61 protein-coding genes (2 of these 61 cut by a window edge) are annotated in these 57,671 nt (G+C 30.4%); 46 read left to right on the top strand and 15 right to left on the bottom strand.

All coding sequences use genetic code 11. The annotated features are described in order from the left end of the window. From JBL43_RS16605 to JBL43_RS16590, 4 genes are all read left to right on the top strand, one after another. Positions 1-36, top strand: the 3' end of a protein-coding gene (locus JBL43_RS16605) for a lipocalin family protein (RefSeq protein ID WP_198842526.1). The gene continues 336 nt to the left of window position 1, outside the view; the window shows 36 of its 372 coding nt (coding positions 337-372); its start codon lies off the left edge, out of view; the stop codon is at positions 34-36. A gap of 133 nt (positions 37-169) precedes the next feature. After that, positions 170-367: a hypothetical protein gene (locus JBL43_RS16600; protein WP_198842525.1), complete on the top strand. Its 198-nt coding sequence runs from the start codon at positions 170-172 to the stop codon at positions 365-367. Positions 368-516: 149 nt separating this feature from the next. Beyond that, the gene (locus tag JBL43_RS16595; protein ID WP_198842524.1) at positions 517-1,320 is read left to right on the top strand and encodes a hypothetical protein; all 804 of its coding nucleotides are present in this window, start codon (positions 517-519) and stop codon (positions 1,318-1,320) included. A 17-nt stretch (positions 1,321-1,337) separates the two neighbouring features. Beyond that, a complete protein-coding gene (locus tag JBL43_RS16590; RefSeq protein ID WP_198842523.1) occupies positions 1,338-1,991 on the top strand; it encodes a zinc ribbon domain-containing protein in 654 nt (217 codons plus the stop codon). Positions 1,992-2,028: 37 nt separating this feature from the next. Here the strand turns inward: JBL43_RS16590 and JBL43_RS16585 are convergent, their stop codons facing one another. Continuing rightward, the gene (locus JBL43_RS16585; protein ID WP_198842522.1) at positions 2,029-3,150 is read right to left on the bottom strand and encodes an alginate lyase family protein; all 1,122 of its coding nucleotides are present in this window, start codon (positions 3,148-3,150) and stop codon (positions 2,029-2,031) included. Positions 3,151-3,582: 432 nt separating this feature from the next. Between JBL43_RS16585 and JBL43_RS16580 the strand changes: the two genes are divergently transcribed. From JBL43_RS16580 to JBL43_RS16545, 8 genes are all read left to right on the top strand, one after another. Further along, positions 3,583-4,125, top strand: a complete 543-nt coding sequence (locus JBL43_RS16580; protein WP_198842521.1) for a hypothetical protein — start codon at positions 3,583-3,585, stop codon at positions 4,123-4,125. A 96-nt stretch (positions 4,126-4,221) separates the two neighbouring features. After that, a complete protein-coding gene (locus JBL43_RS16575) occupies positions 4,222-4,653 on the top strand; it encodes a VOC family protein (RefSeq protein ID WP_198842520.1) in 432 nt (143 codons plus the stop codon). 40 nt (positions 4,654-4,693) lie between these two features. After that, complete coding sequence (locus tag JBL43_RS16570; protein WP_198842519.1) at positions 4,694-5,374, top strand: haloacid dehalogenase type II; 681 nt, start codon at positions 4,694-4,696, stop codon at positions 5,372-5,374. Positions 5,375-5,377: 3 nt separating this feature from the next. Beyond that, positions 5,378-5,719 carry a hypothetical protein gene (locus JBL43_RS16565; RefSeq protein ID WP_198842518.1) on the top strand — a complete coding sequence of 114 codons (342 nt, stop codon included), beginning with the start codon at positions 5,378-5,380 and terminating at the stop codon, positions 5,717-5,719. Between the two features lie 36 nt (positions 5,720-5,755). Further along, positions 5,756-6,109, top strand: a complete 354-nt coding sequence (locus JBL43_RS16560) for a hypothetical protein (protein ID WP_198842517.1) — start codon at positions 5,756-5,758, stop codon at positions 6,107-6,109. 126 nt (positions 6,110-6,235) lie between these two features. Then, the gene (locus tag JBL43_RS16555) at positions 6,236-7,198 is read left to right on the top strand and encodes a polysaccharide deacetylase family protein (protein WP_198842516.1); all 963 of its coding nucleotides are present in this window, start codon (positions 6,236-6,238) and stop codon (positions 7,196-7,198) included. A 38-nt stretch (positions 7,199-7,236) separates the two neighbouring features. Continuing rightward, complete coding sequence (locus JBL43_RS16550) at positions 7,237-7,881, top strand: alpha/beta hydrolase (protein ID WP_198842515.1); 645 nt, start codon at positions 7,237-7,239, stop codon at positions 7,879-7,881. Positions 7,882-8,032: 151 nt separating this feature from the next. Beyond that, a complete protein-coding gene (locus JBL43_RS16545) occupies positions 8,033-8,218 on the top strand; it encodes a hypothetical protein (RefSeq protein ID WP_198842514.1) in 186 nt (61 codons plus the stop codon). A 43-nt stretch (positions 8,219-8,261) separates the two neighbouring features. Here the strand turns inward: JBL43_RS16545 and JBL43_RS16540 are convergent, their stop codons facing one another. After that, positions 8,262-9,182 (bottom strand): AraC family transcriptional regulator, encoded by a 921-nt coding sequence (locus JBL43_RS16540; protein WP_198842513.1) that lies wholly within the window; start codon positions 9,180-9,182, stop codon positions 8,262-8,264. A gap of 162 nt (positions 9,183-9,344) precedes the next feature. Here JBL43_RS16540 and JBL43_RS16535 point away from each other — a divergent pair, with 162 nt between their 5' ends. The 29 genes from JBL43_RS16535 to JBL43_RS16395 all read left to right on the top strand — a co-directional run bounded on the left by JBL43_RS16535 (position 9,345) and on the right by JBL43_RS16395 (position 41,621). Beyond that, positions 9,345-10,844, top strand: a complete 1,500-nt coding sequence (locus tag JBL43_RS16535; RefSeq protein ID WP_198842512.1) for an aldehyde dehydrogenase family protein — start codon at positions 9,345-9,347, stop codon at positions 10,842-10,844. Between the two features lie 62 nt (positions 10,845-10,906). Then, positions 10,907-11,260 carry a DUF779 domain-containing protein gene (locus tag JBL43_RS16530; protein ID WP_198842511.1) on the top strand — a complete coding sequence of 118 codons (354 nt, stop codon included), beginning with the start codon at positions 10,907-10,909 and terminating at the stop codon, positions 11,258-11,260. Positions 11,261-11,508: 248 nt separating this feature from the next. Next, positions 11,509-14,148: a T9SS type A sorting domain-containing protein gene (locus JBL43_RS16525; protein ID WP_198842510.1), complete on the top strand. Its 2,640-nt coding sequence runs from the start codon at positions 11,509-11,511 to the stop codon at positions 14,146-14,148. 303 nt (positions 14,149-14,451) lie between these two features. After that, positions 14,452-15,180, top strand: a complete 729-nt coding sequence (locus JBL43_RS16520) for a hypothetical protein (protein ID WP_198842509.1) — start codon at positions 14,452-14,454, stop codon at positions 15,178-15,180. Positions 15,181-15,227: 47 nt separating this feature from the next. Then, positions 15,228-15,956, top strand: a complete 729-nt coding sequence (locus JBL43_RS16515; RefSeq protein ID WP_198842508.1) for a lysozyme inhibitor LprI family protein — start codon at positions 15,228-15,230, stop codon at positions 15,954-15,956. A 213-nt stretch (positions 15,957-16,169) separates the two neighbouring features. Beyond that, positions 16,170-16,901: a hypothetical protein gene (locus JBL43_RS16510; protein WP_198842507.1), complete on the top strand. Its 732-nt coding sequence runs from the start codon at positions 16,170-16,172 to the stop codon at positions 16,899-16,901. A gap of 117 nt (positions 16,902-17,018) precedes the next feature. Beyond that, positions 17,019-17,651 carry a hypothetical protein gene (locus JBL43_RS16505; RefSeq protein WP_198842506.1) on the top strand — a complete coding sequence of 211 codons (633 nt, stop codon included), beginning with the start codon at positions 17,019-17,021 and terminating at the stop codon, positions 17,649-17,651. A 3-nt stretch (positions 17,652-17,654) separates the two neighbouring features. Continuing rightward, positions 17,655-18,191: a hypothetical protein gene (locus tag JBL43_RS16500; protein WP_198842505.1), complete on the top strand. Its 537-nt coding sequence runs from the start codon at positions 17,655-17,657 to the stop codon at positions 18,189-18,191. A 9-nt stretch (positions 18,192-18,200) separates the two neighbouring features. Next, a complete protein-coding gene (locus JBL43_RS16495) occupies positions 18,201-19,430 on the top strand; it encodes a hypothetical protein (protein WP_198842504.1) in 1,230 nt (409 codons plus the stop codon). A 19-nt stretch (positions 19,431-19,449) separates the two neighbouring features. Beyond that, positions 19,450-20,412 (top strand): SH3 domain-containing protein, encoded by a 963-nt coding sequence (locus tag JBL43_RS16490; protein ID WP_198842503.1) that lies wholly within the window; start codon positions 19,450-19,452, stop codon positions 20,410-20,412. Between the two features lies 1 nt (position 20,413). After that, entirely contained in the window at positions 20,414-21,547 is a 1,134-nt protein-coding gene (locus tag JBL43_RS16485; protein WP_198842502.1) for a hypothetical protein, read from the top strand. Positions 21,548-21,824: 277 nt separating this feature from the next. After that, positions 21,825-22,316 carry a hypothetical protein gene (locus tag JBL43_RS16480; RefSeq protein ID WP_198842501.1) on the top strand — a complete coding sequence of 164 codons (492 nt, stop codon included), beginning with the start codon at positions 21,825-21,827 and terminating at the stop codon, positions 22,314-22,316. Between the two features lie 11 nt (positions 22,317-22,327). After that, entirely contained in the window at positions 22,328-24,664 is a 2,337-nt protein-coding gene (locus JBL43_RS16475; protein WP_198842500.1) for a YARHG domain-containing protein, read from the top strand. Positions 24,665-24,799: 135 nt separating this feature from the next. After that, positions 24,800-25,387, top strand: coding sequence for a hypothetical protein (locus tag JBL43_RS16470; RefSeq protein ID WP_198842499.1), 588 nt, complete (start codon positions 24,800-24,802; stop codon positions 25,385-25,387). 49 nt (positions 25,388-25,436) lie between these two features. Continuing rightward, positions 25,437-27,482 carry a DKNYY domain-containing protein gene (locus tag JBL43_RS16465; RefSeq protein WP_198842498.1) on the top strand — a complete coding sequence of 682 codons (2,046 nt, stop codon included), beginning with the start codon at positions 25,437-25,439 and terminating at the stop codon, positions 27,480-27,482. 3 nt (positions 27,483-27,485) lie between these two features. Beyond that, entirely contained in the window at positions 27,486-28,733 is a 1,248-nt protein-coding gene (locus JBL43_RS16460; protein ID WP_198842497.1) for a DKNYY domain-containing protein, read from the top strand. Positions 28,734-28,883: 150 nt separating this feature from the next. Next, entirely contained in the window at positions 28,884-30,524 is a 1,641-nt protein-coding gene (locus JBL43_RS16455) for a hypothetical protein (RefSeq protein ID WP_198842496.1), read from the top strand. A 230-nt stretch (positions 30,525-30,754) separates the two neighbouring features. After that, positions 30,755-31,255, top strand: a complete 501-nt coding sequence (locus JBL43_RS16450; protein WP_198842495.1) for a hypothetical protein — start codon at positions 30,755-30,757, stop codon at positions 31,253-31,255. 30 nt (positions 31,256-31,285) lie between these two features. Further along, complete coding sequence (locus tag JBL43_RS16445) at positions 31,286-31,993, top strand: hypothetical protein (protein ID WP_198842494.1); 708 nt, start codon at positions 31,286-31,288, stop codon at positions 31,991-31,993. A 10-nt stretch (positions 31,994-32,003) separates the two neighbouring features. Next, complete coding sequence (locus JBL43_RS16440; protein WP_198842493.1) at positions 32,004-32,678, top strand: DUF5329 family protein; 675 nt, start codon at positions 32,004-32,006, stop codon at positions 32,676-32,678. Positions 32,679-32,681: 3 nt separating this feature from the next. After that, positions 32,682-33,422, top strand: a complete 741-nt coding sequence (locus JBL43_RS16435) for a hypothetical protein (RefSeq protein ID WP_198842492.1) — start codon at positions 32,682-32,684, stop codon at positions 33,420-33,422. Positions 33,423-33,596: 174 nt separating this feature from the next. Further along, on the top strand, positions 33,597-34,412 hold the full coding sequence (locus tag JBL43_RS16430) for a hypothetical protein (protein WP_198842491.1): 816 nt from the start codon (positions 33,597-33,599) through the stop codon (positions 34,410-34,412). Positions 34,413-34,620: 208 nt separating this feature from the next. Next, positions 34,621-35,319 (top strand): hypothetical protein, encoded by a 699-nt coding sequence (locus tag JBL43_RS16425; protein WP_198842490.1) that lies wholly within the window; start codon positions 34,621-34,623, stop codon positions 35,317-35,319. A gap of 27 nt (positions 35,320-35,346) precedes the next feature. Beyond that, complete coding sequence (locus JBL43_RS16420; protein ID WP_198842489.1) at positions 35,347-36,411, top strand: hypothetical protein; 1,065 nt, start codon at positions 35,347-35,349, stop codon at positions 36,409-36,411. A 38-nt stretch (positions 36,412-36,449) separates the two neighbouring features. Then, positions 36,450-37,328: a hypothetical protein gene (locus JBL43_RS16415; RefSeq protein ID WP_198842488.1), complete on the top strand. Its 879-nt coding sequence runs from the start codon at positions 36,450-36,452 to the stop codon at positions 37,326-37,328. A 21-nt stretch (positions 37,329-37,349) separates the two neighbouring features. After that, positions 37,350-38,270 (top strand): hypothetical protein, encoded by a 921-nt coding sequence (locus tag JBL43_RS16410; RefSeq protein WP_198842487.1) that lies wholly within the window; start codon positions 37,350-37,352, stop codon positions 38,268-38,270. Between the two features lie 38 nt (positions 38,271-38,308). After that, positions 38,309-39,037: a YARHG domain-containing protein gene (locus JBL43_RS16405; protein WP_198842486.1), complete on the top strand. Its 729-nt coding sequence runs from the start codon at positions 38,309-38,311 to the stop codon at positions 39,035-39,037. Between the two features lie 6 nt (positions 39,038-39,043). Then, positions 39,044-40,714: a hypothetical protein gene (locus JBL43_RS16400; protein ID WP_198842485.1), complete on the top strand. Its 1,671-nt coding sequence runs from the start codon at positions 39,044-39,046 to the stop codon at positions 40,712-40,714. A gap of 148 nt (positions 40,715-40,862) precedes the next feature. Then, entirely contained in the window at positions 40,863-41,621 is a 759-nt protein-coding gene (locus tag JBL43_RS16395; RefSeq protein ID WP_198842484.1) for a DUF3592 domain-containing protein, read from the top strand. 1 nt (position 41,622) lies between these two features. On the opposite strand, the gene JBL43_RS16390 is transcribed toward JBL43_RS16395, so the two are convergent. Continuing rightward, a complete protein-coding gene (locus JBL43_RS16390; protein WP_198842483.1) occupies positions 41,623-42,252 on the bottom strand; it encodes a CatA-like O-acetyltransferase in 630 nt (209 codons plus the stop codon). A gap of 105 nt (positions 42,253-42,357) precedes the next feature. On the opposite strand from JBL43_RS16390, the gene JBL43_RS16385 reads away from it, so the two are divergent. Further along, positions 42,358-42,756, top strand: coding sequence for a hotdog domain-containing protein (locus tag JBL43_RS16385; protein WP_198842482.1), 399 nt, complete (start codon positions 42,358-42,360; stop codon positions 42,754-42,756). 1 nt (position 42,757) lies between these two features. Here JBL43_RS16385 and JBL43_RS16380 read toward each other — a convergent pair whose 3' ends face one another. Beyond that, positions 42,758-43,783 (bottom strand): RluA family pseudouridine synthase, encoded by a 1,026-nt coding sequence (locus JBL43_RS16380; RefSeq protein WP_198842481.1) that lies wholly within the window; start codon positions 43,781-43,783, stop codon positions 42,758-42,760. 2 nt (positions 43,784-43,785) lie between these two features. Further along, positions 43,786-44,379: a PASTA domain-containing protein gene (locus JBL43_RS16375; RefSeq protein WP_198842480.1), complete on the bottom strand. Its 594-nt coding sequence runs from the start codon at positions 44,377-44,379 to the stop codon at positions 43,786-43,788. Positions 44,380-44,464: 85 nt separating this feature from the next. On the opposite strand from JBL43_RS16375, the gene JBL43_RS16370 reads away from it, so the two are divergent. Then, a complete protein-coding gene (locus JBL43_RS16370; RefSeq protein ID WP_198842479.1) occupies positions 44,465-45,436 on the top strand; it encodes a D-alanine--D-alanine ligase in 972 nt (323 codons plus the stop codon). A 219-nt stretch (positions 45,437-45,655) separates the two neighbouring features. Here JBL43_RS16370 and JBL43_RS20295 read toward each other — a convergent pair whose 3' ends face one another. Next, positions 45,656-45,784: a putative endonuclease domain-containing protein gene (locus tag JBL43_RS20295; RefSeq protein WP_317193463.1), complete on the bottom strand. Its 129-nt coding sequence runs from the start codon at positions 45,782-45,784 to the stop codon at positions 45,656-45,658. Between the two features lie 124 nt (positions 45,785-45,908). Between JBL43_RS20295 and JBL43_RS16360 the strand changes: the two genes are divergently transcribed. Continuing rightward, positions 45,909-46,709: a TIGR00266 family protein gene (locus tag JBL43_RS16360; protein WP_198842478.1), complete on the top strand. Its 801-nt coding sequence runs from the start codon at positions 45,909-45,911 to the stop codon at positions 46,707-46,709. 96 nt (positions 46,710-46,805) lie between these two features. Here the strand turns inward: JBL43_RS16360 and JBL43_RS16355 are convergent, their stop codons facing one another. From JBL43_RS16355 to JBL43_RS16320, 8 genes are all read right to left on the bottom strand, one after another. Beyond that, complete coding sequence (locus JBL43_RS16355) at positions 46,806-47,501, bottom strand: DUF4369 domain-containing protein (RefSeq protein ID WP_117884486.1); 696 nt, start codon at positions 47,499-47,501, stop codon at positions 46,806-46,808. 159 nt (positions 47,502-47,660) lie between these two features. Beyond that, the gene (locus tag JBL43_RS16350) at positions 47,661-48,917 is read right to left on the bottom strand and encodes a DUF819 family protein (protein WP_198842538.1); all 1,257 of its coding nucleotides are present in this window, start codon (positions 48,915-48,917) and stop codon (positions 47,661-47,663) included. Between the two features lie 664 nt (positions 48,918-49,581). Next, positions 49,582-52,116, bottom strand: coding sequence for a M14 family metallopeptidase (locus tag JBL43_RS16345; RefSeq protein WP_198842477.1), 2,535 nt, complete (start codon positions 52,114-52,116; stop codon positions 49,582-49,584). A 186-nt stretch (positions 52,117-52,302) separates the two neighbouring features. Next, the gene (locus JBL43_RS16340; protein ID WP_198842476.1) at positions 52,303-52,464 is read right to left on the bottom strand and encodes a type II toxin-antitoxin system antitoxin; all 162 of its coding nucleotides are present in this window, start codon (positions 52,462-52,464) and stop codon (positions 52,303-52,305) included. A 26-nt stretch (positions 52,465-52,490) separates the two neighbouring features. Then, positions 52,491-53,417 (bottom strand): alpha/beta hydrolase family protein, encoded by a 927-nt coding sequence (locus JBL43_RS16335; protein WP_198842475.1) that lies wholly within the window; start codon positions 53,415-53,417, stop codon positions 52,491-52,493. Beyond that, positions 53,414-53,923, bottom strand: a complete 510-nt coding sequence (locus JBL43_RS20290) for a hypothetical protein (protein ID WP_233098812.1) — start codon at positions 53,921-53,923, stop codon at positions 53,414-53,416. Before JBL43_RS20290 ends, JBL43_RS16335 begins: the two co-directional genes overlap by 4 nt. Positions 53,924-53,955: 32 nt before the next feature. After that, positions 53,956-54,114 carry a DUF4177 domain-containing protein gene (locus JBL43_RS16325; protein ID WP_117884473.1) on the bottom strand — a complete coding sequence of 53 codons (159 nt, stop codon included), beginning with the start codon at positions 54,112-54,114 and terminating at the stop codon, positions 53,956-53,958. A gap of 120 nt (positions 54,115-54,234) precedes the next feature. Continuing rightward, on the bottom strand, positions 54,235-55,089 hold the full coding sequence (locus tag JBL43_RS16320; protein ID WP_198842474.1) for an SPFH domain-containing protein: 855 nt from the start codon (positions 55,087-55,089) through the stop codon (positions 54,235-54,237). A gap of 113 nt (positions 55,090-55,202) precedes the next feature. On the opposite strand from JBL43_RS16320, the gene JBL43_RS16315 reads away from it, so the two are divergent. After that, positions 55,203-55,985 (top strand): S1/P1 nuclease, encoded by a 783-nt coding sequence (locus tag JBL43_RS16315; RefSeq protein WP_198842473.1) that lies wholly within the window; start codon positions 55,203-55,205, stop codon positions 55,983-55,985. Between the two features lie 26 nt (positions 55,986-56,011). Here JBL43_RS16315 and JBL43_RS16310 read toward each other — a convergent pair whose 3' ends face one another. Further along, entirely contained in the window at positions 56,012-57,094 is a 1,083-nt protein-coding gene (locus JBL43_RS16310; protein ID WP_198842472.1) for a hypothetical protein, read from the bottom strand. 244 nt (positions 57,095-57,338) lie between these two features. On the opposite strand from JBL43_RS16310, the gene JBL43_RS16305 reads away from it, so the two are divergent. Further along, positions 57,339-57,671: the 5' portion of a M15 family metallopeptidase gene (locus JBL43_RS16305; protein ID WP_138949020.1), read on the top strand. 366 nt of this gene lie beyond the right edge of the window; 333 of the gene's 699 nt are visible here — the first part of the coding sequence; its start codon is at positions 57,339-57,341; the stop codon falls past the right edge of the window.

The raw sequence follows: 57,671 nt of genomic DNA, 5'->3' as shown, positions 1-57,671 counted from the left end.
ACATCAGGAAAATTCAAATTTTATTTAGAAAATTAGATATTTACTTTTATCCAATTTAAATTTACTAACGAACCATTGAGGTAAAAAAAAGTCAAATTCAACAATCATCATAAATTCAATTAAAACAAACACCAAATAATTAAATTAAGAATTACTAAAAATATATTTTATGAAAAAAGCAGCCCTTATTATAGTAGCATTAGTTTGGATTTCTACTTTAATTATTTTAATAATCTCTTTAACAGATGTATATCCAAAAAATATTTTTAGTGAATATAGGCTAATTGTGGGTTTAGCATTTATTACAATAACCGCAGTTTTAAAACCAATGTATAATGCTACTGTCACTAAAGGTTTAAGATTTTGAAAAAAAACGAATATCAATCAAGTCTTAACAAATAAACATCACATCACTATATACCACTAAAGTGCATCTATTTTAGCAAAGTGAATACAAATAATCACCATTAATTCAATTGTTATCTGCCCCTGTCAGGGTTAACTAACTATATAAATATGACCGAAACCTTAGAAAACAAAAGTCAAGAAAATAACACTGAAGACATTAAACTGTATGCAGCTAATGCCATAACCATGGCTACCTTTTTTGGTGGCCCGTTGGCAGCTGGGTATTTAATAGGAGAAAATTTTAAAGCCTTAAATAAACCTACAGAAGGTAAATTTGCTTTGCTTATCGGTATTGTTGCTTCAATACTGCTCCTAGTAGGTATGTTTATGATTCCGGAACATATCCTTGACAACATTCCTAATTTTTTAATTCCGGCAGTTTACACAGCCATTATTTGGGGTATTCTAGAAGCTAGACAAGGGGTTGTTTTAAAACAGCATAAAGAAAACAACAATTCTTTTTTCTCTGGCTGGCGGGCTGCAGGGGTTGGCATTATTTCGCTAATCATTTTACTCCTAGCTGTTTTTGGCTACGCTTATCTTTCCACAGATGCTGATTTATATGATGAATATGATACAGCAATGGCTGAATTTTCGAAAAATGAAACGGAATCGCTCGTTTTTTATAATCATTTAGAAACAGCAACAAATACAGAGCTAATAAAAGAATTAGAAGAAAAGACCATTCCTACATGGAAAAAAAACATAAAAATCATTAATAATACCAATGTAAAAGGGTATTTACCGCCAGATTTGGTAATTCAAAATGAACACCTTTTGAAATACTCAGAACTGCGACTTCAAGCATTTCAGTTGTTCCGAAAAGCCTTACAAGAAGACACTGATGCCTATACGCAACAATTAGAACAGATCCATCAGAAAATTGACACGGAACTTGAAAATTTTAATTAGTAAAAGATTATTAAAAAATGAAATGTCCTAAATGCAACGCAACAATTAATACGGAACAGATTAATGTTAAAACGGATATAGCACAATGTACAAGCTGTGGCACATTATTTAAAATATCTGAAAATTTAGGAAACGATGCGTATGATAGTTTTGATAAAACTAATGTAGTTGCCGGAACCTGGTATAAAACAGAGCATAATGACACTATTATTGGAGCAACAACACGTTCGCCAGTTGCAATTTTTATGGTACCATTTATGTTAGTATGGTCGGGTGGCTCGCTAAGTGGCATTTATGGAACGCAAATAATTAAAGGTGAGTTTAATTTATTTTTATCTCTTTTTGGAATTCCATTTATCATAGGTTCTATTGTTTTCTGGGGTGTAACACTAATGAGTATTTGGGGCAAAGTAGAAGTAACGTTGAATAATAAAGGTGGAAAAGTTTTTACAGGCATTGGTACTATAGGATTGGTTAAAAATTTTTTATGGAAAGACATTACTGCATTAAAAGAAAAAAAAGCAAACTTACGTTATCCAGGAAGCCAAGGTGGAAGCCTAGTTTTTGAAGGACAAAAAAGAATTTCTTTTGGTATTGGTCTAAAACAAGAAAGACTTTATTATTTATTGCGAGCTATAAAAAGTGCAATCATTAAAAACCACTGGAAATAAAAACAAAACGACCTATCTACATTAAAAATGACACATACTAATCCATAGGATCACCTTGATATCCTGTTAATGTGCCCCAAGAAATCATGGAAGAAGTAAAACCTTCTGGACGAATCTGTTCCACGACTTGTTTGGTGTAAGGCATTGAAAGTTTTTTTACGCGTACATAGTGATCATATACCCTTTCAAAAATAGGTTGATATCTTCCACGACTTTTCTCTGATATTATCTCCTTAAATTTTCCATACATATTGTAATATGCTACATCATTACCTAAATTATATTTTGCAAAATACTCGAAGCCATGTAAAAGTCGGTTGTCGAGATAGGCATATAAATCAATATTCTGTTTCCAGGCTATTTCGGATATTGCCGCTAAATAACCCAGCCCCATCTGAGAATGCCCCTGATCTCTTCCGCTTTCCTGACATTGACCTGTCTTAGCATCTATATAGCCCGAAAAGGTGGAGTAAGGTTGCACATTAGTGCCCATAACATGGGCAACCGCATCATTAAACAGTTGTACATCATCGCAAAAAACGGCAATTGCCAATACCGAATTGACCATAGAAAGGCCCCAATTCCCATTGGAATTCATGCTGTTGGTATAGTAATTACTGATTAAAGGATAGAAAACAGTGAGCATCATATCCTTGAATTGATCAACTTCATTCTGTGGCCAGTTGTCATATGTATAACGTATGATTTCTGCAGCATTACAGTATTTGTGAGCTATCATACCAGCAACTAAATTATCATCTTTACCCGTAATTGTATCTATAGTGCTACTCCATGCATTCAATATTTCGATGGTTTTTTCAGCATGTGCCTTATTGCCTGTAACCACCCATTGTATGGCATGACTGTAAGCGGCTTCGGCATCGTTACCAATCTGCGGGTCGCCAACTTTATTGGCACCATAACTATCGCGATGCACATGAGCAAAAGGTGTTGGTGTCCACTCTAATGAAGATCCTTTCCAGGCCACCATAGCCTTATAGGCACTCGACCAAGGTTCATCACCATTATTCACATGAACTTTTATTGTTTTAAGCTCTTCTGCACTATGCATGATTCCTGGGTGACTAATTTCTTGAACCGAATACTTTTTCGCTTCAATAGACGTATCATTTAATTGTCCGTACGTATAAAAATTCATAACGAATAACGTAAAAATTAAAAAAAAGGACTTCTTATGTGTCATAATTACTATTAAAATAAAGATTTACAGTTGATATTGATTCGTAGCTAATAACAAGCTACAAATTCAAATTCACAAAACTATTTGGCATATTTTTCTGCTCAAATAACATTTTTTAAAGGTCGGAAATTCTTGCTTATATTACCTAATTCTTTTTTATTTATTTCAAACAAAAAGACGCTTTTTGAACTAAATATAATAAACAAAATAAAAGATAATTAAAAAATCTTCTGTGTGCATGACAATAGCCTCAGCTACTGTTCGTTCATAGTTATTGATAATATAGTTGATGAGAACTATCAAACAGTTTCTACGTCTTTAAAATTATAAACCACAAATAGTTTTAAAAATTTAATTTTATCTTGTGGTCTATTTTAAGTTGAGCTATTTATGAGAACCGTTTTGCTAACCCTATTATTTTCAATCTCATTTCTTTTAAGCTATGGTCAAAAGAAATTTTCGAACCATACATTACATTTTTTCAAGAATAATACAGAAAAGAAAATTAAAGCTTCAGAAATTTCAATACTTGTAGATGGAAATAAAATAACCGGAGAAAAAAATGGTGAATTGTACCAATTCCCGATAATTGATTCTACTAAAACATTTGAATTTATAGTAAAAATCAACAACGTAGCATTTAAAGCAGGCCCTTATGAATCTTGGTTTTTGAATAGCGGTTCAGAAATTACACTTGGCGTATTAACTAAAATAGATGAGCTTCTTTCGGTTGCCGAATATAATGGAATAAAAAAACAAGATGAAGAATTTGACCTTTTATCGAAACGTTTTTTTATAGTAAATAATAAATATACCATCGACATAAATGCCTACAAAAAAATTAAAAGGCTTGATTTTTTAATTATAAATCCACATCAAAAAGGAGATGGTAGCTATGTGCTAACACAGCGAATTATTGATCTAAAAAAATAAAAACAGTTAAACAATCTCAACTGAAATAATAAAGAGTTAATTTACAGTACTATTCCTAATAAGCTACAATTTCACTACCTTTAAAACAAAAAAAAGATGGCTACCATAAACACGTATTTAAACTTTGAAGGCAACTGTGAAGCCGCATTTAACTTTTATAAATCCGTTTTCGGTGGTACATTCACTTTCTTGGGCCGATTTGAAGAAATGCCGGAAGGAGACGGTTATAAAGTCTCTGAAACAGATAAAAACAAAATTATGCATGTGAGTTTACCAATCGGCAAAACCATTTTAATGGGCAGTGATACCGTTGGTGATTGGGGACCAAAATTTGTACAAGGAAATAACTTTTCAGTTTCAATTATCCCAGATAATACAGAGGAAGCCGATAAACTATTTAAAGGACTTTCTGCAGGTGGTCAAATAACAATGCCTATGGAAAACACGTTTTGGGGTTCCTATTTTGGTATGTTAACCGATAAATTTGGCATTAATTGGATGGTCAACTTAGAACAAAACCAAGCATAACCTCTATGGTTGTAAAATAGAAAAAAACAATTATATCCTTATGAAATACACCTTAGCATTTGATGTTTACGGAACATTGATAAACACCTCAGGCGTTTTTAACACCTTACAGCAAATATTTGGCAACCAAGCCACATTATTTATGGAAACTTGGAGAAATAAACAGTTAGAATACTCTTTTAGAAGAGGATTAATGGAAGCCTATACTGATTTTTCCGTGTGTACTAAAGATGCGTTGAACTTTAGCTGTAACAAGCTTTCCATAAACCTAACGAACCACCAAAAGGAAGCTTTACTGCATGAATATACCATTTTACCTAGCTTTTCTGATGTTGCCGATGGTTTAGATAATTTAAAACAAGCGGGACATAAATTATTTGCCTTCTCTAACGGAAGTGAAAAAGCCTTAACACAATTGTTAACGCATGCTCAAATTATAAATAAATTTGATGGCATTGTAAGTGTAGAAAAAATTAGAACTTTTAAACCAAACCCACTTGTTTACACCCATTTTAATAAGGAAACGAATTCTTCAAAAGCAGATTCTTGGTTAATTTCTAGCAATCCGTTTGATGTACTTGGTGCACTTTCTTATGGTATGCGGTCGGCTTGGATACAACGTACTCCCGCCTCCGTTTTTGATCCGTGGGGCATTGAACCCACCGCTGTAATTAATACACTAACGGACTTATCTTCGGCATTAGAAAAAACGAACAACTAACTGATGACTATTTTTAAAAGAATTTTAAACTATCTCATTTGGACTATCGTATGCCTATTGGCTGGTTTTACGCATATGCGTATCGTATTGGGCCCAAAGCCACCACCTTCAAAAGGGATTATGAAAATGTTTGATTGGGTATATGCAACGGCTTTGATTCAGGTTGGAGCCATCGTTGGTGGTATTATAGCCGTACTTTATATATTATTTGATATTTTTTACTTAAGAAAGAAATTGATGCAAAGCAAAAACAAAGTACTCAAACGGCTTTTGGTTATCATAGTTATTGCTATAACTGTAGGGTCTACACACTATATACTTGAGAAAGTGGTAAATGTTATTTGAAACTTGAAAAACTATTAGCAACCCAATAAAAAAGAAATGGAATTGATAAAAAGATATAGAAAACAAAAACTAATTCAATTACTTATTGGAAGTTTAGCTCTTGTTGTAATTTACTTTTTTATCGATATAAGTAGCATTCATCTTATTTTAATAGCTTTTGTATTTATTCTTTCGATTGGATACAGCACAAAACTATTAACCCAAATTAAAATTGAGGATGAAACATATACTTTTGAGACTTATTCTATAGTAACTAAAAAAGAAGAGATTAAGATTCACAAGTCTGAACTAAGTGAAATACTTTATAAGCCAGATTTTTTATTTAATTCTCATAATCTGATTTTAAAACATTGCGGTACAAATGGTATTATTGTAAAAAATTATATTTAAATGCAGAACCTTGGAGCCAACTGACTGATCAGCTAATTAAAATAAAACAAGAAGGTATTAGTAATACATAAATATTTACTTAAATAGATTTTTTTATAAATCCTGTTACACTAATTCCAAACTAATTTGTTCATACTGAAACTACTTCAAAAACTTACGTTCTTTTTACTAATACTACTGATAGGCTGTAAAAAAGAAACACCAAAACAAGCGGAAAAAGTAACGGAAGCCAAACCAACCGTAAGTTTTACATTTGATGATGGTATTACTTCTGATTTGGCGGGTTATGATTTTAAGGAATGGAACCAAATGATTTTGTCGCATCTCGATAAGGAGAATTTAAAAGCTGTGTTTTTTGTGACAGGTAAAAACAAGCAAGATGAAAAAGGACAGTTCTTACTAAATAGCTGGAATACTGCGGGCCATCGTATAGCCAATCATTCGTTTACACATCCTAATTTCAATTCCGATGAGCATACCGCTCAACGATTTGAGAAGGAGTTAAAACGCACCGATTCCGTTATTTCAAACCTCAGTAATAGTATTAAACTATTTCGTTTTCCCTATTTAAAAGAAGGTCAAAACCCTTTAAAGGTAGATAGTATTAGGAACATACTGACCAAGAACCATTATGCTAACGGATATGTTACCATTGATGCTTCTGATTGGTATGTAAATTCACGCCTTTTAAAAAGAATAAAAGAAGTTGGCATTGAAAAAACAGACATTAATCAATTCAAAGACTTTTATGTGCAACATATTCTTGAGCGAGCCAACTATTATGAAACGCTTTCCAACGAACTCAACGGAAGAAATATCAATCACACCTTATTGCTGCATCATAATTTAACCTCTGCCCTATTCTTAGACGATCTTATAAATAAATTTAAAGAAGAAGGTTGGCACATTATAGACGCAGAACAAGCGTATCAGGATAGTGTATTTACAAATATACCTACCTCAAAATTTGCTGGCGAAAGCTTAACCTGGTCTTTGGCTAAGGAATCTGGTAACTATGAAAAATCCTTGCGTTATCCTGCGGAAGACAGCAGGTACGAAAAAGAAAAAATGGATACCTTGGGATTATAAATTTATAAATAAACCATTCACCGTTTAAAAGCTTCGTTATGAAAATCAGTCTATTCTATCTCCTTGTTTTTTGCTCGTCTTTAGTTGCCTGTCAAGACACCAACGAAGAACGTTATCTTTTTTTCTTACACAACCGTTTTTTAGAAGATCATGAACTTAATGAAAAACACCCAGAATATGGACGAACCGAATATACCGAAATACGAACTCAATTTGAGAATAGTGGATTTACAGTTATTTCTGAAAAAAGAAACCCAAATACCAACGCAAGAACCTATGCCTTGTATGTAGTTCGTCAAATTGATAGTTTACTAAATTTTGGGACAGCACCTGATAAAATAACTGTTGTGGGTACTTCAAAAGGTGGTTATATAGCACAATATGTTTCTACATTGGCTGAAAACTCCGATTTAAATTTTGTGTTTATTGCTAGTTTTAGAACTAGTGATCTAGAGAACATTCCCGAAATTAATTATTGCGGAAATATCTTAACTATTTACGAAAAGTCGGATCCGTTTGGTGTTTCAGCACTTGCACGAAAGAAAACTTCAACTTGTACCATTAACCATTTTAAAGAAATTGAACTAAACACTAAAATGGGACACGGTTTTTTATTTAAACCGCTAGACGAATGGATAGAGCCCACAATAAAATGGGCAAATGGAGATTATAATTTCGATTAGTCATTTTTTTCATTCCCATATAATTCTTAAAAATTACACAAGCTTTACCCTTTTTTTGTTTATTTTTTTTTGAATTATTTTTATTTTTATAATTTTTTTTTACTTTTACAAAAGACAGCTGTCCATAAATACCTTTTTTTAATACATTATTATGAAAAAAACAACAAAAAGAAAGTCTCTAATTTTATTATCTGTGGGTTTATTAGTTATTGCTACTGCACAGATAGCAGCACAATATGTAACATTGTCTGATTTAGCAAAAGGATCTTTTATAGGCATTGGAATCGGTTTGTTACTTACAGCTTTACTATTTGGTAATTTTAAAACGGCACAATAAACGCTTCCATTCTAAACGTTATTGGTGTTAGAAAGCAAAATTCTTACGAAGTCGTAATTGATTTTTTAAACTGTTGTGGCGTCATCATTTCCATCTTTTTAAACTGACGGTTAAAATAACTGGTATTGTTAAATCCGGACTTTATGGCAATTTCAGACATCTGAAAACTTTTCTTTTCCTTTATTAATTTTTTAGAGAATTTTATCTTTTCAGAATTAATATAATCTATTGGAGAAACACCCAAGGTATTCTTAAACTTTTTATGAAAATGAGAAGTACTCATACAGGCTTTTTCCGCCAGCACATCAACCGTAATATCTCTATTGGTTAAGTTTTCTTTTATAAACTGAATCACCATGCCTATTCTGGTGTCATTCAATACATTTTGCGTATCACTTAATATAAGAGCCTTTGCCTTTGTCTGTAATAAACGTACAATCAGCTCCTGTATCATCAAATCTAACAATACATCTTTAGATTTGTTATTATTGGTAAACGTATAAACCAAACGCTCTACTAAATGATTTACAGCTTGGTTATTTGTTAAATGTGAAGTGTTTGCATCTAAATCCCAATTGTTATTTTCATTTTCAATAGCTACATAGTTATTAAAATTCAACACCACATCGCTAATTTTCTTTTCGTCAATACCTAATGCTAAGCATTGTGTTGGATTCTTTTCACTAGCAATAGGAAAATCGATAACCATCGGTTTATTTCTGGGCATTACCACAGATTCACCTGGAAAGAATTCAAAACTAGGTAATCCTTCTAAGTGCATTATTTTTTTTCCGGTAAGCATACTTGCTATAACAGGAAAATCAAACGTGAGCTTTACTTTTTCTGCAATTTTATGAGTTTCAAAAATATTTAACTCCGCATATTCCGCATTATAGGTAGTCCTATTTTCTACTAATGTAGTTAGTTTTCTGGTGCTTTTATGTGAATATAATAACTGACTCATACACAATAATACAAAAAATATTCAGAAAAGTAGATATGTTCAATTTATTAATAAATACGTTCAGTTATTTCTGATACCTAAATAATACCTTTATAAAAATGTTAAATCCGTAATATTACATGGATTCATTATCAAATTATTAATCACTAAAAAAATATTTTTATGAGTTATTCGAAACCAAAATTTAAAGAAAAATATTCCAATTTTATTAATGGAAAATTTGTTGCACCTCTCGACGGTCAATATTTTGACAATACATCTCCTATTGATAATAGTTTTATTGCAAAGTATCCTCGTTCACAAAAAGAAGATATAGAATTGGCTTTAGATGCTGCTAATGCCGCAAAAGAATCTTGGGGAAATACGTCAGCTACCGAAAGAGCAACCCTATTAAATAAAGTAGCGGATATTATTGAAGCTAATTTAGAAGAATTTGCGTTGGTTGAAACTTGTGATAATGGCAAACCGATTCGCGAAACTCTAAATGCCGATATTCCTTTAGCTGTTGATCATTGGCGGTATTTTGCAGCCTGTATTCGTTCAGAAGAAGGAGGTGCTTCAGAGTTAGACTCCAATACATTATCTATGAATATTAAAGAACCACTCGGTGTAGTGGGGCAAATAATTCCATGGAACTTTCCACTATTAATGTTATCATGGAAATTACCTCCAGCATTGGTTACGGGTAACTGTGTCGTCTTAAAACCTGCAGAACAAACGCCATCTTCGGCAACCTTATTAATGGAAAAAATTGCCGATGTTTTTCCTCCAGGTGTTGTAAATATTGTTCATGGTTTTGGTCCTGAAGCTGGTAAGCCGCTGGCATCTAGTGCTAGAGTAGACAAAGTGGCCTTTACAGGAGAAACCACCACAGGACAATTGATTATGCAATATGCCTCTAAAAATTTGAATCCCGTTACGATGGAGTTGGGTGGAAAATCGCCTAATATTTTCTTTAATTCTGTGATGGACGCTGATGATGCGTATTTAGACAAAGCGATTGAAGGAGCGGTTTTATTTGCTTTTAACCAAGGGGAAGTGTGTACAGCACCTTCTAGATTATTGGTGCAAGAAGATATTTATGATGCGTTTATGGAACGTGTTGTGGCCAGAACAAATGCCATTATACAAGATAATCCCTATGATGTAAATACTATGATAGGTGCTCAAGCGTCTAATGATCAGTATGAAAAAATTCAATCGTATTTTAAAATAGGAAAAGACGAAGGTGCAAAAGTACTTACAGGTGGATCTGCCAATAAACTAGAAGGCAATTTAGCCAACGGATTTTATATTAAACCTACCATACTTGAAGGGCACAATAAAATGAGAGTTTTTCAAGAAGAAATTTTTGGACCTGTTGTTTGTGTTACTAAATTTAAAGATGAAGCAGATGCTATAGAAATAGCTAATGATACCCTTTACGGATTAGGAGCCGGAGTTTGGACACGTGATGCTCACCAATTGTATCAAATACCGAGAGCCATCAAAGCGGGACGTGTTTGGGTGAATTGCTACCACGCATATCCTGCTCATGCACCATTTGGTGGTTATAAAAAATCTGGTTTTGGTAGAGAAAATCACGTAATGATGCTGAATTACTATCGTCAAACAAAGAACATGCTAATTTCTTACGATAAAAACAAACTGGGTTTCTTTTAATAGATCCTTTTTATAGCCAAGGCTGAATATTAAATTCAGCCTTTTTTTTAAAACTTTATACCATGAAAAGAGTTACAATTACAAATGAAGCTGCAGCCGTTTTGGAACAATTAAAAGTAAAACATGGCGAACTAATTTTCCATCAAAGTGGAGGGTGTTGCGATGGCTCTGCTCCTATGGTTTTAGAAAAAGGAGATCTGTATTTAGATGAAAGTGATATTCTTTTAGGTGCCATTGAAGGAGTTAATTTCTATATGAATCAAGACCAATTTGAATATTGGAAACATACCCATTTAACTATTGATATAACCGAAGGTCGTGGTGCTAGCTTTTCATTAGAAATACCTTTGGGACTCCGTTTTTTAATTCATTCTCGATTATTAACTGATGAAGAGAATGCCTTTTTTAACAAGTAGGTTTGGGCTTCTTTCACCTATTGATTCCCATACTATTCTTTTCTTATTCTGCCACAAATTAATTGTTGTTGATATTCTATTCAAATAGATGCATTAATACCTTTCCAATTTTATTAATCACTGCCATATCACTTCAAATATATTATAAGGCAGTTCAAATATGGATTGACATCCATCGAAACAACATCTTCAAATTAAATGTAACTTTTTCTGATGTATTTTTGAGCTAATTAATAATTAGCAATAAAATGAAAACAGCCGTTCTATTATTTTTCAGTCTATTTACCTTCTCAATATATGCTCAATCTGATTTAAAAACACTTGAAGTGCCTCAGAATGAGATTAATTTTAAGCATATTATAAAAAAAAGTAACAGTAAAAATTATAATACCATACTTAATGACATTAATAATTTTTATGTTTTAAAACCAGAATTAAAGGAAAAAGACCAGAAAAAATTTAGTAGATGGCAGCAATTTATGGAAAATAGATTGGATGCTAATGGCGACATTGTAAATGTAAATGCAAAAACACGTGATGCCTTTTTTAAACAGCAAAGCGAAATAAAAAAAACGTTAAATACTACAAATACCGATAAAAAGTCGGCTAGTTTATCATGGACAAACATTTCACATGAAGTCTCTAAATATAGAGGTCGTGTAGATTGTTTTACTGTTGATCCAGCGAACTCAGAAATTATATATGCGGGAGCCAATACTGGTGGTGTATGGAAAACCGTAAATGGTGGCGATAGTTGGGTACCATTGACAGATGCCCTACCAGCGTTAGGTGTGGCTAGTATTGTTATTGATCCAAACTCACCTACAAATAACAGGAGATTGTTTGTTTTTGTTGGTGATGGTGGTTGGGGCACGCAATATCACACCAGTGGTGTTTTTGTGTCCAATGATGGTGGTAATTCATGGCAAATGACAGGCTTACAATTTGATGAAACAGATGTGTATTCAAGTGCAAGAAAACTGATTATGGATCCTACAAATTCTAATATTCTATATGCGATGCTTTGGAAAGATATCTACAAAACGGTAGATGCCGGACAAACATGGACCCGCATTAATCTGGACAATAAATTGTATTCTTATGGTTTTTATGATTTAGAAATAAGTCCAGCGGATCACAATACACTTTATGTGATAGAAGATGAAGCTATTTTTCATAGATCGACAGATGGTGGAGCAACTTGGTCTAAGACTAATATTCCTGGTACTTCAACCAGAGGTGTTGCCATTAACATTGCTGTTACACCTGCTAACCCAAATGCCGTTTATTTTTTGGGTATGGATACCAATACTACCGATGATTTAAAATTTCACGGCATCTATAAATCTATTGATAATGGAGCTTCTTTTAACCTACTTACAGACAAACGTCCTTTGTCTTCAGTTACAGGAAACGTAGACGGATCATTTTTTAACCAACGGTATGGCATTGCACAAATTGCAGTATCACCAACCGATGAAAACACACTTTTTATTGGTAGTCTGAGAACGTTTAAATATGACAAAAATACGGCAACCCTAATTAATGTAGATAGTCAAATAAATCATGTAGACATACGTCAGTTAGGTTTTTTTGGTAATAGACTTTTTAATGGAAACGATGGTGGACTTGACATTACAGATGATTTAGGCAATACTTGGAAAGATATAGCTAGTAATATGCTTATTAAACAAATTTACAGTTTAACTACAAAACCAAATAGTTCAAATCAAATAATTATTGGTACTCAAGACAATGGAGCTTCAATAGTTCAAAACGGTTTAGAGGAGCGAATTGGAGGTGGAGATGTCTTTATTATTGCACCTTCAAAAGTATTTGAACGTACATATTTAATGTCAGGTAATTTATTTTATATTTATGAAACCAACCCGATTGCGTATAAGAATTTCCAAAGAATGGAATCGGGTTCAATGCCTTTTTCGGTAATTGATTCTTATATAGAAAATGGAAATAATATAGACCATGTTGTAGTCAGTGATGCTAAAAATATAAAAAGAGCATATATAAATCAATCTTATGAAATTGACTTTCAGAATTTAACTAATGATAACTTTGATTATTATTGGAAATATTTTGCAACATCAGAAGTAAATACCGATGTTTTTTATGGGCTTGGAAGAAATAATAAAATGATAAAATCGGTAAATTTAAATGCCGCTAATCCAGACTTCATAGATATATCGGCATCAATGCCCACTGTCACCAATGATTTTGATGCCTTGGAGGTTAGCAACATTAATCAAGATCATATTTGGATTGGTGCCAGTGGTTATACCGCTAACGAAAAAATGTACTATTCAGAAAATGGTGGACAATCTTGGTTAAACATATCAACTGGCTTACCAAACACACCTGTAAATTGCATGGTAACACAAATTAGTGATGGGCGTGAAATTATTTATGCGGGTACAGATGTTGGTGTTTATTTTTATATCAATGGAGAAAGCCAAAACTGGTCGCCATATTATGTGGGTTCATTACCAGGTGTTCTTATTAACTCCTTAGATTTTAATAAAAAAGATAACATTTTAACCGCAGGTACCTGGGGAAGAGGCATCTGGCAAATAGCAGCTGACGGCACAACCCTCAGCGTAGATTCTATAGAACCACAAGAAGAACTTAGCCTAATTGCTTATCCAAATCCAGTAACTGATATAATTCAATTAAAGACAAATTTTTCATCAGGTAATGACATAATCATTTCTATTTACGATGTAACTTCAAGATTAGTGTATTCAAGAAAGCTTACAAATACTCAAATTAACGAACCTGTTTCCATTGACATGACTCATTTTAATGCCGGTACTTACATACTTCATTATAACAATTTAGACAGTAAAAAGATATTGAAAATAATAAAGAACTGATTGGATATTTTTTGAAACTGGCTAGCTTTGAATGAAATCAAAAGCATTTATGATAGTTAACAGAAATGAACAAAATTTCATGTATCCCTTTAATGCTTCTGATTGCCATACCAAAATTTTCAGTAATTGAGAAAGCCTCTATTAAGATGCTACTATATCCTTCAATAGCTTGGTGGTTTTAAAATTTCAAAATTCAAATCTATAGTCTCATATTCCAAATATACATTAGAACACTTCGAATTCACATTAGCTCCTTTTAGTTCGCAGTTACAAAGTTATTTTTGAAGTATCAAAAAAAGAACGATGACAAACATTTTTAGAAAAATATTAGGACTTGGCCCTTCAAAGCCAACTAACGTAAGACCTCAGCAATCAAAAACAACCGTAAAACCAGTTAAAGACACAAAAGAAAAACTTTCGGACTTAAATATATATCCATCCTTAGTCTCGGGAGAGACTACTGAATTTGATATGAATGACGAAATTGCCGCTGTCTTTCATGAGCGAGAGACTATTTATGCCAATATCTACACTACCTATGTATTATTAGATGATATTAATTTAGACGAAGAAGGTGATTCACAACTACTCCATATTAAAACAGCGACTAAAGATGAAGATTATTATAATATGCTTGCAAAAAAAGGAGCACAAAACTTAGACAATAGAGCTGCTAATTTTGAGTTTTGGAATCCTATAGATGAGAAATTACCATATCAAGTATTATCTTCTAAACTTTCTTTTTTTGCTTCAGAAAGTATCCTTAGTAAAAAGCATATGCTAGAAGCTCATAAAATGCTAGACTGCGATGAATTGATGGTATCAATACCTAGAAAAGGACTCATTTTTATAGCTGACAATAATTTAGAAACAGAGCATAAAAAGAACTTTATGAATATGCACGCGTATTTGATTCATGACAACAAATATAATTTAGAGATTTTATGTGAAGATATTTTTATGGTGAAAGCTGGTGAAATTGAAGGAGTACTAGAAATAAACCAACTTTCTGATTTACTGAGAAATAAATAGTTAATTTTTGAGTTTTAAGTAAGCTGTTATGCCGAAAATATAAAATTATGAAAAAAATACTATCGTTTCTAATTCTAATTATAAGTATAAATTGTTTTTCTCAAACTCAGGGAGAAATGAACAAAGATGCTCATGACTCATACAACAAATCAGATAAGATATTAAATGATATTTATAAGATGATCTTATCAAAATATGATAAAGACACACTTTTTATTCAGAATCTAAAAAAATCACAACGTATTTGGATTCAATTTCGAGATGCTGAAATGGCAATGAAATACCCTGAATATCCAAACCGTTTAAATGGTTCAGTACACCCCATGTGCACAGCAATTCACCTTAAAAGACTTACTGATAACCGCATTACAACCTTAAAAAAATGGCTGGCAGGCTCGGAAGAAGGAGATCTTTGTAATGGTTCCGTAAAAATGGTTGAGGAAATAGATACGGAATTTATGGAGAAAGCACATATTGATAAAATGGGCTCTGTATTAGGGTTATCAAATATGAAAAAAGACCATCGTATTTTTGGTTATAAAGAGATGAGTATCTATTCTGAAAAAATGATACTAATATCAATTTTTACAGACGAAGTAAAACATAATATTTTCGATTGCAAATACGGTGCATATTACGATATGAGTTCTATTAAAGACTTTAAAATAAAATATAAATCAACCAATGGTGCGTTTTTAAAAATGGAAATAATAAAAGACGGAGCCATAATAGATGAAATTTATATGGAAAAAAAGTGGTTTATTTTTGATGAATAACATCAAGTTTTTTGCCTTAATTTTGGACTTCATCGTTTTATATTACTCACCATTTTTCATCTTTAAAACATCACTTCACAGATGTAATTAAAAGTTTCAAATATGTATTGAAAACTATCGAATCAACATTAGCCCGTTTAACTTTAAGCATCGCTATATATATTTGATCTATATAACAGAGCTAACTCTTATTAGCTCTTAAAATAACATCAAATGCACAAAGTTTTATATATCGCTTATCTACTCCTTATTTGTAACAGTTATACTTTTAGTCAAGTAGAAGAAAATTATTCTGATGAATTACTATCTTCTTCATTTAAATTATATCATGAAGCAGATATGTACTTGGCCAATTACATGTATTCATTCATTAAAAAAAGATTTATTGATCACCTAAAAGATACTACTAGTTTTTCAAACCCATATGATAGTTTATCAAAACACGTAAGTATTGGACGTTCTTCTGATGGTTTAATGAAAACATATTCTTGGAGCGAAAGAGATTTTGGTTGCTGTCATGGAACAGAAACCTACGCTCAGTTTAAAACAAGTTCAGGCTCGATAAAATTTATTGACCTAGATGAACAGCCAGAAGGATATGAAGAAGTGTTTATTACGGGTTTGCAATTGATAAAAATTAAGAAAAAATCATATTACCTTATTTTTGGTAATGGCACCTGTTGCGGCGGAACACATTATAGTACTGCTAGAGTTTATGAAATAAAAGAGGATACGTTGCACAAAAGCGATTCTCTTTTCAATACCAAATCTGAGTTATATATTGGAGCAAATAGGTCACAAACCATAGCGTTAACATATGATTCTGAAAAAAAAATATTATCCTATAATAGTTACGCTTACCTTGATGATACTGGATTTTACGCGAATATGAAAACCGTGATACAGTTGAAATTAACAGATAATGGATTTCAGAAAATTGAATAAGTAATCCATTAAATTTTCCGTAGCATGACAATACGTATCTCTTAAAAAAATAAAAAACAGATGCATCGAATCAATAACAATAAGCAATTTAAAATTGACTAAACGCGTTAAACACTTATGAAAAAAGCCTATTACGTATTATTTCTTGTTCTGTTTTGTACCTATGCTGCTGCACAAGAGGAAAAAGTGCTGATCAATGGTCATCATTTTAAATTTGTGCAAACAGTCGTTAATGATACATTACAAGCTGATTTTATAGAAATTTACAAAAGTAATAAGAAAATAATAACGCATACCCACTCCCATTTTGATGGAGATTGCAGTAGTGAAAATATTGAATTAGGAACTTATCAAATTAAAGAGAATACTATTTTTTTTTATACCTATTGGGCAAGCGGAGATAGAATGAATAAAAACATTTATCCTTATGGATTTAGAAAACAAACCTATAAAGTTGCCAATAATGGAAAAGTGACGCTAAGAAGTTCAATTATTTATGTGAAAGACTATGTAGACGCCTATGCTGAACACAAAGGAATGCAATTTCTAGATACAGTAACAAATAGTGCTAATGATCAGAAACTATTAAATGATTATGTGTCTAAAGTAGAAGAAATGTATTCTAGTAAATTCGTTTTTGGTAAACAGAAAGAAACATTAGAAAAAGAAGTTAGAACGCTATTAAAAAATGAAATTAAAGAAAATACTGGGTACTGGAAAGAAGTTTATGGAGATAATTGTAATAAATAAATCATGAATAAAAATCTATTCAAACTAAAGCATAAATTATCTCTACTTGCGTTAATTAGCCTTCTGATGGTTATGGTTTCATTTAAAGGGACGGATAGCACTGAAAAAAAGCACAAACCTCAAGGCACATCAATAACGGAGAAATTTATTACAGAGCTTAAAAATGGTAAACCTTTAGCTTCTTTTTTTGCAGATGGATGGATATTAATTTATCACGAAGACAACAGATGTACGGGTTCTACAGATGGGCAACTTACAAAGTTAAAAAATAACCAAATAGATAAGGTACTAACACTTAAGGTACATACTGACGGGGATGGATGGGGATGCGATAAACAAGAGCCAAAAAATTATGATTTCAGTTTTAGTCTAAAAAAACTAGTTAAAGAATGGAATCGGTTTGTAAATGCCAATTATGAAAATCAAGAAGAAAATTCAGTTACTATACTAGGCGGTGGCGAATCTGATTATATCGAGTTATTCTATAATGCGAATAACCTCATTGTTAAGATGAAATATAGCAGTGAAGATCCAGGATAAAAACAAAATATGAAAACATCAATTCAACTCACAATTATATTTATCGCTTTATCACTATATGCTAATGCTATGACTTCAAACGTCATTATGTATCAACAAACAGATACAACTGTTATCAATGTAAATACTGAATATTACGTAAGTGCCAAATCTGGTTTAAACTATAGAGACACGCCAAATGGAGCAATTTTAGGAAAGTTTCTGTTAAACAAACAACTCAAGGTAGTACACAAATCCAATGTTTTTGATCAAATAACCGATGGTAATAAAACGATACAGGGTGAATGGTTAGGTGTTGCAAAAGAATTAGATACAGTTTATGTATTCAGTACATTTTTATCTTCACATCTTACCCAATCAGAGTTAAAAATTTATTACGCTAGTCCTTATTTTGTAGATAACAATAGAGCTCGACAGAGTTTTATTAATATGTCAGAAAGCTATCAAGATTACAGTTATGATGATGAAACTCCAACTATTTTATATCAAAAAGACATCGGTAAGGATACCATTCCATTTGATAAAAAACAAAGATTAAAATTCTTAAAAAAATTAAAAATTTCAGAATTAGATACAGTATTTATTTTCAATTTAAATTTAGATAGTATCATTAAGTATAAAGTTAAAAACTTACCATTGATTGCTTGTGTAAACATCTATGATTCAGGTGGCACTGGTGATGATTTATCGGAATTTCAATATGAATTCGGGTTTAACTTAGGAAAAACATATACTATTGAAGGTGAAAATTTTGTGTCTATAGGTAAAGAAAACCCCTTTCAAACAGGTAAAATAAAACCCATACTTTGGCAACCTATGGAGGTTGAAGATTTTCCTATAAAATTCGACATTAAAATCGTAGAAAAAGACAGAAGGTCTTGGTTTGATTATGCTTTACCAAAAGAAACTTACAAATTCACTAGTAACAATTACGATTATTACATTCAAAATTTGAAAGATGATGATGTTGACCATTCTCGCTATCTAGTGGCCATAAATTCAACTACAGGTGAAGTGATTTTTAATGATCTATTTATATCTTCTGAAGGCACATATCTTGTGCCTTTAAGTATTAAAGGTGAAAAACCAGAATGGGGTACACAATGGACAGGTGAAATTTTCAAAAACAAACCTTCAATACTTTATGGTTTCACATCTGCTAGTTTTGGATGTCCAAGTATTCGGTTTTTAAATAAAACACAGTCTACCATTTGGATACTTTGTGATAATAGACATTAACCCAACAATAAAAAACAACATGAAAACTACATTAACCTTACTTTTTACATTTGTTGTAAGCTTATCTTTTGCACAAGAGCAATTCTTTGTAAACGCAGTTAATGGCTTATCTTGTAGAGTAAAACCTGATGCAGATTCAGAAAAAGTAGGTAAACTACCTTATGGAACTATTGTAGAATTAGTTACAACTACTTTAGTAAAACTATCAATAACTGAAAACAAAGAAATTATAGAAGGAAACTGGGTCAAAGTAAAATATGATGACTTTCCATTTATTGTCTCTACAAATGGTGTTACAGGCTTTTCAAAAGAAGTATATGTCTTTAATGGATATTTAGAACCTTTAAATAAGGCTACTATTGAAATTGAAACTATTTCTGAAAATGAATTTAAGGCGTACCATGCTAAAAGTATTCAAAATAAATCAGACCGATATGAGGTTACTGATAACGCAAAAATTAAATCATTACTATTAAATAAGGCCACTTGGACACCTTTAGATGATCTAAATGAATACCTCATACTAGATGCTTTAAAATTAGACAATGGTCAATACTTAAAAATAAATCAAGAAAGTAATGATTATAGTGTTATTGCATATTATCCCTCAGAAGAAATTCTACTTTTTGAAGGCGGACATACAAGTGATTATTCCATTTCTATAAAAACAGGTGAAACCTTAACCACTGTTGGTAATCCAGAATATATCATTAAATCCGCTTATGATGACCTTCAACTAAATGGACACTTCCCTGGACAAGAATGTAGTAATTACTTTTTTCAAGAAATTAAAGATGGCAGCTTCATGTACCTCACAAATTTTGGTTGGGGCTCGGTTAATGGTGATGACGTTTGCAATTTTAAAAAATTTTTATGGATTAAAAAAAAACAATTTGTGTATAGTTACTTAGCTTATTCTAAAGATCATGACGATGGAATTTTAAAATATAAAAAAGGTAGCATTATTAAAAATGAAAAGTAAAATGAAGTATTTTAAAAATCACCTTTCAACTGAAACATACTGTTTTATAATAAAAACTAGTTTATTTCTAAACATACTGCTTGCACCCTATTTCTGTCTGGCACAAGAAAAATCTCATGAGCATCATACTGGAACACCTCCAAAACATGAGGAAACAGCTATGGATGCTTCCAAAATAAAAACAGAAATAGTAGATAGCACTTTTGTTATTGCAGAAAACCCACAGAAAAGTTACCGTGGTATCTATAAAGAAAACAAACCCTATAATGGATATTTTAAATCAAAAAATAGTGATGCTTCTTTGGTAGATTTTTATAAAAACGGTATTAAAACCATACAATACTCATACGATCTACTTAAGAATTTTCAAGATCTGCAGAACAACATCAATCAAGAAAGTGATAAGGAAGTTTTAGACATTAAAACTACCTTTAAAAATCGAAAAATAGTAAATGGTGAACTTAAAGAAAAATATAAAAACATTTACATCTCAAGAAAATTTACAAATGGTAAATTATTGGCGGTAGATACGGATATATTATCGATGCGTGACATTAAAAGACTACACATAAAAATAGCCAATGAAAAACTTATTTTTTCATATATTACTGATAGTATATCCAAAGTAGAAGTAACACGAAACAATAATGAGACTATAATTAACCTTATAGCCCACGATACAAATTTGGCTAGTTACTACTTTAGTAATTATAATCTTAAAAAACTGAAACCAAATAGTATTCTTAAATTTTTCCAAATAAACCAACAAACGTATTGCCTTGCAATGGATAAGGAAAAGCAATGTTTAAACTATAATGACAATATGTCTATAATTGGTAATTTTATGTTTTACAGTTCCACTTTTGTGTCAAAAAATAATACAATTGAATTGTTAAATCAGTTTTTAGAAAATTTAAAATATCCCTTTAAAGTAACTCAAGACGAGCCTTTCTTGACAGGTCAACTAACAACCAATAAAAAAGGAACTATTGAAAAAGGTATTTATTGGGATAAAGATATAAATAACAAAGAACGCTATAGAGTTTACAAAAACAACGCGGTTGTAAAAGAAGAAAAAAACAGTATCGAAGATTTTCAAACCACTTTTGAAGTATTTCTTAAAAACCAAAAATAAAATTAACACAAATATTGATTGAGGTTCCATAAATATACATTGCTATCTTAAAATTAAACCATGCTGTTTTACTTTTGAAAGAATAGAATTAGTTAGGGTATATTATTCAAATATGAAACGAGCCATTTATAAAACTCAAGCACGCCTGTAAAATGAAAGCATATAATAATCGTATTGTGCATGGCGACTTAATCTTTTATATTTATACTATCAACGATAAAAAAACAGAAGTTACTTTAATAACTAAATAATATATAAAAGCGATATATCTCAAAATATGAAAATTTATAAACTCATTATAATAGTAATAATTTTATTTAATTACGGAAATGCTCAAGCTCAAAAAATTTGGGTTGGGGACTTAATAACAGAAAACTTAGAAGAATTTCATAGTGGGAAATATACTGAAGTGGAAGGAGCAATTACTATCGACAACTATGAAGAGAATAACTTGGAAGTACTGAAAAATTTAGAAAAATGTACAGGCGATGTAAACATCAGTAATAATGAAAAACTAATATCCTTACAAGGTCTTGAAAACTTACAATTTGTAGGTGGTAAATTTTCAATTATTAAAAATCCTGATTTGTATAATTACTGTGCACTCCAGAAAACATTAGTTAAAGAAGGTATTAGAGGTGAAGAAATTTCTAAAGACATATACGACAAATGGAATACCGAAGATAATGGATTTAACCCTTCTTTAATGAACTTACAAAACGAAAATTGCTCTACCCCTAATTTGAAGGATTTGTGCTTCTCTTGTTAAAACATTTTGTAATGAAAAATAAACTCATAAAAATAGCCATACTTTTAGTAATTACAATCAATTTAAATGCACAAACTTCTAAAGTATGGAAAGGTGATTTACATACTAAAGATTTTGATACTTTTTTACAAGGAAAATATACTCAAATAGATGGTGATCTTAATGTTTTTAAATCAGATCTTGAAAATTTAGTACAACTTAAGTTCTTAAAAACGGTAAATGGGTCCGTATCTATTTCTCAAAATCCAATGCTATCCAGTCTAGAAGGACTCAATAATCTTTCTGGAAACATACCGCTTGGGTTACAGGTATACAAGAACAAAAGACTACAAGATATCTCTCAATTATCAAGAATCACTTCTGTAGGAAACCATCTCTCCATTAGTTCAAATTTATCACTTCAAAATTTAGAAGGCTTACATAATATTAAGACCGTAAAGAATGGATATTTATCGGTTAGAAGCAATACTTATCTTAAAAATTTAAAAGGATTGCGAAAGATTAAAAATGTTGGTAAAGAGGTTCAAATAACAACAAACCCTTTAATTGAAGACCTTAAGGGATTAGAACAACTAACAACTATCGGAGCGTTTTTATTTATAAAAGAAAATGAAAAGCTTCAAAATTTAAAAGGGTTAAAGTCTTTAAAGAGCATAGGAGAAGATTTTGAAATTGAAAAAAACAGTGAATTAACAAATTTAAATGGAGTAGAAAAACTTATTACTGTAAAAGGAGATTTAATTATAAGTAAAAACCCATTATTATATGACGTTAATGGGGTAAACAATATAAAAGATAGTATAAAAAGTATTTATATTTTTGAGAATATTGCGTTAAAACAGATTACAGGTTTAAATAAAATTACTGCTATAAAGAAGTCTATTGTTCTTTCAAGAAACCACCTAAATGAAGTAACTGGTTTTAATAGTATTGTAAATATAAGTGAATCACTTAGTTTAAGTTGTAACCATTTAACTACAATGAATGGGTTTAAGAACCTTATATCAATAAATAAATTTGGAATTGGAAGCGAAATTAAGTCCATTGATTTTTCGAATTCATTTAAAAAACTTACCGATGTTAAAGGTTTTTTTCTTTTTACAAATGAAACTTTAGAAAGTTTTAAAGGTCCTAATAGTATAATTAAATTAGATAAGATTTTAATACAAAAAAATGAAAAACTGGTATCTTTTTCTGGCTTTGACAAACTTAAAACTATAGATGATATAAATTTCAACGACAATCCTCAATTAAAATCAATAAATGGATTTAACAGCTTGGAATCTGTAGGCAATTTTAATATTAAACATAACTCTGAATTACAAAGTATCAAAGGGTTCAATTCATTACGTTATATAAAAGATTTGGATGTTGATGAAAACAGTATGTTATCAAATTTAAACGGATTTAAAACTTTAGAAAGTGTAGATGAAATATACCTTAGAAAAAACGATTCACTATCAGATTTAACTGGATTTGAAAATTTACAGAAGGTAAATAAAGCATTAGATATTCATAATAATTCAAGTTTAAAATCATTAAACGGTTTAGAAAATTTAATTTTTATAGGCAAAGGAATAGACATAACTGGAAATAAAAAACTTATAAATTATAATGCATTACAAAATGTGCTAATTGAATCAAAATCAAATAAAGAATTATATCTAGATGATAACGGGTATAATCCTAATAAAAACATGCTACTTATTCATATAAAACTTGATACCAAATTAATACCAGAAACGTATTTAAAACCAATGAGTAAATGGAAGCTAGCTCTTTTACGCAATGAAATTTTTGCTAGAAAAGGCTTTGCATTTGGTAATGGAGCGTTGGAAGATTATTTTACCGATCAAGGTTGGTATCAACCAAATAATAATGTGGAGATTGTTTTAAACAAAATTGAAGAAGAAAATGTTAAACTTATAAAAAAGTATGAAAAAATGCATATCGATTTTGCCGAAAAGGCTGTACTAGCTTTAAAAAAACAATACGAATACGATTTGAATTTTTCAAGTGATTATAAAAATTACTATGCGTCTTTAAAAAGATTTATTAAGGACATTAACATTAATACTTTAAAAAAATCAAATAAACTCAATTTCTCCAAAAATTATGATTTTGATAAAAACGTATTTGGAATTGAACGAGAAAATGATGATGAATTAGATAAAATTTTTATTGATTTTGATAATAGTAATAATACCTTCAATATAATTATTAATGATAATTATTTAGAGGAAAATGAGTATGAGCATTGGATGTCCAATAAGGTTATTTATTTTGAATTTATGATAAAAAACAATTCGAATATAGAATTTGTAAAGGCATACAATGATTATAATTAAAAATAACTAGTTTAAAAATGTAATTAAATTTGAAATCGAATCTTTAGATACTGATATTTTTATTAGAAATACATAAATACTACAGTTTCATTAAAACGAAGAATAAAAACATTATTTCTTAGTTAAAAATATCATATGAAAAAAACATACTATTTTATTTGTCTCATTTTTGCAATTAATGTAATTTTAAATTACTTCTCTGATTGGCAATTATATGGATATTTAACTGAGAAAATTATTGCTTGGGTATGGATTTTATGTACTACAATTTATATAATTACCTTTTGGAAAAATAAAAGTGCTAGAAATTATTTTTATGTAATAATTGCCCTACTCGTTTTAAGTATTATCCCTATGGCTATTCCATTTTTCGGTATGTACAATTATATTACTACAAATGGAGATTACCAGCAAATACAACTTAATAAAGACATTAGAATAGAGGTAACTAGACATAACGCATTATCAACGCCCAGGGTTTTTATTTTTGAGAGGCAATATGAAGTACTAGAACATAACATTTGTAGACCAGCGTATTCAACAATTTTTGAAGAAGTAACCGATTATAAGGAAGCTCCCAGAAAGCATAGTTTATATGACAAAATTAACACTATAAATGCTGTTTTAATTACTAAAAACAATGACAGTATTGGCATTGAATATGAAATATTAAATAAGAAAAAGATAATCTATCATAAGCTGAATATAGGCGATGGATATTAATAATATAGAGCCTATCGCAAATTAGCTGATAACTTAAACAATTATATTAATGAAAACAATACTGAAAATAATATTATTTACACTCTATTTCACCAATTTGTCTGCACAGACTTATGTTGTAGAAGATCAAACCGTTTATTATTATGACAAGGTGATCACTGGAGCTGATGCCAATAGTTTTGATGTTTTGTATGAAAATAAATATTTTTCAAAAGATAAAAATAATATTTATTACAAAGGAGCGAAAACTAATTATGATGCTAATACTTTTGAGATACATGGAAATGGAGATCGCTATAACGAGCAAATATCTGATAAGAACGATGTTTATGTAAAAAGTGATGTTGGCTATATAGGCATTGGCAGTATGTCTCCAAAAGACTTCAATTTAATAACAGAAAAAATTGGTATAGATAATGAAATCATTTATTGGGAATTTAATTCCATATTTGGTTCTAATGCTTCAACTTTTCAGATTGTAAATAGTACAATGTTTAAAGATAAAAATTATGTTTACAATGAAGGATATAAAACACCAATACGTCCTAAAAACATTACTCTCTTTAAAAGAAAAGATATAGATAGAATAGAATTTATAGGTGATCAAAACATGATCTGTGATAACAATAATCATTGTTATCAAATGGATGCGTCTAGTTTTGAATATATCAACTATAATTACACTAAAGATAAGTCTAATGTACTCTGTAGAACAAATTACTTAAAGGCTGATGTAGCAACATTTGAAGTGCCTATACCAAATGTGCAACATTATGCTAAAGATAAATTTCATCAATTTTATTTGGGTGAAACTTTTCCTATAAAAGTTGATGAAAGACATATAAAACCCGATAATTTAAGAGCATTTAAACTTAAGCTAGAAAAGCAGTTAGAAAAAGCTTTTGAAAATGAAGAAGTTCAATACAAATATGATAAGGATACCAAAGCCTCATTATCTACTTTATATACATTTCCTAATTCGAACAATACCATTATAGAAAAAGGTAAAAATGTTTACATGAATGGCTTAAGACAACCATTTATTGATGCAGAAAGTTTTGAGGTTTTTACAAATGATTATGCCAAAGACAAAAATCAAGTATATTTAATTTATGAGTATGATGATAAGGTTACTTTTAACCCGGTTAATGAAATAGATCCGGCTACCTTTTCAATTATTAAAAATGATTATGATGCCTATTGTAAAGATGCTAAAAATGTATACCACACCTATAAAAAAATTATAGATGCTGACCCTAACACGTTTAAGGTGCTAAGCGAATACCATACTGAAGACAAGAATGCAATTTTTTATGAAGGTGATAAGATACATAGTATTAAACCTTTAAAAGAAACACTTTTAAAAATTATTGAAGACAACTATTTATCTTTTGGAAATAAAATTATATATATAAATTATTCTGGTTTTGACATTCTTGTTGACAATCCAAACCTTAACCATTTTAAAGTTATAAATGACAGTTATGCCATTAATGGGAATCAACTCATCTACAAAGGAAAAACTATAGCAACCTTAGACCTCCAAGAAACAATTATAAAGGAAGATAATGATAAAATTGTTACTTCCATGAATAGGATATTTGAATATGGACAAAATATAAGTACTCCAAAAGAAAGAAAATTATATAAATATCTTGACTCTAAATATTCTACTGATGGCCATACCTTATACTACAAAGATTTATTTGAGATTAAAGGGGTTGATTTAGCTAATATTAATCATAGTGGTACTTATGTACGGTATTTTACATTTAAGAACAATAAAGCCTTGTATGACAATATTGTTTTTGATATAGACCTTGAGTCTTTTGAAGGTCTTAATAGTTTACATTATGCTCGCGATAAAAATTTTGTGTATTACGATGGGAAAAAGACCACACTCGACCCTAGTACCTTTTTTATTCATGGTAATAATTATACTTCAGATAAAAACGGGGTTTATTATAACGAAAAATTGATTCCGGAAGCTGATAGCAAATCTTTCTATGTATTTAATAGGTACGGTTTTGACGATACCTATTTTTATCATTACAATAAAAAAATATTGAGATCAAAAGTTAACTTTAAACTGTAAATCATGAATAAATACATATGCATTCTAACACTAACGTTTTCTTTTACAATTGCTGTAATTGGACAAGTTAAAGAACCTAAAGGTGGTCATTCTGGTTGCACATACCTTGAAGAGCCTAACTATATTGTAAATAAAGAAACGGTATATTTTGAAAACTGTTCTATCCATAGAAAAGTAGATGTTAACCCTAATGAATTGAAAATTATTGTGGATGGATTAGCCTTAGACAATTCTAATATGTTCTATAATGGATTGAAGCTAAATATTATACCTAGCAACCCAAAAGTTGTTCAAATCAATTCTTATAGAGACAAGAGTATATATTGGATAAATGATGACTATTTCTATCGAAATGACATTAAAATAGATAAAATAGACACCCTCACATTTACAAGTATAGGTGATGACTATTTTAAAGATAAAAACAGTGTTTATTATAGAAACAAGCTTATTAATGACGCAGATCCCACTACGTTTGTTTATAATTATCCCTTTGGTTATGATAAAAATTCGGTTTACGAAGGTGATAAAAAAGTAAAAACAATTCAAAACTTACAATCCGTAAATGGTCATTATTTTAAAGATAGTACAACCGTTTTTGAATACAATAATAAGAAACTGTTTAACTTAAAACCCAGATATGACATCACTGTTCAAAATACGAAATCCATTCCAAAAACCAAATATGGCATCGTTAATGACACGTTGTATTATCTAAATGAACCGACTATTTATACCCATATTGACACCAAAAACATTACCGTTTTTGCTGCAGACCTTATTGGTTTTGATGATAAAATTATTTTCAGAGGTAGTACTACCACAGCGTTAGACGCTAACTCCTTACAAGTGATAAAAAATAATGCTTATGACAGTGTGGTTAAAGATAAAAACGGTACTTATCAAGTAAACATTGAATATAGAACGAACAAAATTCTTCTTGAATCAGTTTCAATAAAAAAAGAAAAAACAGAACCCTATACTACTGTTTTTCCGGTACAAATGGTAACCGATGCACTCTATAAAAGTAATTATCCGCTCGCCACAAAAAAGCTATTAACTCAAGGAGGTATAACCGATTTTGATTCTATTGAATTGGTATCTATATTGAAAGGGTATCGCATGGGCTGCAGTCAAGACACCCAGTCTCCTAGTAATTATTATATTTTAAAAAATAACCAGGGCTATTGGGAGCTCATAAAAAGCAGAAAAGATATTTTGACTTTTGTGGGTAAAACTTATAAATTTTAAAACTGGAGTACACTAACCAAAAAAGTGAAAATTGAATTATGAAATTAAAAACAGTATCTCGAGTTACCATATTTACCACTCCTTGGTTGAGTGGCGTAACGTCGAGAGCCATTTTCGGAATCTTGGGTGAGAAAAAACACCTCTAAACCTATGAAATATACTTTTTTAATTTTTCTATCCGTTATTCTTTTCATGAGTAATAAGTATAATCCCTCGAAAAAAAATGAACTTAAAAACAGTACAATAGATTCCATTTTTACAATAGATTATAGAGATTTTAAAGTAATTCGTTACTTGGAAAATGAATATTTAAAGTCATACGATACTTTACTGTTTAAAAGTAAGATTGAAACGAATGACTTTTCGTTTAAAATTTACAATTATGATAAGGCTTTTTTTGAATGTTATAAAAAAGGTAATGATGTATTTATTAGCTATAATTTTTTAATGGAAAATTTATTTACAAAAAAGAAATTCTTATTTCACGTGTATAATAATTTAGGTGAAATTAATGATGTATCAAAAATAGAACATTTTAAAAATGATATTTCATTAAGTAACTGGGCCAATAAAATGTTATACATTAATACAAATACAAAAAAAGATCTTCATTTTACAATTACTAATGACACGCTTAAGCTCTTAAGCGATAAAAAGGAAGAAAGAACTCTTTTTTTTAAAACGGATACATTCATTCAGAAATATGATTATAATAAAATAGAAACTATTAGTTATTTTGAAGACATAGATAGTCTAAACGCAGGGTTTGACGAAAGGTTTATAAATATCGTTCCTGTGCAGAAACAGGATACAATACTGTTTAGAAAAATGACAATTAAAAATAATGAAATCTATTTAAAAAATAAAACGTATAAAATCACAAATGATGAATATCTAGAATATTATAAAACAGGAGATCGTATATTCTCAAAACATAAGTATTTTTTTAAAAATTTAACGAACAACAAAGAATTTAGTTTTTACACCTATGCTAAATTAGGAACTAGTACAGGCTATAATGCCCCAGAACAATTAGATGCTTATGTCGGTTTAAGTAAAAAAAATGATTACACAGGTCGTTTTACTTCTACTTTTGGAAGAAAACTAGATCCTTTTTTTATTTATTTCACAATAAAAAATAATAGTTTAATTATTGATAACTTATATTCAGATCAATATTATAGAAACGAAAGAATGTCTTTTAGTTTAGATACTTTAATAAATATTGAAGATAATGATTTAATTAATATCGAAAAATTGTGGGATATCCACAGTGCCAATAAAAATCGTTTTTACCTTAACGAATATAATACCAAACATAATTTAAAGCCAAAAGCGAATATTAATGTAACTCCTAAATTTGTACACTACCCATACAATAGAAAAGAACCTATACCGAAAGAACAACTCGTATTTAACTTGACTTTTGAAGATTATGGTCAATGTGATTTTCATCAATCTTTTGTCATCAATGAACAAATAGATTATCAGAGAGGTGTGAGATATAATCTTACTTTTAACAAAGAATTTAATGAAACCATTAAAATAGAATTAGATCAAACTATAATAGGAACAAGTCATCAAATATTCACTTTAAAAAAAATAGGCAAAAAAATTATACTGGAAAATGAATTTAAAAGTGAAGACGATAGTAGAGTCCTTCTCAATATCGTTTTTGTTTTTGAGAAAATTAATAAAGAATATAAACTTAATGAGGCTTATCAAAACTATAACAATCAAAAACACTTTTCTCAATTTGAATTTACTGATGGTGTTTATATAAATAATTAAAGCTTCAAGAAATTCAATAGTCCAAAATTCTCACCTAGATTCTTGACAAATTTTATTGAAGAAAATGACCACGATTATGTCATTGACTACAAAATATCACTTCATAAATTCAAATATCGATTAAAACCATCCAAATAGACATTAACATACGCTGTTTACCTCCTGCTATGTTACTTTTGATTTAAAATTAAGAATAAGTTTTCAGAATTAAGACTAGCAAAATTAAAATTATGACACATAAATATTTAAGATTCATAACAGTTACGTTGGTTTTTATTTTGTCAATACTATTTTCCAGTTACCATAAGAAAGCATCACAATCAAAAATTGCTGAGAATATTAGTTTAGAAAATATGGAACCCATTGAGAATATGTTCAAAGATGAATTAGAAAATGGGACTTGGATAACCAACAAAATTTTAGGTTTAGACCCAAATAGTAAACAGTACGTACTAACAAAATTTATTGAACAAAAATTTGCAGGAAACTTGACCTCCTTTTCTAATAAATTAAATTTCAGTAGTAGATACGTAGCACCTTGTGGAAATGATAATTTTACAACAATAATTGGAAAACATAATTTCATTGATCAAAACAAAATAAGTATATCTGTTGATTCTGTCATTTACAGCGGAGCGTGGAAAAGACCCAATGAATTCAGAGAATCAGAGAACATAATCTTTGTAATATCGAAAATTTCTGATTCCATAATTTTAACTAAGCAGATCTAAATAATACGATATTACACCTAATACATCAAAATGAAAAAAATAAATCTAATAGCAATTTTATTATTAATAGTTAGTTGTGGAAAACCTCTTGAAAATGTTTACGAAAGAAAAAACGAAAAAGAAGATTTGCAGAAAATTAAAAAAATTCTAGATGAAGATGGTTATTGGTTACTTAATGGACAAATAGAGTTTATGAAGTCAACCGATCGAGAGAAACTGAATGAACAAACCTATTCAGATATTTTACTTCATGCAAAAATAAGATGGAACGATACTTTAGCACAACGAGAAGTTGATAAAATTGAACGAGAGAAAAAGATTTTAGAACAAGAAAACGAAACTAAAAATCATCAATTAAACCTAATTTGTGACATAAAATGGGGAATCTATTATAGAAAACCAGAATATTTAGAAATTAATACTGAAATCTCAGAGTCAGATCAAAAATTGGCTAGAACTGCATTTGAATGGGATCCAAAAACCAATTGGATTATTTTCAATCGAGATGGAACCTGTAAAATTAAAGATAGTGAAACTGATAAAATTTTATCAAAAAACTGGTCATTAGATGAAAAGGGTATTGTATTTCCAACTGGATGGACCAAAGAGCGATTTTCCAATAAGGTCATATTCGAAATCCTAAATTTAGACAATGACGAATTTAATGTAACAGAATTAGATATAAGTCCAAATATTACACTAAGAAATGAAGTAAAAATGAAAAGAATAAATTTATAAAAATCTGTTTATGAAATATTTAAAAATTACAAGTACTCTTTTAATAGTCATTATATTAAACTCTTGCTCAAAAACTGATGGATTAGCAATTACTAATGATAATGAAATTAAAATAGCCCAAAGAGGTAGTAAAGTGATAAAAGGTTCTGAAGGCGATGTAGAATTGATATTAAACGATATTACTGGTGGGTCAACAGAAGTCTCAATTGTCGGAATAGAAAACAATCAAACCTATTATAAAAACTATTTAGGCGAAGGTGAATATGGAGTTTTCCAATATGGAAAATATTTTTATCGCGTTAAAATTAATTCTTTTGAGGAACATATATTTCATGACGATTATGCATTTATTACATTCCGTACTGTTTCTGAAGAAAAAGGAAAGGCAGAGGCCCAAATTATATCAAATGAAGAAGAAATACCAATAACTCCCAAGGAAATAAGAGCTTATTTAAATAAAATAAAAACTAGTGGATTTAAATTTATTAGAAGTGATGAAGTATGGTCTGATTCCATTATGTCAAATCATCTCGAAAATAAATATATCTTGAATAGTAAGGACATTAAAACAAGGTCTGATTTTATTAATAAAGTTGCAAAAAGCTCCTCTTTAACTGGTGAACAATACAATGTGATCACTCAAAATAGTGACACTATTGCTATGGTTAAATGGTTAGGCTTATAATTCATGAATATTGAAAATGCAACTGCCAGAAAAAACACAAGAAATCCAACTACAATTGAGCAATTTATTATTGAGCGATGTGTTAGAAATACACGTATTGAATTATTTGAACTGTTCATTTTAGTTTTAGCATGTGATTTAGTTTTATGGCATCTGACATTTTTGGGTTTTGCTTATGGCTTTATGACTGGATTAATTGGTTTAATATTCGCTTTGATAATAGGCATATTTCTATTCTCTGTTTGGCTAACAATTAAAGATTCCAATATCAGCTCTTATCAAATTATTTCAGATCAAGGTACATGGAATATCGTGTTCGAAGGAGTAAGTGTCAAAACAAGATATCCCGTTTCAAAAGTAAATGGTAATAGCATCACAATGGTTACCCCAGACATGGCAACCGTTCCTAAATATGATGAAACAAAAAATATTGAATATGAGTATGTCAAAATTTTTGAATCTCAACCAATTTTCGGATATAATAAAATGTTTGTCTCAATTGATGGAAAAGGATTTGCAGAAAAGCATAAGACCTACATAGAGAAAATAAGACCAATAGGCATACTATCAATAATTTTAAGTGTTGCCTTTTGTGTCATCTTAATCTTTTGTATTGTAACTGCTTTTGACTCACCTTCACTCTCATATCTATGCTTAGGTTTGTTCTTTATCTTTATAAGAACAATTATAATATTGGTTTATAATAACAATCTTCATAAAAAGCTAAATAAAGAAGTTTTTTGATATATGACTAAACTTAAAATTTAATATTTAGAGTACGATATGTTTTTTAAAGTGAGTTAAAGTATATTAAATCGACATTTAGAGTTTCAAATTAGCTCTTACTATAATACATGAGCCGTTTAACTATTTAATAAATGAAGTCACTTGAATTAAAAAAAGTCACAAGTAAATAGTATGAAAACAGTATCTAAATTTATAGTATTAATTAGCTCAATGATTATTGTAATATCATGCTCAAATGCTCAGAAAAAACAAAAAAATTACGTGAGTTCTAAAGTCGCTTTAAAAATTGACACCATTACCGAACATTTCTATTTAGCTGAGGAAATAAAATTTGATTCTATTGCTTCTGGTTTAAACTTTAAGGCAGGTAAATCCTACCATACTGACAAATCTAAAATAGAAAAACAGAGATTAGATTTAAGTATTAAATATAAAAATACTTTAGATACCATAGCTAAAAATGAATTACTGAGTGCCGCATCAGAAATTTTTAAAAACGAATTATTAAATACCATTATTCCACATTGGTATGAAACCGTTTGGGATTTTAACGGACATACATCTAAACCAAATCAAGGTACTATCGCTTGTGGATACTTTGTGTCTACAACATTAAGAGACATGGGACTTCACTTGAATAGGTATAAACTGGCACAACAAGGTCCAGAAAATGAAGCAAAATCTATTGCTATAAATTCAAATGCGTTACTCAATTTTAGTGAGGATACTATATCAGAACAAATAAAAAAGCTTGAAGATGGCGTTTATTTCATTGGTCTTGATAATCATGTGGGGTATCTTTACATTAATAATAGTAATTCATATTTTATTCATTCTAATTATATTGACGGTAAAGTAATGATTGAATACACATTACATTCTGACGCGTTTAACAGTCACAACTATTATATTTCTAAAATAACAGGCAATACACTTCTAATTGAAAAATGGTTGAAAAAAGAAGAAATTAAAATAGAAACCAACTAAATATGGATGAATATTTACCATTTATTTCTAAGAGTATTCACCACTTTGAAAAGTTTGATTATGACTACTAATTTATCTTTTGGTCTTTATTAAAACCAGTTAAAGTCTAATTATATTTTCAGTTTGAATCACTTCAAAAAACCCAAATTTTTCTTACAACAATCCAAATATTGATTCAAATAACCCTAATTAACATTGGTATGTTAAAATGAATTCATTCTATGATACTTTTGGGGTAGTTGTTCAAATTAATAAAATGAAAGAAAACATTAAACTAGTTGCAAAAATAACAGGTAAAACTGCTCTTAAATGGTTGTTTATTTTTGCCTTAGGTAATATAGTAACACTGATCACTTTTCTAATAGCTCTTTTTAGAAATATTGAAGTTGCCGGAGGCGGTCATGGTAATATTATTGCTCTATTTGTAGGGTTACTTTCTACAAACTTCTTTGCATTTCTCTTAATTTTCGGAGCCCCTATTTTTATCATTCTATATTTTATAATTGCAAATAAAATTTCAATCCAACATGCAATTTATCTTTTATGGGAAGGTAGATTAGGTAGTTACATCTCATCTAAAGTGGGTAAGTTAACGACGACATTAACCAATAAAGAAGGATGGAAAAAAGAGCTTTCTGATAAAGCCGTATTAAAAGCTCAATTATTTCAATCAGCTAAAGACGATGCCGACACCTCAAAATTGCAACGTAAAGTTATAAACTTTGGACTAAAAAAAATTAAACTTGATGATGTAAATTTTCAAGATAAAAACTTAGATCTATCTCTTGTTATTACAGAAAAGTTCAACAATTTTATATCTGAAACGGTTAAACCATCGTTAAAGTTATTCTGGGGCTTAGTTCTCATTCAAATTGTGCTATTAATTAGCTCTATTCTTTTAAACTAAACTGGATTAGAAACAAGACCAAAACAAATGTCAAAAAAGTTAAAAATAATTGTAGTTATACTCGTATTGGTGTTTATCGCTGCCATTATTTTTTTGAGACAAACTTCTGGAATTTATTATAAATCATATAGCCCAGACGGACAGTATAGTTGTTATGCCGCTGTTAGCAATTCTTTTAGCTACGATGGCCCTTTTTCTAAATTTGGTGACCAATCAGGAAAAGTTTTTGTCTATGACGAAATTGAGAAAAAAATAGTAGGGTCTGCTCCTGTTGAAATGATATCGAGTGTTGAATATTCTGAATGGGATGAAACCTCTTTAAGTTCGAGAGGTGGTTATTCTATAGAGCTACCTCGGAAAATTAATTCAAATCTAATTACAAAATATCAGAAATCGACACCGGTACTAAATCAATGGAGCCTTACTATTCAGGGTGAATCCTACAACGTTCATAGAAATAAAAGTAACAGACTTACCATTAAAGATAAAAACGAAAAAACACTACTTAAAGATATTAAATACATAGCCCAAATAAATAATGACAGTTTGCAAGTGCTTAACGAAAAAACAGAAATAATTTATTTAAACAAGCATTTAAAACCCTTTACGGAAGCCATTATAACAACACCTCCCTTCTATGGCGTTTGCGGTAATGTATCTACTTACAGTCTGAAAATAGTTGAAAGCAACAACTATTATATTCTAAAAAAAGCGGAAAGCTTTACGAACACAAATTTTGATAACTACAAAACTATAGATTCCATAAATAAAATCGATGTCAAAAATATCTATTTTCTAAATAAAAAACGACAATTAGAACATGATGGTAACTTCCCCGCTTTAGAATATGTAATCATAGATTTTGGAGATTCTTTCGGAATATTTGAAGAGCAATATGGCATCCAGTATTTTGACCATGTAGATAGCTCTACAAGTCCAATAAAAGTAAAGAGAAATGGACTATATGGGTATTACAATAGTACAAGAATAAAATATTTAGAATTGCATCCGTATGTTTTTAATTTAGCTGAAATTAAAAATTCAAATGATAAAAAAGGCTATATAGATCGCTTAGGAAAGGAGTATTATTAAATCACTTCAAACTAAACGACTATTAAAAAAAATTATAAATGGCTAAAGAAAAATCAAATACATTATTAAAAATTGCAATATACGGTGGTACCCTATTATTTTTTCTCTTACAGTGGTTTGGACCAGGCTTAATAAAACAGTACAAACAAAACAAAGAAAATGAATTAATCACATTTGGGGGTAGTAAATCAGAAGCGGAGCGGACTAGTTTAAACCATAATAAAAGTATAAAATCGCTTAGTAATTTAACCGATAGTGTTATAAAAAATAATTCAAATATTTACGTGTACACCAATGACGAAACTATGCAGCTTTGCAAAGTATACCCTAACCTTAATTATGATGTTTTTGACCCTGTAACTTTAGGGTATTCTCTTATCTCTAGAAATAAAAGTATTATAAAAGAGATTACTGCTTTTGCAAAAAATCAAGATAGTCTAGGGTACGATATTCAATTTCAAGATGAGCAACACCAGTTCAAGATTAAACAGTTAACAAATAATGAAGACATACCTAAATATATACTATTAACATTTTATTACTTTTCAGATAAAGTAAAGAGAATGATGACTACACATATTGAGAAGAAACCAAAACGTCAATTTGTTTACCCTTATGAATCTAAAGAAATACAATTAAAAAAATTAGATGAACTACAATCATCAAAAATTATTTTAACCGAAACAGAACTAGAAAATCAAAAGATAGAATCAAATTTTAGAGCTTTAATGGGACCCCGAAAAGGTTCAATTAGTGCAGATCATAAATTTTACTTTGCAGCGTATAATAAACATATTAGTGAAGAAAAGTTTAACATTAAAATAAAACAGTTTGTTACCCTATTTATGAAAAAACAAAATGCTACACTAGGCACATTAAAAAAGATTGAGTTACAAAATGGCTTCTCTGTCAATTAAGTTTCAAAAGGAATAAAGAATATGAAAACCAAATTACTACTAACTATTGCAACATTGTGTTTGCTCCTATCTTGTAAAGAACAAGCAAGTAAACAAACTATAGAAAAACCAGCCATAGCAGTAGCTATTAACGATAGTCTTGTTTTTAAAGAAACCCCAAATAAGCATATAGAATTGGTTACTAAAATTGCTAAAGTAAATGAAGTTCAGTTTGAACGTGTTGGTGCAGCCGGAATGCCAAGTGCTAACTATCATCTTTACACTCAATTAAAAGCGGATGCAACGATTCAAGAATTATTGCAATTAACAGATAATAAAAATGCCACTGTAGCCTGTTATGCAAGTTGGGCATTAGCAGATCAAAAATACACCGACTTAAAATCGATTTTCTTGAAGTTTATTACACATGACCGAACTGTTACAACTTTTAAAGGCTGTATTATCTCAGAAGACAGTATTTCAAGTGAACTTTATCATAGATACAGGTACAATTTAAACGATACTAATGTAGCAACTGACAAAATTCTAACTCAATTAGATAGTATTGTTTTATATAAACCAAATTCATATTGGTTGCTAATAAGCAGAGCATTAGACAATAGAATTTATAAAGCACCTATTAAAACACAAATTACCAAGCTCGCTTTTGAACATGGTAATAAGGACGCTATTTTCTATCTTTCTAAATGGCATAAAGCGGCATATAAAGATCAATTAAAAACAGCCCTTATAAAGTATTTAAAAGAAACTGATTTTTCCGCAACGGGTACTACAGATTATTATAAAACAGTAGCTGAACTCTTTAAATTTAAAGATACAGAAACTGAAAACATAATAATTACCAAATTGAAAAATGACAGACATTGGATATCTCAAAAACAACGCTTTAAGTTTCTCCTTGAAGATAATTACATCTATAATATTGAGGATGAGCTCCAATAATTGCACAAAGTTGACAAACACTAAAACATACCCTACACATGAAAAAAATAATATTACTACTACTGCTTTCCTCCTACTACGGAAATACCTTTGGTCAAATATGGACCGCAGAAGCGAATGTAGATAAAAGTAATTTAAGTCCATGGATAGTTGACCAAATAGATGAATATGAAGGAGCATATTTCTATGGGGAATCTGAAGCCGAATCAGAACTAACTATTTCAATTGCCGGAGACTTAATAATTGCTCAATTAGAAAATGGAGAATGGAACATAGAAAATGAAGAAGTAATAGGCTGGATCTCGAACTACATCAACTATACAAATGTTAAAATAGAGGGTAACAAATTTTATTCGGATGAAACTAATGGTGAGTTTGTAATTTACTTACATGATAATAAAAGTATTAAATGCTTGAAAATGAACAATCCACCCGTACAAATGAGTAATGATGGTGAATTTGAACTAGGGCCTTTTAGTAATGACGTTTTAAATAAGCGTAATGATGGTGAATTCTTTCAAACCAAATTTGAAATTATTGACTATGATCACTTGAATTCATTATCCTTAGGGGAATTAATAATCATGAGAAATGAAATTTATGCTCGTTATGGTTACATTTTCAGTAAAAACGGTGCAATGGCTCTATATTTTGAAAATCAAGAATGGTATAATGGTGTTTATAAAAACATTGATTCCTTTTTAACAGCAATAGAAAAAAGGAACCTAATAAACATTCAAAAAATAGAAAAAGAAAAGCAAAAATAAATTCTAATGAAAAACAAAGCATCACTCTTACTCAGTATTTTATTATTATCTGCAAGTTTTGGCTCATGTCAAAATTCGAATAAAACGACTAGCAGTACGTTAAAAGTAACACCAGAAATGGTTGCAGAACAAGAGGCAAAATGTCTTGACACCTATTTAATTACAGAATTTATAGAGCATAATCATGATTTAGATACATTATCTGTAAAAGAAATTAAAACACTACTAACTGAAAATTTCAACAATTTTAAAAAGAACAAAAAGGATTTTATTTCTAGAAATGAAAATGCCCATTATCAAGAAAATAACTTTTTTGATTCTTTGACCAAACCGTTTTCTATTGAAGATGAAAAAATTATAGATAGAGAGAACATTCTAAAAAAGCTTGTAAATAATAACCATTTAAACTACCAAGATAGCGTACAAAAAGGAATCTATTTTAAACAGAAATTTAAAAAAAACAAAAACTTCATAGAACCTATTGTAAGAAATAATGGGAGTACCATTTTTAAATTTTCATCAGAAGAAACCATCTATCCCTTCTATAATTTAAACTTGGATTCAGAAGAAGATGTTCAAATAACTCAAATTTATTATCATGATAGTGAGGAAAATAATCTACCAACAGATGAAATCTATTTTCCATTAAACCCTATAAAAATTCCTCAAATGAAACATGTGGATAGTGTAGCCATGTCATTTAAAGTAAAGTACCTTTCAAAAGTAGATACACTCCACTTTACAAAAGCAGATATAGGAGTTCAAAAGGGAGCGGTAAAACTGCTTAAAATGCAAGACAATTATGTTGAGTATGAATTACCTTATAATTACTATCCTTATCACAAAGGTACATTAATAGAAAAAGTTTTTTATAATAATAAAGAACAAGCACTTGATTCAAAATACTCCCTAAGTAACACAAACCATGAAACGGTTCAGGATTACTATCAAGGTAATTTAGACCACTTAGAAGATATTGTCAATGCTATAAAAGATCTCAAAACTAGGGAAGAAATTTATCTAACCTTACGCTATTTAGCCTTAAAAAATGCAAATGTTTATTTAAGGAGTAGAGCTATAAATAGACATCTCCTTAAGGGTAACGTTTCTTCATTCACCTTGTATTTAGAAAACACCAGAGATACAATATCATTTTCTACGGTTTTAAAAAATAGTGATTCGGTAAAGGAAGTCTATGTCAATACGTTCGAAGAAAAAACAGAGTTTATAGATAAGGATGGTCAATTCATTTCTAGTATTCCGCACGAAATTACTTTTTTGAAATCAAGCCGTGGTAATATCCAATCTACTTCTTACTTTCAAATATTAAATGAACGTTACAACTATGATTATTACTTTTTAAACAGAGAAAACGCTAAGTATACATCACTACCCTACTCAAACATGGAGTATTTATGTCCGTCGATATTGATGGTTAGCTCAAAAGATGATAAAGGTATTTCATTAGGTATTCAATTGATAAGTACGTTAGAGCCTAAAGTATTGACTGATGTTGTTTTTAATAATTTTAGAAACTTAAATTATTCAAAAGAGGGTATTGTAATGTATAAAGACGGTAGCTATTACAATCTGTACGATCAAAACAATCAAATAATTACACCTGATACGTCTACACCTATAACTAAAGTTAGTATCAAAAAAGTCGATTACAATTAAAATAAAGTAGCATAAAATCATCAAAAGAATTCTTACTTAGAAATACTAAAAAATGACAATAGACCCAGCTTATTCGATATCTTTTATACTATTGACCTTAATAATGACCCATTTTTTCATTAAAAGATTTTCTACTAAAAAAGGATGTATGACCTACGGTTACATTGGGTTGATTCTATTCTGTATCAACGTATTTTCTATTCTTTCTTGGGTATTTATGTACAGTAGTAGCAAAGATTTATATGCCATAACTACATCTGGAAAGCAATACACGGCAACAGTGATTAGCTTTACTGAAGAACAGCGTTATGATTCAGAAGACAATCGATATTATACCATGTACCAGCCTACAGTTGAATTTACTACTGAAGCAGGTAATGTAATTGCAAAAGAATTAGATTTCTCTACATCAGGTTTAGAAGTTGGTGATACTTATAAAGTAAATTATAATGAAGCCAACGATAAGGTAATAACCTTAGGTTTTACTATGATTATGAAACTGGTGGGTTCTTTTATTTTCTGTTTTATCTTCACATTACTTTTGGTTGGTGTTATTAAATTTTCCTTAGGCCATTCTATGGAAGGTTACAAAGCCTTTGCTTCTAAAATTGGTTTTCAATTTTTTATTCCCTTTTTAATGATTGGTTTTAATCTTTTACTTATTTATGCAATCTTTTATGGCAATGAGGTTCCTCTATTTGTTACTGGGTTATTAATCTTTTTTTCTGTGATGCTTGGTTTGGGAACCTTAGGTTATTTAAAAATGATTTTTACACAAGGTGAACCAAAAATGAAACAAGTAGGGCCTAATAAATGGGTTGGAGATTGGGAAAGTAAAGAAGCCGAAGAAAAATACTACCAAGAGCGATATAAGAAAGAACAACGACGCAAAAATAAACGACGTTAACCTACTTTAAGTTATCTATTATCTGTTGCATTTTTTCGTAAAGCAAACCGACGTGAATTCCATCCATTAAGGCATGGTGCACCTCAACAGAGAACGGCATAATTTTACGATTATCTTGATTATAATACTTACCAAAGACAATTTTTGGAATTCCAATTTCCTTTTCATTTCCATTACGAGCATGTTTAAACCCTGTAATTGAAACCCACGGAATTGTGGTACTGTGTATCACGTCAATACGATTGACTTCAGCAATATCAACATTCCCATTTTTTAGATTTTCTATTCCTTTTAATCCATTTTCAACAAATTCTTTTATCGATGAAAAACTTTTAAAATGACAAAAAGAAAACGTGTCATCATCATTTAAAACAGTAGAACTTATCGCTATTTCATCAAATGCTAAAACTTTTCCATTATCTAATCTTAGTTTAAATTCAGGAATTTGATTCATTGCTTTATTTGCAACATACAAGCCTGCTATAAAAAAGGACAAATTTTGGGCTTTACAAAAACGATATAAGTTGGTTATGTCTAAGGTTGCTGTGATATTAAAAAAGGGATCTTCATAATTCTTAAAAAAATTATACTGACTTTTTCTATCCCAATTTTCAATATCAATTATTTTCATATGATCTTATTTAAAATTTAAAAATACAAACAAATTAATTTAGTTTCATTCTTAATTCAAAAAAAAAGAAATTAGCAAATCAATTCTAAAAAAGAATAAAAATCGATGGCTACTTTAAAACAGAACACACATTTATTAGCTTCTAAAAAACTAGTTGGATCTGTAATCTCAATTACAAAAAATAACGCTAAAGTTTCACTCCAAATCACTAAAGAAATGGTTGTTGATACTTTCAACTTGGCTCATGGTAGTTTTACTTTTGGATTGGCAGATTATGCAGCTATGGTTGCCATTAACGAGCCTACCGTTGTATTAGGAAAAGCTGATACAAAGTATTTAAAACCAGTAGTTCTAAATGATGAATTAACGGCTATTGCTGAAGTTACTGAAACCATTGGCAAAAAAGTAACAGTACTGGTACAGGTTACAAATCAAAAAAATGAGTTTGTTTTTGAAGGTAATTTCACATGCTTTGTCTTAGAAAAGCATATTTTAGAAAAGTAATTTATTCCTTTTGGTTAACTGTATATGTTCTCCATTTTTCTATACACAGAACAATATCTTCTGGTATTTCAGAATTAAAACGCATAAACTCGCCTGTTGTTGGGTGTTCAAAACCTAATGTTTTGGCATGTAAAGCTTGTCTTGGTAAAACTTTGAAACAATTGTCTACAAATTGCTTGTATTTAGTAAATGTAGTTCCTTTTAAAATGGCATTACCACCGTAACGTTCATCATTAAACAAAGTATGACCAATATGCTTAAAATGTGCTCTAATTTGATGTGTTCGGCCTGTTTCTAATTTACATTGTACTAAAGTCACATAGCTAAACCTTTCGAGAACTTTATAATGTGTAACGGCATGTTTACCAAAATCTCCTTCAGGAAAGACGCTCATTTGCAAGCGGTTTTTTAAACTTCTACCTATATTCCCTTCAATAGTACCTTCTTCGCCTTCTACATTACCCCAAACCAAGGCATAATACAAACGCTCTGTAGTTCTATCATAAAACTGATTAGATAAATGAGTCATGGCATGCTCTGTCTTGGCTACAACTAATAATCCACTTGTATCTTTATCAATACGATGCACTAAGCCGGGACGTTCATTTGAGTTTGTTGGTAAATTTTCAATATGATGGATTAATCCATTAACCAAAGTACCACTATAATTACCATGACCTGGATGTACAACCATTCCTGCGGGTTTGTTAACCACCATTACATCATCATCTTCATAAACGATGTCTATTGGAATATCTTCAGCAACTAATAAGTTTTCATGCGGTGGATGTGCCAATACTACACGAACAACATCAAATGGTTTTACCTTATGATTTGATTTTACAGCAACATCATTTACCAATACATTACCAGCTTTTATGGCTTGTTGAATTTTATTTCGAGTAGCATTTTCAATAAAGTTCATTAAAAATTTATCTACCCGCAAAGGATCTTGACCAGTAGAAGCCGTAAACTTATAATGCTCATACAAATCATCTTGATCTAATTCTATTTCTTGTTCTGACATGATTAATTTTCATCAGTTCCTTCATCAGTACTAACGCTCGTTCCATCACCAGTTCCGTCGCCCAACACCAAGTCAATTAAAGAATTTTTTGGAACTAAATCTCCCATCTCTAATTCTTTCCCTTTATATTTCATTTTACGGACTACATCTTTACCTAGATCAGGTATATATTGATATTTTCCAATTTTGAAACCAATAGATTTTAAATGGGTCTCCACTTGTCTCTTCGTTTTATTCAACAAGTCTGGCATCGCTATTTTTTTATAGCTAGTTGGGTTTAACGTTAAATATATTTTACGCCCATCTTTAACAAAATCTCCTGCCTCTGGATCTTGATCAATAACTGACTTTGGTGGATAATCAGGATTATAACTTGCAGAATCTTGAATCACAAAATTTAAATTAAGATTAGACAAGGTCGTTTCAGTATCTGCCAAAGACATCTTTTTTAAATCAGGTACCAATATTTTTTGATCGTGATTTGTGGTATAACCCATCATGGCTTTTAGTCCAAAAATCAAGGCGATCACAATAATCCCCATTAAAATAATGGTTCTAATAAAAATTTTACTTTTTAAATACTGAAGTAGTTTCATAAATGTTTTGTTAACATTACAAACTTACAATAAAAAGAAAAAAGCTATCTGTTTTTTTGATACTTTTGTTCATCAAATTATTAGAATGCAGAATATAGCTATTATTATGGGAGGCTATTCCTCCGAAGTGGAAATTTCCTTAAAAAGTGGAAATGTAGTTTTTAATAACCTAAACAGGGATCATTACAGCCCTCTTCGTGTTCATATTTTAAAAGACAAATGGGTAGCGTTAGATGATAACAGTACCGAATATCCAATTAACAAACATGATTTTTCTACCGAAATTAACGGAAAAAAAATCATTTTTGATTGTGTTTTTAACGCCATTCATGGTAACCCTGGAGAAAATGGTGTAATTCTAGCCTATTTTAAATTATTAGGTATAAAACACACTTCTGCACCTTTTTACCAAATGGCATTGACCTTTAATAAGCGTGATACTTTAAGTGTGGTAAAAGCCTATGGTATTAAAACCGCTACTTCCATTTATTTAAATGAAGGTGATGCTATTGACGAAGAGGCTATATTTAAAAAAGTAGGATTACCTTGTTTTGTAAAACCCAATAATGCGGGTTCTAGTTTTGGAATTTCTAAAGTTTCGAAAAAGGAGCAACTCACTGAAGCTTTAAAAACAGCTTTTAAAGAAGACTCTGAAATATTAATTGAATCCTTTTTAGATGGCACCGAAGTTTCAATTGGTGTCATAGAATATGAGGGAAAAGTAAAAGTGTTGGCACCAACAGAAATTGTTACAGAAAATGATTTTTTCGATTATGAGGCCAAATATTTAGGTAAAAGTCAAGAAATTACTCCAGCACGTATTTCAGAACAAAAATTACAGAATGTAAATGCAGCTGCAGCACATGTTTATAAAGTTTTAGGTATGAAAGGTTTTTCAAGAGCTGAATATATCTTTATTGGTGATGAACCTTATTTTTTAGAAATAAATACCGTTCCTGGTTTAACCACTGAAAGTTTATTACCAATGCAAGCAAAAGTAGCAGGTATTTCTTTAACTGATTTATTTGGAAATGCTATTCAAGAGGCTTTAAGTTAAAAACTCGTTTCCATTTCCCTATACAAATAAGACAGTATGCTCCCTTTACATAAAGAAAAGGGAGAAACTAATTGCAAATAAAATTTTAGTCAATAAAACACAAATAGTATCTGGTTCCTCCCTTGTGTAAAGGGAGGTGATCATGCTTTTTTGCGTGATTGGAGGCATAGTATTTTATAACACCAGCTAAATTTCAGAATGCTTAAAATTATTTCTAATTTATTGTAATACAGAAGGTAAGCAACCAAAAACCATTTTATTTTCGAAACGAATTTCAGTATCCGCTAATTCATTTAAATAGCGTGTTCTTTTGGCATCATATTCCTCTGCAGTAGGATTGTTATGCACTTCTCCATCTAATTATTCAATTAATTCCCTCGCTCACTGTAACAATTTGACCTAAAACACAACCTATACATACAATTACGAAAGATTTTGTAATTTTATTAACCTTAATTTAAATCTAAACACAATGACATCACACGAAATAGATTATATCATTTACGGAGAAGAAATGCAATATGTAGAAATAGAACTAGACCCACAAGAAGCTGTTGTTGCTGAAGCCGGAAGTTTTATGATGATGGATAACGGTATTAAGATGGATACTATATTTGGTGATGGTTCTGGACAAACAGAAGGAGTTTTGGGTAAATTATTTTCAGCAGGGAAACGGCTGCTTACCGGAGAGAGTTTGTTTATGACCGTTTTTATGAATGCAGAACAAGGCAAAAAGAAAGTTTCTTTTGCTTCACCTTATCCAGGCAAAATTATTCCACTTGATCTTACTAATTTTAATGGAAAGTTCATTTGTCAAAAGGATGCCTTCTTATGTGCAGCCAAGGGCGTTTCTGTAGGGATAGAATTTTCTAAGAAACTAGGCAGAGGCTTATTTGGAGGTGAAGGGTTTATTATGCAAAAACTTGAAGGTGATGGTATGGCATTTATGCATGCAGGTGGTACAGTTTCTAAAAAAGAACTACGTGCTGGAGAAAAATTAAAAGTAGATACAGGTTGTCTGGTTGGCTTTACCCAAAATATTAATTATGATATTGAATTTGTAGGAGGTATCAAAAACACCGTTTTTGGAGGAGAAGGTTTTTTTTTTGCAACCCTAACAGGTCCTGGAACTGTATATGTACAATCTTTACCTTTTAGCAGATTAGCTGGTCGAATAATCGCTTCTGTGCCCAGAACTGGTGGTAAAAGTAAGGGTGAAGGCAGTATCTTAGGCGGTATTGGTGATTTATTAGATGGAGATAATAGATTTTAGACGATCTCCCCGAAGATATAATAGTTCAATTCTCCAACTTTAAAAAGAGCGATGAATTTTTACTTGCGATACCAAAACATAAATACGTTGTAATTCCTAATTACTTTTCTTTCTCTCTTTTATAAAGTCGCTAAGTATTTTTCCATACTTAGAGTCCTTAATTTCTGGAGTTAGACTGTTATTAACGCTATCTATCCAAACTATATTTGCATCACTAAATTCAGTTAATGCAACAAATGGAGCCACTTCTTTATCACTGTTGTTTATAGCGAAATTTATAGCATATCTATATCTGCTTTTTAACAACCTATCAATAGCATTTGATACTGAGTCTATTCTTACCGTATCATTATCTCTTTTCGCTTCAAAATCAGCCTTTAATAAATCCAATCGCTTTCCGCTGTACTTATTTTTAATTTCATTATACTCATTCAATAGTTTTTGATTGCTTAAGCCATTAACCTCAGCAGCAAAATTAAATTTATCTAATTTAGTATTGATTGTTATCGTACCTTTTTCACCGAAGAATGCAATTTCTTTACTTGGCGATTTATCCAAGGATAGAAAATACATTTGAGGACTTTCAACATCACAGGTAAGCGTAAAAGTATCTGTACCGTCAAGTGCTATTGAATCGACAACAACAAATATTGAATCATTTTGTTTTTGAAGATATAAGGTACCTTTTTTCATATCTTTAATCTTTCCTTGCACGATCATCGTGTTTTCAGATTTCTTTCCACAAGCTACAAATAACAAAGTAACTAAGGCAATAACAATTGTATTTTTCATTGAATTAAGCTAAAATTTTCGGTTGCAAATATAGTGGTCTTTACTTAATGTTTTAAGGTATTACACACAAAGTATTCAGAATTCTGTCAAAAAAAAAGTTTGCGTCATAGTATAGGTATCCTCATATCTAATTTAATCAGTCTCAACAACAGCAACTTTTTACTGAGCAACAATTTGCATTAAGATGGTACACGCAATAGCACCAACTGTACCTACCGCATAACCAAATACAGCTAACAAAACACCAACTGTTGCTAAAGACGGATGAAAGGCCGAAGCCACTATCGGTGCAGATGCAGCTCCTCCAACATTGGCTTGACTCCCTACCGCCAAAAAGAAATAAGGAGCTCTAATTAGCTTGGCCACTAATATTAAAAGTGCCGCGTGAATTGTCATCCAAACAAATCCAATTGCTAACAATCCTAAATTATCAAAGATTTGAGTTAAGTCCATTTTCATACCAATGGAAGCCACTAAAATATAAATAAACACACTCCCAAATTTACTTGCACCGGCTCCTTCATAATTTTTTGCTTTTGTAAAAGATAATAATATTGCAATAATTGTTGATAAACTAATCATCCAGAAAAATTCTGAATCTAAGAAAGTAAAGACATTCTTTGTTGTTGGATTATCGATTCCTGTAACAACATTTGAGAAAAACTCAGCCAAATAACCAGCACCAAAATGAGCAAAACTAACTGTACCAAAAGCAATAGCTGCCATGATCATTAGATCATTTAAACTCGGATTTCTTTCAATTTCGGCTGAATAATTAGAAACTTTTTCCTTTAAGCTTTCTATGGCTGAAGTATCTGCTTTTAACCATTTATCTATGCGTTTAGACTTACCAATTCCAATAAGTACTATGGCCATCCAAACATTAGCTACCACAATATCAACAAATACCATTCCTCCATATAACTTCTGATTAAACCCGTAAATTTCTAACATTGCAGTTTGATTCGCTCCTCCACCAATCCAACTTCCTGCCAACGTCGCTAAACCTCTCCATACGGCATCTGGACCAGCACCACCAACAGTTTCAGGTGAAAAAATTGAAATTACTAAAATAGCAATGGGTCCACCAATGATAATACCAACGGTACCCGTAAAAAACATAACTAAAGCTTTCCAGCCCAGGTTAAAAACTGCTTTTAAATCAATACTCAACGTCATTAAAACCAAAGCAGCGGGCAATAAGTAACGACTAGACATAAAATATAAACTCGTACTGTGTTCAGTTACTTCACCACTGTCGGAAACTGTCTGCCATTCAGGAGCAATTAAACCTGCTGTTGTAAAAACTGCTGGTAACATATAGGCCACAAATAATGCAGGAACTATCGCATAGAATTTTGACCAAAAACCTTGTTTTTTTGAAGATGTATAAAAAATAAAACCTAATGCTAACATTAAAAGTCCAAAAACAATAGTGTCGTTGGTTATGAACGGTGGTTTCGCCTTTGGATTTGCATCTGATAATTTAAAATGTTTTGAAAATGCATGTTTTATTCTACTTTCTTCATTACTCAGATAAGTAACTGAAAATATAGAGTCTTGATTACTTATTTGATTAACTAATTTTTTATCTAAAAAATAACTTTGTACTATAGATTTCTCCTGCTGATTATTCTCTTTAACATATGATAACTTTTCTTTTATCAAAAAATAGTCAATTGACCTTTTGGCTACTTTATCATATTCAATAATGGATATTTTATTAATACTATCGTTTGCATAATAATAAAATGCCTGCCCACCTATTTTTTTATTTCCAAATTTAATAGAATCGATTTTCTTCCAATTAGATTTTGATTCGGTGCGATTAACATTCTCTTTAATGAGTTGTAGTTTCGTTTCTATCCCTTCTTGAGAATGGGATAATTGAAATGTAAATACAACTAAAAATAATAAAATAACTCTTTTCATTTACTTCAAATTTATTTTGGTGTCTAACGCTTTATTTCAAAAACACAATGAACTCTATTAAATCTAATTAATCATCAAATTTTATTTATTACTAATTTATGACATTCATTAAATACCTTCAAATGATGTCAAAAATAAATACAAGTTTTTATTGTCCCACCATAAAAATGGCATTACAAAATACCAACTTTCCGTTTTCCCAGAAGCTTCTAAATAGTGGATTATCCGCCAAATAAATTACGGCTCCTCTGCCCTTTTCCTCAACCCCAAAAACCAATGATTTTTCAATATTCTTAAGAGCATTGACACCGGCAAACCCACTCACTATATCTTTTTCACTATTTATTACACTAACATTAACCCCATCGTTTAAATAAGCGAAATGATTGCTGTTTAAGCGTAAGGTATGATAATTTATTCCATATCCAAAACCTAATGGATTGGTATTATCCATTGTTGCCTTAAAGATGCTTCCTGTAATAATATTAGATAAAGATTGTCTTTCTAAATTGTCATATTTCTCTAAAATTAAATTTTCTTTCCATGCTTTTTTCTCCTTTTCCTTATCTTTTTTCTCGTCTTCATCTTTAAAGTTCGACAAACTAAATTCATCACTATCCGCAAAAGTATTTAAAGCTCTATCAATAGCCACCAATCTTCCTCCTTTTTGAACCCATTTTTTAACCTCTCCCAATTTATCTTTACTTAGAACGCTAGCATATGAGCCACTAGGTAAAACTAAAACATCATATTTATCTAAATTTACACGACCAAAATAGTCAGTATCTAAAACCGTAACTGGATATTTTATCTGTTGCTCAAAAAAGTGCCAAACTTCACCAAAACCTAGAGAAGATACTCCGCTACCTGAAAGCACCGCTATTTTTGGAGCTTTTAAATAACTTACTGAGCTTGAACCAAAATCTTTACCTTTTGTAACTAATCCAGTAGCCACTCCAGTTATTACTCTATCGAACTTTCGAGTAGCTTCTTTCACAATAGCGTCAAATTTTTCACCTAACTTTTCATTGCCTCTTCTCGTAATTATTAATGTTCCTGCATCGTAATCTTCTCCTTCTACTGTGAATGGCGATTGAGAAAACCGAACCTTTACTTTGTGTTGTAATAAATATGATAAAAAAGAAGCATCTACAGTACTATTCCATTTCGCCAAATACGCATAAGGGTTTTCTACGCCTAACGGACTTGCTCCTTTCGCATCTTCAGGGACCGACTCTGTTGCTAATGGATTGCTCAATGCATACGTCTCTAATCCTCTACTGTATGGTAAAGCCCATGCTGTTATATCATATGTTAACGAATCTACAATTTTAGTTTGAGGCTCAAACAATGCATTTATAAAATTAGATTTTGGCTGATTTGTGTTGATGACAATGTCTCTTGAACTAATTTTCACAGATCTCGTTTTGTTACTTTGATAGTCATATGCCTTTACAGAATTGGACGCGGTAGACCAACCATATTTTATTTGATGACGGTCTAATAACTTTTTTAAACTATTAATTTTATCCTTTGAATTATTACTGCTGACTACATAACTTTTATACTTCCCTTTGGGATTATTTCTAGCATTCTTAAAATAAGTAACAAATTCTTGTTGTAGTTTATTTGCATTTAAGGAAGCCATTTCAATTGTTGACAACCCCGTGGTATAATGATGTGCAATTCTATCTTTAAGAGTCAACACATCGTCTTCAGCAGTTATTATCCCCAACCCTGCTCTACCACTACCTCCTTGCTCATACGTCATACCGATAGCACCGTTATACATAGGATACGTGTCTCCATAACTAGGATATAACAAATCAAATACTTCTTTCGTAAAATATAACCAGCCATTTTTATCGAAATACTTAGCATGATTTTTTCCTATTTCGGCTTGAAATTCTCGTTGAAAATCAGTAATTATTTCATGGTATGGTTCAGCTGCCGGTGCAAAATAATAAGGGTTGTTTACACCTTGCTCATGAAAATCTACATGAACGTGAGGCATCCATTTATTGTATTCTATTAACCTTGATTGTGTTTCTGTTTGCGAAGCCCAAGCCCAGTCTCTATTTAAATCGAATAAATAATGATTAGCCCGACCACCTGGCCAAGGCTCATGATGTTCTTTTGAATCAGGATTGACATTATAAGGTTTGTTTTGATATTGATTATACCAATTTACATAACGATCTCGGCCATCAGGATTGATACATGGATCTATAATTACTATTGTATTCTCTAGCCATTTTTTAGTTTCAGCATTATTCGGGTCAATTAATGCATACAAGGTTTTCATTGCGGCTTCTGTACTAACGGCTTCGTTACCATGTACATTATAACTTAACCAAACGATAGATAGATCTGAATTAGATTCTCCGTTTAAGATTCCAATAGATTTTAAATGATTGGTTCTAATGCTTTCAAGTTTAGAAAAATTCTTAGGTGCTGTTATAAATGCTAATTCTAAAGCACGATTCTCATACGTTTCACCGTACTTAATAAGTTTTACATTATCATTTTCGATTGCAATATGCGTAAAATAATCTACGACTTGATGATGTCGCGTAAAGCGATCTCCAAGTTCATAACCCAAAAATTCATTTGGAGATTTAGATTGAGAAAATGTGGTAACTGAAATTAGAAAAAGTACGCCAAAGAGAACTATTTTTTTCATCGAATTATTTTTAGTGCCTCAAATATATGCAATATGTTTAAAAACAAGGCTAAGTAAAAAAATCACTTCAACATTAGTATGGTAACTAAGTCTAATAGATTATTAAAATATTTCGTAGAAAAATAAAAAAAGGTGAGATTTACTACGGGTATACTATTATTTCTTAAAACACAAAATTAGCTAAGCTTACTCTTTCTTCTTAGGATCTCTTTTTGCCTTTTTCAGCGTTTGTTGCAGCATCCACTCTATTTGACCATTAGTACTACGGAATTCATCCGCAGCCCATTTTTCAATAGCTTTGAAAGTCTCTTCATTTATCCGCAATGCAAATGCTTTCTTTTTTGACATAATACTAAACTACTTTTTTATCAATTTTATTGATTGATAAATTTTGAAATTCCTTCGACTAATTTTTTACTAATTGGTAAATCGGCTTTAGTATAGCTGCTTATATTTTCCATTCTATCTTCACTTTCTATCAATTTAAAAACATGGTTCATGTTTTCAATAATTAGTAATTGAGAGTTTTCATCTGCTTTATGTAATAATTCAGCATCTGTAACTGGTACCTGAATATCCTTAGTCCCATTAACAATTAGAACGGGAATGTTTAATTTTTTAATTTCCTCTTGCGGATTATACTTCATCCAAGATCCCCAAAAGGGTTGCAATGATTTTCTAAAAACAGAAACCAATAACGGATTAAAATCTTCATCAATTTTACCAGATTTAATAATTCCAAAGGTCTTTTCCATATCCCCTTTAAATAGAGGAGATTGAGCTGAAACCTGTTCAATTAGTATTTTATCTATTGTTCTTCCTGCTCCCGCCAAAGAAATAAAACCATCAATACGTAATTGGCCAGCAACCATGCCCACCAAACTACCTTGCGAATGACCTGCAATTGTAATACTAGAAAACTGTGATTGATCCTTAAAATAATTTACCACGGCAATGGCGTCATTAATAAAATCATCTAAAGAAATATCTTCTTCTTTAAGCCCTTCTTTTTTTGATAAAATAATACTGCTTTTATCATAACGATAGGTAGCAATATTATTTTCTGAAAGACCTTCTGCCAATTGCATTAAGTAATTTCCTTGACCTCCGTTTCTATCTACTATTCCTGAACCAGGGATAATAATTACTAACGGAACTATGTCACTTTCAGGTGACAATAACGTACCATTAACAGTCACCTTTTCGGATGGAATATTGAGCTCCGTTGCTATAAAATTGTTTTCTTGACTAAAACTGAAAAGAATTACAAAAAAAGCAATAAATGCCAATTTTATTTTCATGCTGTAGATTTTATAATTTTAGATTTATAAACATTTAGTATACGTTCAGCTTCAACTTCCTTTTGAGTACCAATGAGCATTTTTTTTCCATTTTTTAATACAATTTGAATACCTTTATTTCCCATAACATTAAAAGCTTTTCCGCCAGTTTTAAAGATATAACCTCTGAATCCCCATCCTCCATATTCAGTTATGGCATTGTATTTTCGCACATACACCTTACTAATATCATTCCATACTATTAAATATTGCTTTCCTTGAAAAGGAGTAAAACGATAATGTATACCTTTGTCATCTATCCTCGTATGTAAAGTCATCATACGAATAAGAAGAACGACACTAGCTATCAAAATAATTGAAATTATCAAGGAAGTTTTAGCCGCAAAATCACCATCAATATCATCAGAATTTATTAAGATGGGAATAACCATAAACATTAGTAATGCAGCAATAATAGCATAAAGCCACCATTGATTAAATTTTTGTTTTTCTGTAAAAATTTTCATTTTTAAACTTTTAACTTATCAATTTCATCAAATTACCTGTTTTTATCTCTTTCAAAAACAATACGAGCGGTATGTTCTGCCAAATGACAAACTCTCCAACCTGATTGTGCATGTTGATTTAGAGTATCTTCAAGCCTTTTGTTATTACCGGTTAATCCTTGTTTCCAATTGATTACTTTGTATTCTTTCATATTATATATTTAATTAAATAACAATCCTATAATTATTAAGATTAAGGACAAAATAACCAAGGTGATTAGAAGTTTTGTTTTCTTTTTTCCAAATATAAATCCTGACATATCAAATAAATTTTATGTTAATGTTCCTGTATTTACAACGGGCGTTGCATCTTTATCAGAACAAAGTATGACCATTAAATTACTAACCATAGTTGCCTTTCTGTCTTCATCAAGATCTATTATATTTTTTTTACTTAATTCTTCTAATGCCATTTCTACCATACTCACAGCACCTTCAACAATTTTATGTCTAGCTGCCACAATCGCTGTAGCTTGTTGACGTTTTAGCATTGCATTTGCAATTTCTTGAGCATATGCTAAATAACCAATTCTAGCTTCTAACACCTCAATACCAGCCATTGCCAATCTCTCTGACAACTCCTGCTCTAAAGCTTCACTCACTTCGTTAACACTTGCTCGCAATGTAATATCTTCATCTAACCCTTCATCCGCAAAATTATCATACGGATATAAACTTGCCAATTTTCTTACTGCTGCATCACTTTGTACCCGAACAAAATTTTCGAAATTATCAACATCAAAAGCCGCTTTATAGGTGTCTTGCACTCGCCATACCAAAATGGTACTTATCATTATCGGGTTCCCTAATTTGTCATTTACCTTTACGCGTTCACTATCAAAGTTACTTGCTCTTAAAGAAATTTTTCTTTTGGTATAAAAAGGATTTGCCCAAAAGAATCCATTGTCCTTTACAGTTCCAACATATTTACCGAAAAGCAACAATACTTTTGAAGTATTAGGGTTGACTAAAAAGAAGCCAGGTAGAAGAAATATCCCTATAATAACAGCGACAATAAAGACTATATCGAAAGTTACAAAACCGTAAATACCTCCAACTATTAAAACGAGGCTTAAAAACAGCATAAAATAACCATTGGGCACTTTTATAATTTTTTCTTCTTTCATATTATTTGATTTAAAATGATATTATTTTGATATCGCTAAGATATAACATTATTTTTGATATTTACAAATAGTATCACCAATTTATTTCTTACTTTTGTAGAAACATTTTATTTATGATCTCAAAAATTTCACTTTTTATAGCCGCCCTATTTATTTCAAGTTCAATCTTTGCTAATTCTATTGAGTGGGGACCAACTGGACACAGAACTACAGGGAAAATAGCTGAAAATCATTTAAAGAAAAGTGTGCTTAAAAAAATTGACAAGTTATTAGACGGTCAAAGTCTAGCATTTGTATCTACTTATGGAGATGAGATAAAATCAGATAAAAAATATAATAAATTTTACACATGGCATTATGTGAATATGCCTTTTGATAAAACTTATGAAACCTCAGAAAAAAATCCACAAGGTGATTTGGTTACAGGTATTAATAAATGTGTCGAAGTTTTAAAAGACGATAATAGCTCAAAAGAAGACAAAACTTTTTATTTAAAATTGTTAGTTCATTTAGTGGGCGACTTACACCAACCTATGCATGTTGGTAGAGCTGAAGATAAAGGTGGAAATACAGTACAAGTGCAATGGTTTGGTAAAGGCACAAATTTACACCGCGTTTGGGATAGTGATATGATCAATGAATGGGGAATGAGCTACCTAGAATTGGCAGACAACGAACAAGACTTATCTAAAGCACAATTAAAAGCTATTCAAGCAGGTTCTGTTATTGATTGGGTAAATGAATCACACGATCTTACTAAAAAAGTCTATGCTTCTGTAAAAGTTGGTGAAAATTTACGCTACCAATATAACTATGATCACTTTAAAACTGTAAGACAGCAACTTCAAAAAGCTGGAATCAGATTAGCCGAATTGTTAAATGATATTTTTGCTTAATATATTTTAAGCAAATATTATACTAATTAAATATCATCAACTTGATTATTTCTAATAATATGAGGATTTAGATTTTCATAATTTCGGCCAACAAAACCTAAAGCACTTTTTAATATGTCACCCATATTATTTGCTTTCTTAAATTCAACATCACCAGTAAGTTCAAACAATCCTTCTATAAGTTCCGTGACCTTCTCTGGTGTTGATATTACATCTTTGCACATACAATCTAACATTTCACTCAAACGAGTGTCTTCACTTGCCGCTCTTTTTGCTAATAGCGAACGTTCTTCTAATTTATATTGGTCAATAGATTCTTGACGTAGCAAATCTAAAGTCATTTCTACCAATTTATTATTTTCCTTTAAAAACTGAGGTTTATATACTTTTGGATTCCCTTCATAACTTTGTTGATCAAAATCAATTGCCCTAATTCTATAGAGTATTCTATCAAAATCATGAGTTAGTACCATTACATAATTATATGACCGCATGTCACCCAGCAAACGCACAAAACAGCGTTCATTAAACTTTACAAACTCTTTAGCAATGGTCCTTTTATCTTGTTCTGAACATTGATCTAAATGATGTTCAATAAAAGTATCGCCTGGTATGCCAGAAATATGCTCTTCAATTAATGTATCTTTATATACTAAGAAATAAATGTAGTTTGGTGATAATAAATGCTCTAATTCTAATCCATAAATTCGAGATGCATCTGCACTCTTAACATAAAAATAAGTGTATATATCATTTAAAATATTTCTCACCTTTATCCTAAATGGTTTCGAGTTACCAAAAGTGCAAAAATCTATACTATCAATATTTAAATAGGGTATTAACGTATCGCTTCCATCTGCATTTAAAATAGTATAAATTTGCTTTAAACTAAACTCAATTTCATTACGCTCGTGTTCTGCAAAAAAAACACTAACCCATAGCGTATCATTACCATCTTCATCAAAAATCTCTATTGCTCCTTGAAAACGTAATAAATCATCATAAAAAATAGGAATCTTTATATTTCTACCATGCCTTGTCAAATAAGCAGAAAGCTTCTCTGAAATAGGAAAGCTCGGTTTTTTCTTTGACATTAATTTATGAATCATTTTATAATTTTGAAATTTTGTTAAATATAGTAATTAATAAATATAGAAATTAAGTTCTTACTTATAGTTATACTATTAATTGAGATAATATATATTTCTATGAATGGTGCATTTTAAGCTTATTTTTTAATAATAGATCTTAAATAACAAAAGCAATAGCATAACTACAGTAGTGTCATTGTATTCTTCTGTAAAATATAATGAATAGTTTTGCGTTAAACACTTAACCCAAAAGATTAAATTAATGAAAATTTCATATTTCATAAAACTTTTAACAGTGATATTACTAGTTAGTATCTCAAATCAAGTTAAAGCTCAAGAAAATTCTGGAACCTTGCCAAAAGGTTTTGTTTATGCAAAAGAAGTAATTCCTAAATTAAGAACTGATTTACGCTATTATTCTGAAAACAATTTTATTGGAAAACCTATAGATGGCTACAACAAACCCAAGTGTATTTTAACCAAAGAAGCTGCTCAAGCTTTAAAAAAAGTACAACAAGACTTTGAAAAATTAGGTTTTGGTCTTTTAGTATTTGATGCATACAGACCTCAACGTGCTGTAAATCAATTTGTAAAA

The sequence above is a fragment of the Aureibaculum flavum genome, assembly GCF_016406085.1.
Classification (GTDB): domain Bacteria; phylum Bacteroidota; class Bacteroidia; order Flavobacteriales; family Flavobacteriaceae; genus Aureibaculum; species Aureibaculum flavum.
The sequence above is the reverse complement of the archived record's forward strand: the minus strand, read 5'-3'. Positions and strand labels throughout refer to the sequence as shown.

What these genes read in the sequence shown, in the direction of transcription:
- JBL43_RS16600 (WP_198842525.1), top strand. Translation starts at nt 170, where the DNA reads ATGAAAAAAGCAGCCCTTATTATAGTAGCATTAGTTTGGATTTCTACT.
- JBL43_RS16595 (WP_198842524.1), top strand. Translation starts at nt 517, where the DNA reads ATGACCGAAACCTTAGAAAACAAAAGTCAAGAAAATAACACTGAAGAC.
- JBL43_RS16590 (WP_198842523.1), top strand. Translation starts at nt 1,338, where the DNA reads ATGAAATGTCCTAAATGCAACGCAACAATTAATACGGAACAGATTAAT.
- JBL43_RS16585 (WP_198842522.1), bottom strand. Translation starts at nt 3,150, where the DNA reads ATGAATTTTTATACGTACGGACAATTAAATGATACGTCTATTGAAGCG.
- JBL43_RS16580 (WP_198842521.1), top strand. Translation starts at nt 3,583, where the DNA reads ATGAGAACCGTTTTGCTAACCCTATTATTTTCAATCTCATTTCTTTTA.
- JBL43_RS16575 (WP_198842520.1), top strand. Translation starts at nt 4,222, where the DNA reads ATGGCTACCATAAACACGTATTTAAACTTTGAAGGCAACTGTGAAGCC.
- JBL43_RS16570 (WP_198842519.1), top strand. Translation starts at nt 4,694, where the DNA reads ATGAAATACACCTTAGCATTTGATGTTTACGGAACATTGATAAACACC.
- JBL43_RS16565 (WP_198842518.1), top strand. Translation starts at nt 5,378, where the DNA reads ATGACTATTTTTAAAAGAATTTTAAACTATCTCATTTGGACTATCGTA.
- JBL43_RS16560 (WP_198842517.1), top strand. Translation starts at nt 5,756, where the DNA reads ATGGAATTGATAAAAAGATATAGAAAACAAAAACTAATTCAATTACTT.
- JBL43_RS16550 (WP_198842515.1), top strand. Translation starts at nt 7,237, where the DNA reads ATGAAAATCAGTCTATTCTATCTCCTTGTTTTTTGCTCGTCTTTAGTT.
- JBL43_RS16545 (WP_198842514.1), top strand. Translation starts at nt 8,033, where the DNA reads ATGAAAAAAACAACAAAAAGAAAGTCTCTAATTTTATTATCTGTGGGT.
- JBL43_RS16540 (WP_198842513.1), bottom strand. Translation starts at nt 9,182, where the DNA reads ATGAGTCAGTTATTATATTCACATAAAAGCACCAGAAAACTAACTACA.
- JBL43_RS16535 (WP_198842512.1), top strand. Translation starts at nt 9,345, where the DNA reads ATGAGTTATTCGAAACCAAAATTTAAAGAAAAATATTCCAATTTTATT.
- JBL43_RS16530 (WP_198842511.1), top strand. Translation starts at nt 10,907, where the DNA reads ATGAAAAGAGTTACAATTACAAATGAAGCTGCAGCCGTTTTGGAACAA.
- JBL43_RS16525 (WP_198842510.1), top strand. Translation starts at nt 11,509, where the DNA reads ATGAAAACAGCCGTTCTATTATTTTTCAGTCTATTTACCTTCTCAATA.
- JBL43_RS16520 (WP_198842509.1), top strand. Translation starts at nt 14,452, where the DNA reads ATGACAAACATTTTTAGAAAAATATTAGGACTTGGCCCTTCAAAGCCA.
- JBL43_RS16515 (WP_198842508.1), top strand. Translation starts at nt 15,228, where the DNA reads ATGAAAAAAATACTATCGTTTCTAATTCTAATTATAAGTATAAATTGT.
- JBL43_RS16510 (WP_198842507.1), top strand. Translation starts at nt 16,170, where the DNA reads ATGCACAAAGTTTTATATATCGCTTATCTACTCCTTATTTGTAACAGT.
- JBL43_RS16505 (WP_198842506.1), top strand. Translation starts at nt 17,019, where the DNA reads ATGAAAAAAGCCTATTACGTATTATTTCTTGTTCTGTTTTGTACCTAT.
- JBL43_RS16500 (WP_198842505.1), top strand. Translation starts at nt 17,655, where the DNA reads ATGAATAAAAATCTATTCAAACTAAAGCATAAATTATCTCTACTTGCG.
- JBL43_RS16495 (WP_198842504.1), top strand. Translation starts at nt 18,201, where the DNA reads ATGAAAACATCAATTCAACTCACAATTATATTTATCGCTTTATCACTA.
- JBL43_RS16490 (WP_198842503.1), top strand. Translation starts at nt 19,450, where the DNA reads ATGAAAACTACATTAACCTTACTTTTTACATTTGTTGTAAGCTTATCT.
- JBL43_RS16485 (WP_198842502.1), top strand. Translation starts at nt 20,414, where the DNA reads ATGAAGTATTTTAAAAATCACCTTTCAACTGAAACATACTGTTTTATA.
- JBL43_RS16480 (WP_198842501.1), top strand. Translation starts at nt 21,825, where the DNA reads ATGAAAATTTATAAACTCATTATAATAGTAATAATTTTATTTAATTAC.
- JBL43_RS16475 (WP_198842500.1), top strand. Translation starts at nt 22,328, where the DNA reads ATGAAAAATAAACTCATAAAAATAGCCATACTTTTAGTAATTACAATC.
- JBL43_RS16470 (WP_198842499.1), top strand. Translation starts at nt 24,800, where the DNA reads ATGAAAAAAACATACTATTTTATTTGTCTCATTTTTGCAATTAATGTA.
- JBL43_RS16465 (WP_198842498.1), top strand. Translation starts at nt 25,437, where the DNA reads ATGAAAACAATACTGAAAATAATATTATTTACACTCTATTTCACCAAT.
- JBL43_RS16460 (WP_198842497.1), top strand. Translation starts at nt 27,486, where the DNA reads ATGAATAAATACATATGCATTCTAACACTAACGTTTTCTTTTACAATT.
- JBL43_RS16455 (WP_198842496.1), top strand. Translation starts at nt 28,884, where the DNA reads ATGAAATATACTTTTTTAATTTTTCTATCCGTTATTCTTTTCATGAGT.
- JBL43_RS16450 (WP_198842495.1), top strand. Translation starts at nt 30,755, where the DNA reads ATGACACATAAATATTTAAGATTCATAACAGTTACGTTGGTTTTTATT.
- JBL43_RS16445 (WP_198842494.1), top strand. Translation starts at nt 31,286, where the DNA reads ATGAAAAAAATAAATCTAATAGCAATTTTATTATTAATAGTTAGTTGT.
- JBL43_RS16440 (WP_198842493.1), top strand. Translation starts at nt 32,004, where the DNA reads ATGAAATATTTAAAAATTACAAGTACTCTTTTAATAGTCATTATATTA.
- JBL43_RS16435 (WP_198842492.1), top strand. Translation starts at nt 32,682, where the DNA reads ATGAATATTGAAAATGCAACTGCCAGAAAAAACACAAGAAATCCAACT.
- JBL43_RS16430 (WP_198842491.1), top strand. Translation starts at nt 33,597, where the DNA reads ATGAAAACAGTATCTAAATTTATAGTATTAATTAGCTCAATGATTATT.
- JBL43_RS16425 (WP_198842490.1), top strand. Translation starts at nt 34,621, where the DNA reads ATGAATTCATTCTATGATACTTTTGGGGTAGTTGTTCAAATTAATAAA.
- JBL43_RS16420 (WP_198842489.1), top strand. Translation starts at nt 35,347, where the DNA reads ATGTCAAAAAAGTTAAAAATAATTGTAGTTATACTCGTATTGGTGTTT.
- JBL43_RS16415 (WP_198842488.1), top strand. Translation starts at nt 36,450, where the DNA reads ATGGCTAAAGAAAAATCAAATACATTATTAAAAATTGCAATATACGGT.
- JBL43_RS16410 (WP_198842487.1), top strand. Translation starts at nt 37,350, where the DNA reads ATGAAAACCAAATTACTACTAACTATTGCAACATTGTGTTTGCTCCTA.
- JBL43_RS16405 (WP_198842486.1), top strand. Translation starts at nt 38,309, where the DNA reads ATGAAAAAAATAATATTACTACTACTGCTTTCCTCCTACTACGGAAAT.
- JBL43_RS16400 (WP_198842485.1), top strand. Translation starts at nt 39,044, where the DNA reads ATGAAAAACAAAGCATCACTCTTACTCAGTATTTTATTATTATCTGCA.
- JBL43_RS16395 (WP_198842484.1), top strand. Translation starts at nt 40,863, where the DNA reads ATGACCTACGGTTACATTGGGTTGATTCTATTCTGTATCAACGTATTT.
- JBL43_RS16390 (WP_198842483.1), bottom strand. Translation starts at nt 42,252, where the DNA reads ATGAAAATAATTGATATTGAAAATTGGGATAGAAAAAGTCAGTATAAT.
- JBL43_RS16385 (WP_198842482.1), top strand. Translation starts at nt 42,358, where the DNA reads ATGGCTACTTTAAAACAGAACACACATTTATTAGCTTCTAAAAAACTA.
- JBL43_RS16380 (WP_198842481.1), bottom strand. Translation starts at nt 43,783, where the DNA reads ATGTCAGAACAAGAAATAGAATTAGATCAAGATGATTTGTATGAGCAT.
- JBL43_RS16375 (WP_198842480.1), bottom strand. Translation starts at nt 44,379, where the DNA reads ATGAAACTACTTCAGTATTTAAAAAGTAAAATTTTTATTAGAACCATT.
- JBL43_RS16370 (WP_198842479.1), top strand. Translation starts at nt 44,465, where the DNA reads ATGCAGAATATAGCTATTATTATGGGAGGCTATTCCTCCGAAGTGGAA.
- JBL43_RS16360 (WP_198842478.1), top strand. Translation starts at nt 45,909, where the DNA reads ATGACATCACACGAAATAGATTATATCATTTACGGAGAAGAAATGCAA.
- JBL43_RS16355 (WP_117884486.1), bottom strand. Translation starts at nt 47,501, where the DNA reads ATGAAAAATACAATTGTTATTGCCTTAGTTACTTTGTTATTTGTAGCT.
- JBL43_RS16350 (WP_198842538.1), bottom strand. Translation starts at nt 48,917, where the DNA reads ATGTTAGCATTAGGTTTTATTTTTTATACATCTTCAAAAAAACAAGGT.
- JBL43_RS16345 (WP_198842477.1), bottom strand. Translation starts at nt 52,116, where the DNA reads ATGAAAAAAATAGTTCTCTTTGGCGTACTTTTTCTAATTTCAGTTACC.
- JBL43_RS16340 (WP_198842476.1), bottom strand. Translation starts at nt 52,464, where the DNA reads ATGTCAAAAAAGAAAGCATTTGCATTGCGGATAAATGAAGAGACTTTC.
- JBL43_RS16335 (WP_198842475.1), bottom strand. Translation starts at nt 53,417, where the DNA reads ATGAAAATAAAATTGGCATTTATTGCTTTTTTTGTAATTCTTTTCAGT.
- JBL43_RS20290 (WP_233098812.1), bottom strand. Translation starts at nt 53,923, where the DNA reads ATGAAAATTTTTACAGAAAAACAAAAATTTAATCAATGGTGGCTTTAT.
- JBL43_RS16325 (WP_117884473.1), bottom strand. Translation starts at nt 54,114, where the DNA reads ATGAAAGAATACAAAGTAATCAATTGGAAACAAGGATTAACCGGTAAT.
- JBL43_RS16320 (WP_198842474.1), bottom strand. Translation starts at nt 55,089, where the DNA reads ATGAAAGAAGAAAAAATTATAAAAGTGCCCAATGGTTATTTTATGCTG.
- JBL43_RS16315 (WP_198842473.1), top strand. Translation starts at nt 55,203, where the DNA reads ATGATCTCAAAAATTTCACTTTTTATAGCCGCCCTATTTATTTCAAGT.
- JBL43_RS16310 (WP_198842472.1), bottom strand. Translation starts at nt 57,094, where the DNA reads ATGATTCATAAATTAATGTCAAAGAAAAAACCGAGCTTTCCTATTTCA.